Below are 53,192 nucleotides of genomic sequence, written 5' to 3' on the forward strand. Positions count from 1 at the left end.
CTATTGTGGACGGTTTGAGTGTGGCTTTTGTTATTTAAAGTTCTAATTAAGCCAAAATCTGCTAACTTGTATTGTTGATTAACCTTGAGGATATTACCCGGTTTTAAATCTCGATGGACTTTATTTTATCCATGAAGATAATTTAAGCCCTGGGCGACTTGAGCAGTAATATTTTTAATCTCATCCGCTGACAAACCGCCTTTGGCGATGTGATTTTCTAGGCTACCCTGTGCCAATTCCATGACTAAATAAAGCATTTCTGTATTGAGAAAAGTAAATTCCCCCACTGAATAAGCCTTAATTAAATTAGAATGTTCTAACTTTCTGGCATTTGTTAATTCAATTAATTTATCATCGCTACTTTCGGGGATAACTTTAATGGCAACTTCTTGAACCGATGTATTTCTGACCATTTCACTAGCATGAAATACACCACCAAAACCACCCGCACCGAGAAACTTATTAAGACGATAGGGGCCTATTTGTTGCCCTTCTAACATCTTCATCATTTGGTCTAGCATAATAATAACTCCTGAATTAGCCAATTTTTACGTTGTGTAACTATCCTATTAAGTGAGTGGTTATAACGAAGGCAGAGGGCAAGAGGCAAAAGCTTTATCGAAATGTGTAATTAATTTTGCTTAGGCACTTATTAAAGTATAAGATAGATGTGCCTTTGATTGGGTGCATCTCATTTTTGTAAATCTACTAATTTGGGATTTTTCAGGGGAAACTTTCTCCTAAAATTGGGCGTTACTTTCGGTTTTATCACTCAATACAAGGAGCTTCTAGGTTCTGTGTGATAAGTTTAACTTACTCTATGATCGATCAATCTTTGTGTCCTTTGTGTCTTTGTGGTTCCTTCCACTCCCTCGCTAGGAGGAATGTATCTTAGAATACATTTTACCCAGCAAACCTAAGAGATCCGAACAGCTTACTAAGAGCTAATTTCACGGCCGAGGTACTCAAGCTTATCGAGAACAGATTGAAGCAAAGATCGCCGCTGCTCGACGACAATATCTAAGTTAGCCAACATATACTTTACCTCTTTGTAGGCATTGTCCAGCAAGGTAAGTAATAATTCGCGATCGCCTGCGATGTCTTTTTCTGATGGGGTGCGGGTCCGTTGGGGCAATAAGTCCGCCGGTGGAGAAGGAAGGGAGGGCGATCGCTCGGACTCTAGCTGTTGAATCGTTTGTTGTAGATTTTCAATCACCCCATACATTTCCATCGGGTCAAAAACCCTTAACAGACTGGTTTGTGTAACAATGCCCAACCCCCGACCCCAGTTCCAAGAAACCACCAAACGCCCCACCCGCCGTTTTTGCATTTCCTGATGGGCCGTCCACAGGGAATCCTCGGGACTGAGGAGAAATAAGGGCGTACTCATCACCGTCTGGGCCCTAGTTTTGTGCAGATCGATTTGAACTGCTTGAAACTGGACAAGATCTCGCTCTGTCACAATACCAACGGGGTAGTCATTATCTTCGGAATTTCTCTGGGTGATCACCACACAACTGACACGATGTTCCGCCATTAACTGGGCCAATTGCCGGACTGTGGCGGTGAGTGGGGCCTGTACCACTTGACTGGTCATCACATCCGATACGCGACGAAATCGCAATAGATTGGCCGGACGCAATATCTGGCGAATACTTTCATGGGATATCACCCCGACTAATTGTCCTTGGTCATCCACAATCGGCAAATGGCGAATGCGGTAGCGCCGAAACAAAAACAGGGCAGCAAAAATGTCTTGAGCAGATTGCTGGGGTAACGTGATCAGGGGATGCACCATCACATCAGCAACGGTTGTCTCAGTCAGGTTAATTCCTTGGGCGGTGAGTCGCACCACATCCCGTTCTGTCAAAATTCCTAATAACTCTTGTCCTTGCACCACCAGCAGACAGCTAACACGCACCTCTCCGGCTGGAGCAGCTAGAGGGGATAGGTCATCGGTGAGCAAACACAGACGACTATGGGCCTGACCGATCATGGCGATCGCATCTGCTAGGGAAGTGGTTGGCGGCACCGTCAAGGGTTGGCGATTGATCGCCTTTTCCAGATCAGGGGCCCAACTCAGAGGTGTATCGAGGGACATCAGCACCATCCTGCGATCGCAAAGGACAAGATAGACAGAACAGTCACTGGGCAAAGAACCCAGACTCTCAGAGTTGCCAAAACCCGTTCTAAAACTATCTCAAAGTGTAGCGTCATTTAACTTTTTCCTAAAAGATGTAACGTTTTGTTACAATTTTTATTAAACTCGTAAAGATTTTAGACCCACTTCGGTGTATCATAGAGGGATGTAACAGGTTAAAGCCTGAAACTTTTTATTTAGGGGTTATTCAGCCTCTAATGGTTTCAGGAGCGGCATCACCAGACGCTGGGGTGAGTACTTCCGAGTTATGCTCGGACTGAGGGGTTACTCCGGAAATTCTGGACACCTTTCCATAAAGTCGATCCAGCACTCGCTTTACGGAAATACGCTGCCATGGTAGACCGCGTTTGGTGGTGTAGCCCTGTTCATTAAGCCAATCGGCGATCTTCTGCAAGGATTTCCCTGATTTGTGATGACGGCGAATCAGTTCAATGACCCGGCACTCTTCCGGATCATCCACTAATTCACCATCGATCGATCGTTGTCCAAAGGCAGGGGAGCCGTAGCCCGCATAACCACCGTTGCTTGCTTTTGCTTGTCTGCCTTGTTCTAGCCGCTCCCAGGCAGATAAATCTTTGGAAGGGGTCGCTGTCATAGGGTATCTAAATGCAACAACTTGCAAAACCATATTATCGCAACTTAACGTCGCAAATTTGTTTTGATTGGGGGCAGCCGATGACGACTTGCAAAGTAAAACCCGCGCATGAGCAGGGACTAGATGTCACCATCGATGTCTGGGACAACCAAACTATAGACGATACCCCCGGGAGGCGGACAAAGTTAAAGGGTCAAAGGCCAAGCATTTTTAGATGAGGAGCGGTTCAAAGCTGAATTTATCTTGTAAAACCCAGCGAGCAGAGAATTTGTCCTAAGTTACACAGCATCAATTTGGAGATATAAACATGGGTACGGCTACATTTATTCAAGATGAAACTGAATTTGATTCCCTCTTAAAGAGTGAATCTCTGTTGGTGGTAGATTGCACGGCAACCTGGTGTGGACCTTGCAAACTGGTGGCACCGTTGATCGATCGATTGGCCGATGACTATCGCGATCGCGCCAAAGTCTTCAAACTTGACCTGGACAGTAACAAACCCGTGGCCAAACGCTTTGGGATTAGAAGTATTCCTGCTGTCATGGTATTTAAACAGGGGGAATTGATAGAAACATTAGTTGGGGTTAAACCCTATGAAGAATTTACGGCAGCCGTAGAACGACAATTATAGTCTTCCACCACGAACGAACACTCTGGGCAAACGTCCGACGTTGACTCTTTCCTTCTCACACCACTATTCAATTTTGAGGTATGGCGATGAACAAGCTTATAGAAATTCGGTGTCCCAACTGTGGCAGCGTAGCTCAACGGCTCTTGAGCGATCGCTTACCCGCAGGATATAAGTGTCCGGCCCGACAGGTTGCTCAGACGGAATGCCCAGTGTGTGATTATTTCATCGCCATGTGTTGGCAAAATGGCGCTGTGCTGGAGGCCTATGCTCCAGGCATTCAGGGGAACACAGCTGCGGCCATGCCGCCCCAGCACCAACCAGCGATCGCCCATTGGTCTTTGTCATCTGTGTTCAAAGTGGCACTCAGCCCACAAGAGTCTAGGAAATTGCTATCGGGGCAACCCTAGTCAACTTTTGCATTTATACCAGTTCTTTCATTTAACCAAACCAAACCATATATGCTGCAAGCTCAAGAAATTATGACCCAAAACGTTGTCACCATTCGTGGTTCGGCAACGGTTGCCGATGCCGTGAAATTGATGAAAGAAAAAAAACTGCGGGGTTTGATTGTCGAACCGCGCCATGAACAGGATCCTTATGGAATTGTCACCGAAACCGACATCGTTTACAAAGTGGCGGCCTTTGGCCACGATCCTAAAACTATGCGGGTCTATGAAATTATGGCCAAGCCCTGTGTGGTTGTCAATCCCGAACTGGGGGTGGAATATGTAGCCCGGTTATTTGCTCAAACCCGCATTCGCCGCGCCCCCGTGATTCAGGGTAAAACTTTACTGGGTATTATTTCTGTCAGTGATATTCTCTTCAAGAGCGATTTTGTCGAAAAGCCCAAGCGGTTGTTCATTGAAGATGAAATTGAAGCAGCCCGGGAAGACGCACGGGCAATTTGCGCGGCCAAGGGTGAGACCTCTCCCGATTGTGCCGCGGCCTGGGATGTGGTTGAGGAACTCCAGGCCGAAGCCTCCCATCAACGGGCCAAAAAACAGGGGAGTAACTCATTTCAGGCTTACTGCGAAGCCAATCCCGATGCCTTAGAGTGCCGCATTTATGACGATTAAATCCTTGCGGGTTTTGGGAGAATCGATCGCCTTGAGGATTTCGCTGATCGGTTTTCCCAGGCGATCGAGTTCTCGAACATTCTCCACCTTTTCGGATGGGAGATAGATCGAGCGCTTGCGCTTACCGAACTCAACTTGATCGGGAGTCTGTGGGTACTTAGAGTCTGCTGAATAAATCTAAAAACCTTGTTGGATAAGAATTTTAGACTTTTTTCCCATCAAAAAGTGCCAGACATTGGGGGGATCGGGCGGGAAATTTAGGCACTTTTTCCCTGAAAATTAGGTAATTGACCCTCTGAAAATGGGTAAAACCCTACACCCTACACCCCACACCTCACACCCCACACCCTGCCCCCACGAAAAACTTTTTCAGCAGACCCTACTTATGCCCCTAATTCCCCTTAGAGGAGATAATCAAGAAAAGTCTTGGCGATCACGGATAGTTTTTTATCCTTGGGATAAACCACATACCAATGGCGTTGGATGGGAAAGTCTTCCACGTCAAGGATGGTAAATTCCCCATTGGGAGGATCTAAATTTAAGACGTGCTGAGACAGAACTGAAATTCCTAAACCACCAGCGATCGCTTGTTTAATGGCTTCATTATTGCCGATTTCCAAACGCAGAGATACGGTGATGCCATGGTCGAGAAAAATTTGCTGTACTGCCCGTCTAATTCCCGATCCCATTTCCCGCATAATAAAAGGTTCCCCTTGCAGTCGTTTAATTGGAATTTTTTTCTGTCCCGCTAGGGGGTGATCTTTGCGAGCAATAACCACAAGGGGATTTTCCAGAAACGGTTGAATCTCCAGGTTTAGCTCTTGGGGGGGTTCGCTTAAAATATATAGGTCATCAACATTATTGATCATCCTTGTTTCTAGGTCTTGGTGATTGGTCAATTCTAGGGACACATCCACCCCTTGGTACTGTTGACAAAAAGGACCTAGGATCTGAGGGATTAAATATTGGGCTGTGGATACCGCCGCTAAACGCAGTTTACCCTGTTTAATGCCCTTGATATCGGCGATCGCCATCTCAAAGTTATCAAGATCCTTGAGGACTGCTTGACAGGTGACTAATAAACTGCGTCCGGCCTCGGTTAAATACAAACGTTTGCCTATCTGTTCAAATAAGGGTAAACCCACTGATTTAGTCAGTTGTTTCATCTGGGTGGAAACGGTGGGTTGGGTGATCGATAGTTCTTCAGCAGCCCTGGTGAAACTGCCATGACGAGCGGTCGCTTCAAAGACAATCAGTTGATGTAAAGTGGCGTGAATCAAGAGAGGCCTCTAGAGAGCTACACTTCTGTTACTGCCTTGAGGAGCTTTGCTAAACAGAAGCAGGAATGGAGGGGAACGAGTAAAAACCTCCCCACCCCGCTTATATCATAGGTTTAAATCAATACTTTTGTAAAGATATATCGATTTAAACTCAATTTATAAAATTTGCTTGTCAAGATATCCGTTCTAGTATAGATTTATAACAATCGATCTTTAAAAACCATAAACTTTTGTCTATCAAGGCTGGTCTCTCAACCGCCGGTTTTGTTATGGCAAAAAACCCTTTGCTCAGTTGGATTCTCATGGAAATAACCAATCGTATTCATTTTGACAATTTGCGGGGCGATATATTCGGTGGTCTAACAGCTGCCATCGTTTCTCTCCCTCTAGCTCTCGCTTTCGGTGTAGCTTCTGGGGCTGGGGCGATCGCTGGTTTGTACGGTGCTGTCTGTGTGGGTTTTTTTGCTGCCCTTTTTGGTGGCACCCCCACGTTAATTTCGGAACCGACGGGGCCGATGACGGTAGTAATGACGGCGATCGTGGCCAGTTTAACCGCCAAAAATCCCGAATTAGGCCTACCCATGGCCTTTACGGTAGTCATGTTAGCGGGCATTTTCCAGATTCTGTTCGGTATCTTCAAAATGGGTAAATACATCACCCTGATGCCCTATAGCGTTATTTCTGGCTTTATGTCTGGGATCGGGGTAATCCTGATTATTCTACAAATTCCGCCCTTTTTAGGGCAAGCCGCCCCCAAAGGAGGGGTTTTAGGCACAGTGCAGAAAATCCCGGAACTACTCTCTAATATCAATCCCCCTGAAGCCATTCTGGGGGCGATCACCTTGGCGATCATCTTCCTGATGCCCTCGAAATTCAAGCGTTTTGTCCCCCCTCAGTTATTAGCTTTGGTGATAGGAACTCTGATTTCGCTGTTTTTCTTCCAAGGTGCTGAAATTCGCCGGATTGGGGATATTCCCGTGGGTTTACCCACCTTGCAAATGCCCACCTTTAGTGCTGCCCAAATGATCACAATGTTGGTGGATGGGGCAGTTTTAGGGATGTTGGGTTGTATTGATACCCTATTAACGGCGGTAATTGCCGATAGTTTGACCCGTACCGAACACAAATCGAATAAAGAATTGATCGGTCAAGGTATTGGTAACTTAGTATCAGGAATCTGTGGCGGTTTACCCGGTGCTGGGGCCACGATGGGAACTGTCGTCAATATTCAAACCGGTGCGACCACTGCCCTTTCTGGCATTACTCGCGCTTTAATTTTATTAGTCGTCGTTCTCTGGGCCGCCGGTTTAACTAAGAGTATCCCCATGGCGGTATTAGCGGGGATTGCCCTAAAAGTGGGGATCGATATTCTCGACTGGAGTTTCCTGAAACGCTCCCACAAGATTTCTCTGAAAGGGACGCTAATCATGTACGGTGTACTGTTATTAACAGTATTCGTCGATCTGATCGTTGCTGTGGGTGTGGGGGTCTTTATTGCTAATATTCTCACCATTGATCGCCTCAGTGAACTGCAAGCGCAGGAAGTGAAAACAATCACCGATAACGATGACGAGATTCTCCTAAGTCCAGAAGAAAAAAGGTTACTCAACCAAGCTAACGGTCGCATCATCCTATTTTATCTCAGTGGTCCGATGATCTTTGGAGTCTCGAAAGCGATCGCCAGGGAACACACAGCCATGAAGGAAGCGGATGTTTTAATCTTGGACTTGAGTGATGTGCCTTTGTTAGGGGTGACAGCTTCTTTAGCGATCGAAAATGCGATTAAAGATGCGATCGATAAAAGTTTACAAGTCTTTATCGTTGGTGCCACCAGCAAAATCCAGCATCGTTTGGAACGTCTCGGCATTTTAGCCCAACTCCCCCCCGATCATGTGCTAATGGACAGAACCATCGCCCTACAACAAGCGGTAACTTTTGTCAAGACCCATCCTCACCAAGAACCAGAGGATTTTGAGGTTAATCAACTAAACAACTAATGCTTGTCTTGATCTGGGCAACCCCATCCCCAGCTTGACTGTCCTTGGGCGGTGGCCCTTTTTCCTATCCCCCAGTTTTATGACCACCTAAAATCTTTAACCCTCATTCCTTTAAACTCATGATTTTGTCCCATATTCTGCCTCCTTCGATCGGGGAGATAGCGGCTCCCATGACTCCGATCCCCTTGCTCGCCACCGTTGTGGCCGAGGATTCACCGATTATTCTCTCCGGGGTATTGCTGACGCTGGTGGTGATTTATCTGGCCAGCAAGCTCGGCGCGGAGGCCGCCCGACGATTGGATTTTCCGCCCGTACTGGGAGAACTGGTCGCCGGTGTGATCGTCGGCGTTTCGGCACTGCATCTGGTCATCTTTCCCGAAGGGGGGCTATCGGCCTCGGACTCGCTGATTATGACGGTACTGCAAGGATTGAATCAATTGGCCCCGGCTGCCGTAGACCGGATCTTTGAGTCCCAAAGTGAAGTGATTTCGGTTCTAGCTGAAATCGGTGTGATTATTCTGCTGTTTGAAATTGGCCTAGAATCCGACCTGCGACAACTCAAGGAAGTGGGAATTCAAGCCACGGTTGTGGCCTGTGTGGGGGTTGCGGCACCTTTTGCGGCAGGTACAGCCGGGTTAATGCTCGTCTTTCATGTGGCGGCTATCCCGGCGATTTTTGCAGGGGCTGCCTTGACAGCAACCAGTATCGGTATTACCTCGAAGGTGTTGTCCGAGTTAGGTCAACTCAAATCCAAAGAAGGGCAAATTATCGTCGGTGCGGCGGTGATCGATGATGTCCTCGGTATTATTGTTCTGGCTGTGGTCGCTAGTTTGGCCAAAACCGGTGAAATCGATGTGGTTAATGTTATTTATCTGATCGTCAGTGCCACGGCCTTTTTAATCGGATCAATTTTGTTGGGAGGTATTTTTAACAAAAGTTTTGTGGCGATCGTGGAGCGGCTGAAAACTCGGGGAAATATTGTTATTCCCGCATTTGTTTTCGCTTTCTTTATGGCATTTTTAGGCAATGCTATTCATCTTGAAGCGATTTTAGGGGCCTTTGCCGCCGGTTTGGTGCTTGATGAAACCGATACCCGCAACGAGTTGGATGAGTTAATTAAACCGATCGCCGATTTGCTTGTACCGATTTTCTTTGTGACGGTGGGAGCGCGTGCCGATCTCGGTGTTTTAAACCCAACGGTACCGGAGAATCGGGCTGGACTTTTGATCGCTGTCTTTTTGATGGTTGTGGCGATTATCGGTAAACTGGTGACGGGCTGGGCAGTTTTTGGTATATCTGGAATCAATCGCCTCGCCATCGGTGTGGGTATGATTCCCCGAGGTGAGGTGGGTTTAGTTTTTGCTGGGATTGGCTCGGCCAGCGGAATTTTGGATAAGCCTTTGGAAGTGTCGATTATTATTATGGTAATCCTGACCACTTTTCTCGCTCCTCCCTTCCTCCGAATTGCTTTTGGTAAGACGGAAGCTGTTGCCGAAACCCTAGCAAGCAAGGAGCGGGCTAATCCTATTCCTTAACTTTGATGGTAAAATCTGATTTTTTAGACGAGGCTGAAGCATTTTCAGCCTTTTTACAAATCTATGCTCAGGATAAGGGAGCGATCGAGGTAAGATTTGAGAGTATCTAATCTTTTTCCTATGTTCGAGCAGACATTTAAGAATATCGACGATATTCTCCGAAAAGAGGCGGGATGCGCGACGGAGTTGGATTACGCGGAACAGATATCCTGGATTCTCTTTTTGAAATATCTCGACGATCTGGAGGTCGATCGCCAGAATCGGGCATTATTGACAGAAGAAGACTACGATCCGTTACTAGACGAACCCTATCGCTGGTCGAATTGGGCCTACCCCAAGGACGCAAGGGGTGAACTGCTGAAAACCGCCAAGGTGGGGGACGATCTGATCGAGTTCGTCAATAGCGACCTATTTCCCTACTTTCAGGGATTCAAGGAATACGCAGAACCGGGGACGTTCGGGGCTAAAATCAGGGAAATTTTTGCGGGGGTGCGGAATAAGTTTCAGAGCGGGTACAACCTGCGGGAAGTTCTCGAAAGTATTGACCGGCTTCAGTTTCGCACGCAACAGCAGAAACCCGTTTTCTGTGCGTTACTCAACGGATTTAGTATAACTTGATATTACTAAGGCTGCGAATGTATGAAAACGCATCAATTGGGCAAAAGCTCAACAATGCTTTTTTAAGCTCCAAAAACCGCTATATTTGTAACCCAAAACAAATTAATTCTGATTAGAGTCAGTGTTTGTAGGCGCTTTTGCCGGTGGCGATTGATGTTCACTTATCGGAACTAGGAAGAACAATCTGTCTTTTACTTAGCTGTTGCCAAATATCTACTAGGAAAACTAGCAAGAATAGATGAACAGCACCTAGAAACTGATGTCTTTCAAAGATAAAGAAGAACTTGGGTAATAAGGGAACATTCGGTGGTTGTTGAAAACCTAAATACTGTTGTGCTTGTGCCACATAAGCATTAGATATTTGGGAGTAAAGAAAACAACCGTAGGCAAAAGCAGCAAATAAAGAGGCGAGTAGGGCGCGTCTGGATACCAGGAAATCCTGATAGTAGAGCCAGATAACACTGATCAAAATAAAAGGATAACCTATATAGAGATAGCGCTCATGAGTGCCACTGAGAAGAATATTAAAACCTAGGTAACTTAGTCCGTGGAAAAGGCAGAGAAGTGCCATTAAATAGGTAGGATTATATTTAGGGCTAATCGCCTCGGTTTTGGTGGCGAGAATTTGCCAAATCTTGATTAAACCTGTACAGAGAAGAAAACCCATGAAACCAGCATAGAGTAAAAACCCTGCTTGGTGAGGACTGATACCTTTTTTCCAGCTACCCAGTTGCAAATCCATAAAAGGTACTAAGGAGGAAGCGCCCGGTTCTAAACCGAGAAATATCCAGATATTAAAGCCATTTCCTGAGATTTTGTCACCTTGAGCAACACTAGACTTTAAGACAAAGAGGAAACTAGACTGAATCAGTCTGAGGGGAACTGCAAATAGGCTATCTAGGTAGAGGAAAAATCCGAGGCTTAAAAGTAGAGTTGCTCCCAGCCAGATTAAGCCTTTAGTCTGGTATCTTTGCTGGAATTTGTAACCTGTGGTCAGGATAACTAGGGCAAAAAAGGGTAGGGAAAAAATAAAAAGTTGTTTAGTGAGAATGAATAGGACTAAACTAAACATCCCGATGAGAAACCAGAGGATATTTTTGAGCAGGGTGTTTTTCTCACTCCAAGATTGGAAGAAACCAATGGTAGCCAAGAGGCAAAATAATAAGCCTACGTTGTCAATCTGTCCCCAGAGAGAACCTGCCGCCCAGAGAAATAGCACTAGGGTAATGGTTAAACCGATGATTACGGGGCGTTTGAATTTTAAGATTCTCGCTAGGTAGGTAAGAAGGAGAAAAATGACAGCGTCAACAAACGCTAGGTAAAAACGGAAGTAGTAGATAGCTTCGGTTTTTTCGCTAATTCCCAATAGGGATTTTATCGCCGCAATTACTCCGCCACTTGCTAGTACACCTATACTAGAATAGTCTGGGATTTTGCGAGGACAATCCATATATACTTTACCTGCTGCGAGACAATCCCCCCATCTACTAAATTGGAAGACATCGGTAACGTGATAAATGGGGAGAAAATAGACCAAAATAAAGGGTAGGGCCACTCCTAGCACATAGGCAAAGGGGATGAGGAAATTATTTTTTTCCCCTCGGTTAGTTGAGTCTAGAAAGTTTTTCATTATTTGGTAGGGTTTGCTGAAAAAGTCGCTCAAGTAATTGCAGGACTTTGCAGAACTGATACCATTTTTCTTTATTCGTGGCAGGTATCCCACTCCCCTCTCCTTTTCTGGGAGAGGGGTTCGGGGTGAGGGTAATTAACCATCTCTGCCATTACTTTAGAAAAATGGTATGAGAGGCATAATAACAGCAATGGGGGAAATAGTTTCTCGAGTGTTTCTCGCTTACTAGCATCAAGCCAAGATGTAAGATAGCTTTTAAGGCTTCTTCCCTTTTCGGGGCGAGTTTTTTCACGAGAGATTTTAATTCCCACCAAAGATGTTCTATTAATTAGCTCACCATTCAATTCTGATTAGGGTCAGTGGCTGCGGCCATTTGCATTCTCTGTACCAGATTATCGAGGGCTAATTCTAGATGTAAACCGGCATCTACGGCGGTCCAACCCTGTTCGGTTAGGTGTCGCCATTCAAAGTGTAGGTGCGGACCAGTAGAAACTCCCGTACTACCCACGCGACCGATAACCGCTCCCTGTTCCACCCATTCTCCCGGTTTGACGGTAATTTCCGAAAGGTGGGCATAACGAGATTCTTGACTACCATCGAGGTGACGCAAAATCACCGTTAATCCGTAACCTCCCAACCAGTCGGCGGTGGCCACTTCCCCCGCGTAGGCGGCTAATACAGGTGTTCCCATCGGTGCGCCTAAATCAGTACCCGCGTGCATGGCCCGATTCCCGCTGACTGGATGATTTCGCCACCCGAAAACCGAGGTAATTTGGGCGGGAAGAGCGAGGGGAAAAAGTAAATCGGTGCGTTGAGTTTGGTTAGAATCCGTGGGACTTAAACGGGTGGCCCGCTTATAGGTGGTCGCTTCGCTGATTGCCTCCACTTCCGCACGAGTCACCGGGGCCAAAGCTAATTTTACGCCATTCCATTCTGGGGGATTGAGGGCCACCACCTGACTGGGAATCACCGTCGGGGCAGCCAGACGTACCGGGGAGCTAGAAGCGACGAGAGTGGGGGCATAACGACGCAGGGAATTATTAGCGATAACCGGCTGATTTCGGGGCTGCCGTCCTACTCGCACGGCCGGATTAGGATTGAGACGTACCCGGGCCAGATTAACCGGGGGTAAGGGTTTGGCCACAGTGCTGACCGGCTGACGACGGGAGGCCCGGGCCGCCAGATTACAGCTACCTCCTACCAGTTGACCATTTTGGGCGATGGTTTGGCAACCACTGCGGCGCTCGGTGACAACAACGGAACTGGGGGGGTTAAAGTTTCTAGTATCGATAAAATTATTTTTACCGCCGGCCCGGGGGGCAAGGGTAGGCATATCGGTTCGATGGTTTTCGGGGATAGCCAGACGGGGGGCAGGATTAGTATTTTCTTTGATAACAGGGGCTTTCAGAGTCGGGGCGGGATTTTCCACTACCGGGGTTTCGCTGCCAGTTTCGGAATTAGCGATCGCATTGGGAGCAAGAGTAATCAGACCGCTGACCACTAAACCGAGACCACTGCATAAACTCAGCTTCTTTTTTAAGGATTTTCCGAGGAAAAGTTTCAATATCACCGATGAAGGATACATAGGGCGGCCTCACTTCTCACAGTTTAGTCAAAAAAATATTTAGACTCAATTATAGCCGAGACTGACCCTACCTGCCGGTATATAGATTTCACTACTGGCATTGTCCGAGGTTAATTTAACTTTTAATTCCCCTCGATTGCTTACCCCCGTTATTATGCCCTGATAGCCCTCGAAAACTATCTTTTGACCAAAATTGGCAAAAAATTCTAAATAGGAATCTAATAGGGCTTTTATGCCGTGATGACAGTAATATTCATAGCCGTATAGGATAGCATCGCTGGTGAGAGAAGTTAACTGAGCGATCGAGGTGATTTTATTGCCAGTAAAAGCTTGTAAATTAATACCCGTGGGGGGGACAGGATTAGTCCAATTGAGGCCCACTCCGATGACTGCTTGCGGGATGTTTTGACCCTGAATACGGGTTTCTAGGTTAATTCCCCCTAGTTTGCGCCCTAGTAATACTAAATCATTCGGCCATTTGATTTTAACAGGTATTTCTTGACAATTCAGGTGATAAGCGATGCCCCAAACTGTAGCGAGAACGAGATGGGCAGATTTATCCACCTCTAAATCAAGATTTAAAGCCAAAGATAAATATAATCCTCCCGGTTCAGAAATCCATTCCCGTCCCCATTGTCCTCTCCCAGCACTTTGTTGACTAGCGGTCACCACAAAAGGCGGATTTTCCCCCGACTCTAATAATTCCCACGCTTTAGTATTAGTGGAAGGTAATAGCTCAAAGTGATGGATTTTGGGCATAAATTGGAAGTGGGGAGTATTTTCAGTGTTGCCAAAGGCACGGCGTAGCCGTCCAGTAAACAGTAAACAGTAATCAGTGACCTGATACGGCCATCCGTTGAGTATAGGCTACATATCAGGACAGACAAAAAGCAAGAGGCAAACGGCAAAAGAGGGAATAGATAATCAGTTTTTAATAACTGGATTGAGTATGAAAACTGACATATGATCAGTGATCAGTGATCACTGATCAGTGATCACTGATCACTGATCACTGATAACTGATTAGGTGCAGGGGAGAGAACGCAGGTACTCACTGAGGTGGGAACGTAAACCGATGCCATGGAAAAGCGGGCCACGACTGCCTAATTCGACGATACTGACGGCTGCCACGGGCATTTCAAATCGATCGCGATAACGGCCCACATCAATGCCCATCAGACTACAGAGCATGATCCGGATGGTGGCCTTGTGGGAAACGATCAAGATATTGCCATCACTGTGGGTGTGTTCAATTTCCTCCAAAACGGCTGCGGAACGACGGGCGATATCGATGCCCCTTTCCCCGTTGGGGGGAGCATTCCAAGCGGGATCCGTCAACCAGCGTACATAGAGATCATGATATTGATGGTCAATATCGTTGGGGTGCATTCCTTCCCAAAGACCATAACCGATCTCTTGTAATCCCTGCCGGATTTCTAATTTCAGTCCCACCGCTTCACAGAGAGGTTTAGCGGTTTGAATAGCTCTTTGGAGGGGACTGACGTAGGCCGCACGCCAAGGTAAAGAACGATAGACATCAGCGAATTCTTCCGCCATTTCGATGCCTTCGGCCGTCAAACCGGGATCATTTTCTGGAGTACCACAGTATCCTCCCGTTTTGCTATAGGCTGTCTGTCCGTGTCGCAGAAAATATAACATCAAGCACATAGTTTTTCAGGAGACCAAATCCGGGGTTTCCCTGGTTGCTGTTGACTGGTTAGGTTCCCGCTCGGGAGCGCAGGTCATTGCGGATGTGAGAGCGATCGCCCATGACTTGAAAGAGGGGACCATGTTCGGCTAATTCGACGATCGTCACCGAGGCCACGGGCATGGCAATTCGATCGCGATAACGGCCGATATCAATGCCTAAAAGAGAACATAACACGATTCGGATCGTTGCTTTATGGGAAACGATCAAAATATGGCCATCATCGTGATGATGATCGATTTCCTCTAATACCTCCGAACTACGACGAGCGATATCGATGCCTTTTTCGCCCCCCGTGGGAGAATTCCAGCCTGGATCTGCTAACCAGCGCACATAATCATCATGAAACTCCTGATTAACCTCAGCTGCGGTTTTTCCCTCCCATTGGCCGTAGGCAATCTCTTTTAATCCTTCCCGTTTGTGGATGGGAATACTTAAGAGTTCGCTTAAAGGGGTGGCCGTGGCCATGGTGCGTTTGAGGGGACTGGAATAGATCCCTGTCCAAGGCACATCTCGATAGGCAAGGGCGAAATCCTTGGCCATTTCATAGCCGGCCGGGGTTAGTTCCAAGTCTAATCGACCGCAAAAACTACCCGTTTGACTGGCTGTGGTTTCGCCATGACGCAAAAAGTAAAGTTTTAGACTCATTTTTTAGGTTCCTCTTAATATTTGTGACTCTCTCCCACCTATAGTGATACTAAATCTTGTTTAAAAAGTATAGGAGAACAGGGATTAGAGGAAGTGGGAATTATGAATTATGAATTATGAATTGGGGAGCAGGGAACAGGGAGCCAAAACGAAAACTTCCTATTAGCTTATACCTTGCACGGCAAGCTAACTCAGCAATTGAAGCGAAAATTCTACCATTCTCTAGGATGCCATTCCGGGTTAATCTGGGTTTCGGGACAATTTATGGCTAAATTTTAAGAGGCAGTATGGAACGCACTTTCTTAATGATTAAACCTGACGGTGTGCAACGCAATCTGGTGGGGGAAATTATTCAACGCTTTGAAGCTAAAGGTTTTACACTGGTTGGGTTGAAAATGATGCAGGTTTCTAGCGAATTAGCGGAAAAACACTACGCTGTTCATAAGGAACGACCCTTTTTCCCTTCTTTAGTCGATTTTATTACTTCCTCCCCCGTGGTGGCTATGGTTTGGCAAGGAGAAGGAGTAATTGCCTCCGCTAGAAAAATTATTGGCGCCACTAATCCCCTCAATGCTGAACCGGGTACGATTCGCGGTGATTTTGGCATTAGTGTCGGACGCAATCTTATCCATGGTTCCGATGGCCCAGATACCGCCAAAGATGAAGTTAGTCTCTGGTTTAGCGATGCAGAATTGGCTGATTGGACTCCCGCCATCACTCCCTGGGTGGTAGAGTAATTCCCCACTGGAAGCCATTAGGAGTCAGGAGATAGGAGTCAGTATTCAGGAGTCAGCTTTTTTCTCCCTTCTCCCTTCTCCCCTCTCTCCAATAACTACCGCTGCATACTTTGTGCTTTTTGTCAAAAAAACTTTTTTTTTGCAACAAAACTACACAAAAAAAAGATCATCGTTGTGGGTGAAATTGACCGATTTACCTTTCTTAATTAGGATTACCCTGTAGATGTGGCAAGGGTTTCAACCATTGCTGCCCAAAAAAGCACAAAACAACCCATTATGAAATTCAGTAAAATCGCTGTAACCATCATAACATCGTTGTTAAATAAAAATCTTTCTCAATTAATTCTTAAGAATTTGTAAATATTGCGAAATGTTAATTTAAATATTCTCAAGTCTTTGGAGTCAATAAATAATTTTTGCTTATCTTTGTCGAACATTGGGTTAGAAGTCAGTTATCAGTTATCAGCCGTAGCGACTGTCTTGATTGTCAAGGGGTAATTCAAAAAAACTCAAGCGGTTGCCGTAAAACTCAAAATCTCAAGCCGGAAAAAAGCGCAGCAAAAACTAAGTCGCTCAGGTTAAACCAAAGCAAGCGCAACCCTTGATCAGAGATAACAAAAAGTGTAAATCTCTAGGAACAAGGTGGTTGGGTTGAGCTATCATTATTGAGCAGGTATTACCAATCGGCTCACAAGGCGAAACCCAACCAAGATTGTGAAAATATTCCGGGAAGTTGTTGGGTTTCATGCTTCAACCCAAACTAGGAGTTTTACTCAGACTAATCGAGTTGTTATAGATACCAATGTTTTTATTAGTGCTTTACTCAATCCACTAGGAACACCCAGAAAAGTAATCAATCAGTCAATGTACCATTCTTCAGAGCAAGGCAACTTATCAAGAATTGGCAACGAGAATAAGCAAAAATAAATTTGACAAATATTTAGAAAAGGTGCTATTATCCTGAATAATAGTTGACTTGTGTTAGAATCGGTTGCACTCTTGTTGTTAATTTAAGGGATAGTTACATGAAAATTGTTACTGTTACTGAAGCCAAAGAACAAATTGATGAATTAGTGAATGATACCAATGATAATCATCAACCGATTTTGTTATCTGGTACGAAAAAGAATGCTATTTTAATTGCTGAGGAAGATTGGAACTCTATTCAAGAAACGCTTTATTTGTATTCTATTCCTGGTATGGTAGATTCAATTATTGAAGGTGGCAACACTTCTATTGAAGATTGTGTGGATGAGGCGGGTATCAGAGCAATTTTAAATGGATAATTGGCAGTTGGTTTTTACCAAACAAGCGAAAAAAGATGCTGAAAAGCTGGCTCGTACTTGGTTGGCAAAACAAGCTAACGAGTTATTAAATATTCTTAAGTCAAATCCGTATCAATCTTATCCTGTTTATGAGAAACTCAGTGGCGATTTAGCGAGCTATTATTCCCGACGTATTAATATTCAGCATCGTTTGGTTTATCAGGTTATTCCAGAAGAGAAGGTTGTCAAAGTTATACGGATGTGGACTCATTATGAATAACCCCTCTTATTTATTTTACACTGGTAACAGTATAGACTGAAAATGATTGACTTGGATTGTAAAAATATAGCAATTTGCGAATGAGTGAGGCACATACTAGGAACGTGAAAAGTTTATGTTATAAGACTTTTGCCTTCCGCAAAACGGTATAAATACCCCCAAGATAACATAAAAATACGATATAAATTCTCCTCCTCAACTGACTGAATGAAGGGGCATTTATGGTATTTTTAGAAACAATTTAGCTGGCTTTTGTGGTTTCTTTTTCGGTATATTGGTAAGGTTTTAGTTTGCGGTTGAAGAAAATACCATACAAGATCATGTTATCGCACTAAGGGAAAAATTTATAAATTTCTTGGCAATGAGCAACTCGTTGATAGATAATGGTTTGATGATTTGACCTCTCCCCCAACCCCTCTGGGAGCAGGAGAGGGGAGTTAGTCTGGATTGATTGGTAGCCTTATTCGTCTTCGTTTCTTAAAGGTATAATTCCTTTAAGAATCGGCTCTTCGGGACTTGGTATGGTTCGATATGGGGGCATAAATCGACTAAATCCTTATCTGGCAAGAGATTTAATTGATTAGTTCGCTCTAGATCGCAAACAATTGACAAAAATCGCGGTAATGTCTGTCTCTATAAGGGTTTCATTCCTTATAACCCCCATCCATTGCATAACACAAACCGAAGAGCCTAAGAATCTTTCCTCTAATAATCAAATAGGCAGGAAAACAATACACCCAAAGGATAAGTAGAAACAAAAAAACTGACCATGAATTACCAAATGATGGTACAAATGATCCTGTAATTTTATACTTATGAATTTCTATTGTATGGGAATCAATTGCTGCCCAAAGTGCTGTCCAGAAGACAATTCCACGCATTATAGGACCTCCTGTAATCGCTCCAAGACCAATGCCAACAACCAAAATCAACAATGTTAGTAAAAGTGAATTTCTCCAACCCATAATGAATATTAATCTTTTTAGTAGTGTTTCTATCGAATCGAGATAGACTCGCGCATCCTTGCCCATGCCATTGTTGAAATTGCGGGTAGTGCGATCACCCTCCCTCGTAGCTAGGTAAAGCAACACCCCAACCCAACACCAAAGGGAGATAGCGGAAGCATACACACTCCCCCCCGCAAATGTATCAAAAGCTACAATTTAATAAATCTTTATATTCTTCTCCCTAGCTTAGGGATTCACAGGGGAAAGAGTTTCAGGTATTTGCCCCTGTTTTACTGCTTCTCAAGCGACCTATCGCCTTCCGTGAGGGATTGTGGCGCGGTGTGTCAGATTCGATAATAGGGTTCAAAATTTCGCTAACCGCTACTTGAGCCATAGCGTTTTCCCTTAAGCAGAATTCACGCCACCTCCAGTTCATAATGCAATACCAGAAGCTCATCAGAGCAACTCGATTCGCAATTGGCGGCCTACCACAGAAGCCGCCCGTTGGATGGTGTAGAAAATGACCCGTGGGATGCGCCCGCTAGTAGGGGCAATTCATAAATTGCCCCTACTCCCCACTCCTGGCCCCTAACCCACCCTACTGATACGGATATCCCCCTTCCGGCTAATGTAAAGAAAACGTTACAGTAACAAGTAAAGCCCAGTAGCCAGGAAGCCGTCGATCATGTTTGAATACTTTAACCAGAAAGCTATCAAAGCGGTGATGTTCGCCCAAGAAGAAGCCCGTCGTACCGGTCACAGTGTCGTCGGTACGGAGCATTTACTGTTAGGATTGATAGGAGAAGCCACCGCCACCGCAGCCTTAATTCTCAAGGATTTAAAAGTTACCCTGCACGAAAGTCGCCGCCTGATTGAAGGAATGACCGGCCGTGGCAGCGGTTACAGTCCCGTTAATATCCCTTTTACTCCGAAAGCGAAAAAGATGTTCGAGCAAGCATTTCAGGAAGCTCGACAATTAGGGGAACAGGCGATCGCACCTGAACATCTATTACTTGCTATCACCGCCGATCCCGAATCCCTAGCCGCTAAAATTTTAATTATGCAGGGTGTTGATTTGATCAAACTTCGCGGCCTTTTACTGAAAAATGCTGGGGAAAAAGTCGCTAGTGGTCGCTTAACGGGTGATAGTAACTATAAAGACCAGAAAAATACTCCCCAAGGCGGTATTTTAGCCCAATATGGTCGCAATTTAAGCCAAGAGGTCAAAAATGGCAAAATTGACCCTGTAATCGGTAGAGAGCCAGAAATCGAGCGAGTTGTCCAAATTTTAGGCCGTCGTACCAAAAGTAACCCGATTTTACTCGGTGCGCCGGGGGTGGGCAAGACAGCGATCGCTGAAGGGTTAGCACAACGCATCCATAGTGGCGATATTCCCGAACTTTTGCAGGATAAACAGGTAATTGCCCTCGATATGGGGTCTTTACTGGCGGGAACCCGTTTTCGCGGCGATTTTGAGGAACGTTTAAAGGGTATCGTGGAGGAAGTTCGCAAATCGGGCAGTATTATCCTGTTTATTGATGAAATTCACACTCTTGTGGGTGCTGGTAGCATGGGGGGAGCTATGGATGCTTCTAACCTACTTAAACCTGCTTTAGCTCGCGGCGAGTTACAGTGTTTAGGGGCCACCACTCTCGATGAGTATAAACAGCATATTGAGCGAGATGCGGCTCTAGAAAGACGTTTTCAGCCAGTTATGGTGGGAGAACCGACTAAAGAGCAGGCGATCGAGATTTTACGCGGTTTAAAAGCCACCTACGAGGATTTCCATCAGGTAAAATACGATCAAAAAGCGATCGAAGCTGCTGTTCATCTATCCTCGCGCTATATCAATGATCGCTTTTTACCGGACAAAGCGATCGATCTTCTCGATGAAGCAGGATCCCGCACCCATCTACGCTATTCCCTGCAAAGTAAAAGTCCCGCAGAGGTTAGCGAAGAATCACCCCTAATTAACCCCGAATCTTTAATTCCGGTGGTGGATGCGGAGGAAATCGCCCAAATTGTCGCCGCTTGGACTGGTATTCCCGTTACCCAATTAACTGAAACTGAGTCAGAATCGCTCTTAAATCTGGAATCTCAACTGCACGAGCGGATTATTGGTCAACAGGAGGCAGTAAATGCCGTTTCTCGTGCTATTCGTCGAGCGCGAGTAAATTTAAAGAATCCTAACCGTCCGATTGCCTCGTTTATTTTTGCCGGTCCCACGGGAGTGGGTAAAACCGAATTAACGAAAGCCTTAGCTAAGTTACTCTTTGGCTCGGAATCCAGTATGATTCGTCTAGATATGTCGGAATTTATGGAATCCCACACGGTTTCTAAATTAATTGGTGCGCCTCCCGGATACATCGGTTACAATGAAGGCGGTCAGTTAACGGAAGCAGTGCGTCGTCAACCCTATAGAGTGGTTTTGTTTGACGAAATCGAGAAAGCACATCCCGATGTTTTTAATCTTCTCCTGCAACTGTTAGAAGATGGTCGTTTGACCGATTCCCAAGGTCGTCGGGTGGACTTTAAGAATACCCTAATTATCATGACCTCGAATATTGGCTCAAAAGTCATCGAAAAAGGCGGTAAGAGCTTAGGATTCGAGATGGCTGACGATTTTGCTCAATCCCGTTACCAACAGATTTCTAATCGGGTGACAGAGGAGTTAAAACAATATTTCCGTCCCGAATTTCTCAACCGTCTCGATGAAATCATTGTTTTCCGACAGTTAACCCGCGAAGAAGTTACCCAGATTGCCGATATTCTTATCGCAGATATAGCCAAACAATTGACAGAAAAAGGCATTTCTGTGGAAGTTACCGCCGCTTTTAAGGATTTGGTCATCAATGAGGGTTATGATCCTAGCTACGGTGCGCGGCCTTTACGTCGTGCTTTAACTCGACGCTTAGAGGATAGTTTAGCCGTGGCGATGTTATCGGGAAAAGTCAATTCTGGAGACCATGCGCTATTAGATGTAACTGCGGACGGTGTGGTGACAGTCTCTAGTCATCAGCGCTCTGAGCAGAACAATATTCTCTCGCAATTACAGTTACAACCGGTGGGTTAATCCGCTCAAAAATTGCTTTTTCCGGGGTTGAAAATTTTTCAACCCCGATTTTTACCATCCTGGAAAAATAACTTCTAGGGGAGCGGGAATCATCTCGGTGCGAAAGTCCAGAATCTGGACTAGGATTAAATAGGCAACGGCGATTAAAATCGAAATCGCTCCTGTGATAATGGCGATAATTTTAGCAGAATTCATATAGTTAACCGATAATTTCCTCAGATTATCGCTCTATTGCCGCAAAAGCTACCGAAATTTATTCTCATCTACGATTGCGAGCCTAAACAATTCAAGCTGAAGATATCTTACAGCACAATTCTCCCGGACGGTTACGAGAAAGGAGTGCATCTCAGCAAAGCTGTCCCTTGAAAATTTGACAGGAGATAGTTCTTGTGGCTCAATGTATAGACTAAACTCTATGGTCAAGCTTACAATTATTTTTTATTTGAATCTATACAACCAGCAAAACCCTTGCTATAATCGACAATATATGGTAATAAACCAATTCCATCCACTGCATCCGCATCGGCATCCCCAAAGTTGATCAACCTCGCTTTGTTTTAAGGTAGGCTAAGGCCTGCCTTACTTTTTTGGGTTGGGAAGCACTGGAGTTGGGGGAAAAGAGGAAAATGGGTCATTAAAGCTTAATTATCAGGAAAAAGCTCTGATCGTGTGTAAATTCTAGCTTTCTTTCGGGGCAAGCTTTCGAGTGATCAATAACTAACAGAAACTAAATTTTCGAGTTGTTGTTAGAAAATAGGCGAGCGCTCGCTTATAAAATAAGAGTTTCAGCACTTATGTGTTGACAGGAATTTTCCGAGATAGAAGAGCGATAAGATTTTTATTCACCTATGATAAATCTATGGTCTAAAATAATCATAAGGAGACAACATCACTCAATTTAAACTACTGACAGGAGAAGGAAAAGTCGGGACATACGGCGACTTGTTAAAATTAGGTCGTAGAGGAGATAACTTAACCCCCCATCATCTACCATCCAATGCGTATATGAAAGCGAAAATCAACGGTTACACAACTAATCAAGGAATTGCTATCATGATGGAACACTTATACCCCGGAAAAGGGGGTCGTCATCGTCAAACCTTATCTTATGGTAAAAGTCCAGACTTAACCCTTTCCCCTCGACAAACCTTAGCACAAGAAGTTTGGGATATTCGCTCAATTTATCTAGGTCAAGGATTATATAATGCAGATATTAGAAAGGGATTACAAGAACTCATTCAACTTAATAAAACTACCTGGTCAACCTTTTTTGATTAAGGAGCAACAACCCCATGAATTTAATAAAAATCTTACAAGAGAATCGCTTAATGAAAACATCCCAAGAAATTAAATTATTTGAGGAAACATTAGAAAAACTTGCCAAATATCCTGATGATAAACATTTAAAAGACTTACATCTTATCCTAGATGATAACTGTGAACATCCTGAAATTATGTTTAGTTTATTGCATTTTTTAGAAGATTTTGAACCCCAACAACAAATACAGGCTTTTATTGAAGTGATTCCTCAATTAATGATAACTGCACCAGAATGGACAAAAATCATTCACTATCGAATGATTAATGATGAATATGCTGTTAAAATTTATCAGAATAGTCTGGAATTAGCCAATCAAAAAACACCTCATTTTTTGTATCAACTTTTACTAGAAAGCGTCAAAAATCAGATTAATTCATCCTCAGAGGTCATCTTAACCTAAATTTTTGTATGACTTATAGAAATTAAAATGATATTTTGGTATCTGTAATCCCTGAAAAAATGTCGCTTTTTCTGGCATTTGTTCAACCTTGATTAATTTAATTTGAGACTCAGTGACTTCCCCCAACCCCCCAAAAGCTTGGATTGAGTAATAAAATCAAAAGTAAACGCCAATTTTAAAAGAGAGTTTCCCCTTAAAAATCCCAACCTATATCTTGAGCAGTTAAACCCTCGACACTGTGGCCATCTTCTCCTTGAGACATGAGGTAACGTTCAATTAAAGGCAAACCCCTGTGTTTGTCAAGCAGGGAGCGGGAAGCGGGAAGTGGGAAGCGGGAAGTGGGGGGAACAAATAAAATAATCTCCCGTTTCCAAGTCTCCTGACGACCGACTGCTGAGGGCTGATAGCGAAAATAACTGATCTGATCCCCTAGCGTGATAAGCTGAGTATTGGCTAATTTTACAAAAAATTAAGACTTTCCCCTTGTGGGAGTTATCAGCTAAAACCCAGAGCAGACATAAACAATGGTAGCGACAACAGAAACTAACGTTGGTAAAATCGTCCAGATCATCGGTCCTGTCATCGATGCCGAATTTCCCAGTGGCAACCTGCCCCGTATTTATAATGCCTTAACCGTAAAAGGAACTAACTCCGCCGGTCAAAATTTATCCGTTACTTGTGAAGTGCAACAGTTACTCGGTGATAACCAAGTGCGGGCCGTTGCCATGAGTACCACCGATGGTTTAGTGCGCGGTATGGATATCGTGGATACCGGCGCAGCGATTAGCGTTCCCGTGGGTAAATGCACCCTCGGTCGGATTTTTAACGTTCTTGGTGAACCCGTGGACGAAAAAGGACCGGTTAACGTCACCGAAACCTCTCCTATTCACCGTCCCGCTCCCAAATTAGTCGATCTTGAAGTAACACCGACGGTTTTTGAAACCGGTATCAAGGTAATTGACCTGCTCACCCCCTACCGTCAAGGTGGCAAAATCGGCCTCTTTGGGGGTGCTGGTGTGGGCAAAACCGTCATTATGATGGAATTAATCAACAATATCGCCATTCAACACGGGGGTGTCTCGGTTTTTGGCGGTGTGGGTGAAAGAACCCGCGAAGGAAACGACCTCTACAACGAGATGATCGAATCGAAGGTAATCAACGCTGATAACCCCGAAGACTCGAAAATCGCCCTCGTTTACGGTCAGATGAACGAACCCCCCGGAGCGAGAATGCGCGTCGGTCTCTCCGCTTTGACCATGGCCGAATATTTCCGCGATGTCAACAAGCAAGACGTTCTCTTATTTGTTGATAATATCTTCCGTTTCGTGCAAGCTGGTTCGGAAGTATCGGCGCTCCTCGGTCGGATGCCTTCTGCGGTAGGATACCAACCCACCCTCGGCACTGACGTAGGCGACCTGCAAGAGCGGATCACCTCCACCAAAGAAGGATCGATCACTTCCATCCAAGCGGTCTATGTACCTGCGGATGACTTGACTGACCCCGCTCCCGCTACCACCTTCGCTCACTTGGACGGAACTACTGTACTATCCCGGGGTCTGGCTTCCAAAGGTATCTATCCGGCGGTAGATCCCCTCGGTTCCACCAGCACCATGCTCCAAGCTGATATCGTCGGTGATGAACACTACGGCACCGCTCGCGCCGTCCAATCTACCCTGCAACGCTATAAAGAGTTACAGGACATCATCGCTATTCTCGGTTTAGACGAATTATCGGAAGAAGATCGTCTCACCGTTGACCGCGCTCGTAAAATTGAGCGTTTCCTCTCGCAACCTTTCTTCGTGGCCGAAGTGTTCACCGGTTCTCCGGGTAAATACGTTACCCTCGCTGATACGATCAAAGGCTTCCAGATGATCCTCAAAGGTGAACTCGATAGCTTACCCGAACAAGCGTTCTACATGGTCGGCAGTATCGATGAAGCGATCGCTAAAGGCGAAAAACTCAAAAAAGGCTAATTAAAAGTCAGTAGTAACCGCTAAACGCGGTTACTTAACCCAGAAATCTGCCAAAATTATCGTTATTATCACCAATGAGCATTACAGTACGGGTTATTACACCCGATCGCATTGTCTGGGATAACGTGGCCGAAGAAGTAATCCTACCCAGTTCCACGGGACAATTAGGTATTCTTAGTGGTCACGCTCCTTTATTAACTGCCCTGAATATTGGCGTAATGCGAATTCGACCGGGGAAAGACTGGGAAAATATCGCGGTTTTGGGCGGTTTTGCCGAAGTCGAAAATAATGAGATCAAAGTCCTCGTTAATGGGGCGGAATTAGGCTCAAAAATCGATAAGGAAAAAGCTCGCACCGAATACGAACGGGCCCAAACCCGTCTCGATGAAGCCAGTAAAGGGGATGACCGTCGCAAAACTATCCAAGCGCAACAATCATGGCGCAAAGCTCGCGCTAGATACCAGGCCGCTGGCGGTTTAGTATCGGTTTAAACCCAACCAAATCCAATTAAATTAAAGCAAAATCGGGCGGGTTTATATAAACCTACCCGATTCTTTTTCGGTTATCAGTTATCAGTTCTTCTACTGCTCGGTGATCAGTGAAAAAGTTTCCTGTTTTCCGTTGCCTAAAACTGGAGATTTTGTCGCTCCCCATTAAGATAACTGCTATAAATTAATTGCTACCACTAAAAACAACTTCGGGGAATTTTAACTGTGCATCGGCCATGGTGATTTGTCGGCCTTGATTGCGTAACTCTTGCCAAAAATTAATTACTTCTGTGGCTTTGTTGAGAACATCAACGCGATCGGACTCATCAATCCAGTGTTTTGCTTCTAACTCCTCTTGCAGTTGTTGCCAAGCATCATTGCGCGGCCAGAAAAAATAAGCGGTGAGGGGGCTAGTTCCTTTGCCGACCACCTGATCTACAGCGATCGCTACGTTCTGATCTAACCACAATACTTTTAAAATAAACTTTGATTCGGAACTGACTGTCATTGTTAATCGTTAATCGTACAATTCCCGATTATATCATCTTTTGACTCAATTTTCCGCAGTCAGTTTTTAACTATTTTTTCCTATTTTTTCGCCAATAACCGCTATGATTCCCGAAACAGACTCTTTAGCTTCTAAACAAATCGGTGTGGCCGTAATTAGAGACGATCGAGATTTAATTTTAATCGATCGCCGTCTGGCCAAGGGACTACTAGGCGGTTTTTGGGAATTCCCCGGCGGCAAAATCGAAGGCAATGAAACGGTACAAGAATGTATTAAACGGGAGATATTAGAAGAAATTGGCATTGACATCGCAGTGGATAGTCATTTAATCACCATCGATCACACCTATAGTCATTTTCGGGTTAATCTACAAGTATATAACTGTCGTTATCTCAGCGGCGAAGCGCGGGCGATCGAATGTGAAGAAATCCGCTGGGTAACTATCGAGGAACTAGATCATTACACTTTCCCCGCGGCCAATCAAGAGATTATCAGAGCCTTAAAAGACATGGTAAACTCGAAATGATTGCTGTTAATCGTCGAGTGATTATGCTTAATCCTTCTATTCGTCAAGAACCCCGCTATGAACCGGCCGCGGTTATTCCCCTAAAAAAAGACGCTTCCATTGTCGAGTGGTTAGAAAAAAATAATCGCATGATTCCCCGGGATAAAATCGCCGAACCGGATCTGACTCTCGAAGAAGATGTGGAACTATCTGAACTCATGGATGTCGATGATATCGGTTATGATGACGACGAGGACGAATTAGTCTTAGATGAAGATTAATCCCGTCTTCTTTGGCAAATTTTACCCTTATCTGACGCTTTAGTCGTGAACGCTAACATTTTTTCCGCCCCTATCTTTAAAAAACCCACTGGAACCCATCTCCTGATTCTACTAACGGGATTACTATTTCTGTTAGTAGTTTTTTTTCAGTCCACTAATTCCCTCTTACTCCCCCTGATGGCCACAACGTTAATCAGTGGTGGTCTTGGTTATCAAGTAGTCCCGATGCTGCGGCGCTTGAAAATGGGTCAGATTATGCGCGAGGATGGTCCCCAGGCTCATTTAAAGAAAGCAGGAACCCCAACAATGGGAGGCAGCTTTTTTGTGCCAGTAGCCCTTATTTTCGCTTTAATCTGGTCTAAATTCACTCCTAATGTGGTGGCGGTTGCTTTGCTGACTTTTGCTTACATGGGTATCGGTTGGTTAGATGATTGGCAAATTCTGCGTTATAAGTCGAATAAGGGCCTATCTCCCCGGATGAAGTTAATTTTACAGATAACGGGGGCGGTGCTTTTTTGTCTCTGGATGTTGGTCAATCAGGTGAGTACCGATATCACCCTTTGGGGTCGATTAGTGATTCCTTTGGGCTTTTTCTTCTGGATTTTGGCGGCATTTGTCCTTGTGGCTGAAAGTAACGCCACTAATCTCACCGATGGGGTGGATGGATTAGCGGGGGGAACAGCTGCGATCGCTTTTTTGGGTTTAGCCATTATTATCGCTCCTAGTCATCCGGATTTAGCGATTTTCTGCACTTGTTTTAGTGGTGCTTGTCTAGGCTTCATTTTTCATAACCGCAACCCTGCTAAGGTGTTTATGGGTGATACCGGTTCCCTCGCTTTGGGAGGTGCTTTAGCTGCGGTGGGTTTAATTGCCGGACATCTCTGGGGATTATTTTTAATTAGTGGTCTCTTCTTTCTGGAATCTCTTTCGGTAATCGCTCAGGTTATCTATTATAAAGCCACAAAAGGACCCGATGGCAAGGGCAAAAGATTATTAAAAATGGCTCCTTTTCATCATCATTTAGAATTAAGTGGTTGGACGGAAACCAAGATTGTGGGAGCTTTTTATCTGGTTAATGCGCTTTTAGTTGTCTTGGCTATTTGGAGCAGTTAATTAAGCGCTAAAGGAAAGACCACAACCGCAGGTATTTTGGGTGTTGGCATTGGTAAAACGGAAACCACCACCCATTAAATCCTCTGAATAGTCTAATTTTAAAATTTGTAGGTAGCGATCGCTGTCAGGATCGACTAAAATATTAATACCCTGACTTTGATAAAAGCGATCGTTTTCTGCTGCAATAGGGGTTAATTCGAGATGGTAGTAAAGTCCCGAACAACCACCATTTTTTACTGCCAAACGCAGATAGGAACCACTCAGGCGACAGCTTTGACTCCAACGTTCAATTTCTCTAGCGGCGGCGGTACTTAATTCGATCATTGTTTTTGAGACTATTGTAATAATGATATCAAGTTCTTGTGAAGTTATACCACATTTATTATCAAACTTTATGTTAAGTAGCTGGTTATAATTAAATTAAAAATGGATTTTAGGTTCGATCCCCCCTTAGTCCCCCCTTGATAAGGGGGGTGCCGATCCCCCCTTAGTCCCCCCTTGATAAGGGGGGTGTCTGACAACTTTTAACGCCTACCTACTTAAGAAATATGTAACTAATAAATGGCGGGGGTAGCTGACAATTTTTAACACAGAAAAAGGGTTTCTCCGAGAAACCCTTTTTCTAGGTGACTTAGAAGGAGAGCTTAGAAACTTAGATAAAGAAGCTACTAACATTAATGCTCCCTAAAGCTGGCAAAGTACCAGTAAATCCGGTGATATTTATTAATAAATCATTGCTGGATTGGAAGCCAGCCGTGAGAGGAGCGGGTATTTGTCACAGGGGAATTAATTTGTGGTAGCATACAATTAAATGCGTTTTGTCTGCTAGGATAATGCTCAACCTTTCAAAAGACATTCATTCTTTAACTGAGTTTAAACGAAACACGACCCAGTTCCTAGAGCATCTCAAACAAACCAAAGACCCTTTGGTGCTTACGGTTGATGGGAAAGCAGCACTCGTCGTGCAAGATGCGGAATCCTATCAGACACTTCTTGAAGCTGCTGAATTGGTTGAGACGCTTAAAGGAGTCAAGCGTGGTCTTGAAGAGATGAAGCAAGGCAAAGGTAAGAAGGCAGAGGAATTCTTCTCTGAATTGTTCGATAAGCTGGACAGTTCTCCATGAGCCAAAAGTATCAAGTGGTCATACAACCAGCAAGCACAACAGGGAATTGAAAAAGCCTATCTGTGGTTCAGTAAAGATTCTCCTCGAAAAGCGAGGTTGTGGCTAGAAGGATTGTACAAAGCAATTCTGTCACTAGAGCAAATGCCTTACCGTTGTTCACTTGCTTTTGAAAATAATTTCTTGGAGGAAGAAATCCGACAACTTATTTATGGTAAGGGACGTAGTGCCTACAGAATTCTCGTTACCATCACTGGCGATATTGTGCAGATTCTTTTCGTGCGCCACGTTGCACAAAAGCCTTTGTCAAGTCAAGAAGATGAAGAAGAGTAGAGGCCCATGGCATACCATTGTTGTCCTAAATTGTGACGGCAAAGTTTTGATAGGTAAGGTTATACCATTTTTATTTATTCGTGGCAGACATCTTACTGTCCTCTCCCAAAAAGGGAGAGGGGGTGTGGGTGATGGTAATTAACCATCTCTGCCATTACTTTAGAAAAAAGGTATTAATTAAACAAAGAAATTACCTACTGGAATGTTCCCTAAAGCTGGTAAAGTACCAGTAAATCCGGTGATATTTATTAATAAATCATTGCTGGATTGGAAGCCAGCCGTGCTATCATTAATAACGAGATAAGTTCCAGCTATTGCACCGGTTGTTACTTGCACTAAGGCGGCACTATTAACCCCTAATCCTTGATTACCTGTAATCGCTCCATTAGCATCAGTAAATACCTGATTGATTAAATTCTGTAAAGTGGTGACAGTGCTATTAGCAGCACGACTGAAATTGCTAGGCGCACTGATAGCGTTTCCAGCTTGAGTTAATAAGTCGATTTTATCACTATTGATGGCAAAATCTGTGATACGATCGCTTGTTGATATGGTAGATTGACCAAATTGGAAGATGAAAGTATCTGCACCTAAACCACCGGTTAAAGTATCAATTCCCGCACGTCCATTGATTTGATTATTGCCACTATTTCCGGTGATATTATTGTTACCAGCGTTACCCGTACCATTAATATTATTAGTGCCAATTAGTCTGAGGTTTTCGACATTGTTGGGTAAGGTGCGAGTAATTGCGCTTTGTAGGGTGTCAGTAATAATTACTTGTCCAATTGCTGCGTCGGGATTGATGGTAGCATTAACCGGATTGGAGAGGGTGACGGTGAAGACTTCATCAGGTTCATTAAGGTTATCATTGAGGATGGGAATGTTAATAGTAGCGGTGGAAGTATTAGCAGCAATGGTGAGAGTTCCGGTTTTGCTAGTGTAATCTACATTGGCGGTAGCGTTAATGGGTGCAGTGGTATAGTTGAAGGTAATTGGTTGTGGATTGGGATTATCAACTGTGACGGTGAGGATGGCATTATTATCTAAGCCTTCGACCACGGTAATATTATTGATGGATAGTTGGGGAAAGTCGTCATTGGCAATTGTTCCCGTCACTGGGGTAGTTGTCCCTACTTTATAACCTGTCCCCGCAGCGAGGGTTAAAATGACAGTTTCGTTGGGTTCAACCGTAGTGTCAGCAGTGGGGTCAACGATTACGGTAGCTGTTGATAAACCAGCAGCAAAGGCGATACTGCTGGGAAGCGCAGCGTAATCGGTTCCATTGGTTGCTGTCCCACTAATACTGTAATTAACCGTTAAAGGATTAGTGGTTACTCCGGTACGGGTGAAGGTATAAACGAGATTAGTTGTCCCATCTTCTATCACACTACTAGGAGAGACAGCAAGAGTAATACTGGGAAGGATGACATCATCATTCTTAATGGTTCCCGTCACTGGAGTGGTCGTACCTATCGTATAACCTGTCCCGGTCGCAAGGGTTAAAATGACGGTTTCATCGGGTTCAAATGTGGTATCAGCAGTGGGGTCAACGGTGACTTTAGCAGTTGTTGAGTTAGCAGCAAAGGTGACAGTATTGTTAGTCCCGCTGCGAGTGTAATCGGTATTTAAAGTAGCTGTCCCTCCGAGGGTGTAATTAGCCGTCAAAGCATTTGTTAGTACGCCAGAACGGGTGAAGGTATAAGTCAAGTTGGTTGTTCCGTCTTCGGTAACACTACTGGGAGAAACCGCAAGAGTGATACTGGGAAGGGTGACATCATCATTGGTAATTGTTCCCGTCACTGGGGTGGTAGTCCCAACTGTATAACCTGTCCCGGTCGCGAGGGTTAAAATGACGGTTTCATCGGGTTCAACTGTGGTATCAGCAGTGGGGTCAACGGTGACTTTAGCAGTTGTTGAATTAGCAACAAAGGTGACAGTATTGTTAGTCCCGGTACGAGTGTAATCGGTATTTAAAGTAGCTGTCCCTCCGAGGGTATAATTGACGGTTAAAGCATCAGTGGTTACACCAGAACGGGTGAAGGTATAGACTAAATTAGTTGTCCCATCTTCAGTAACACTACTAGGAGAAACCGCAAGAGTAACACTGGTATCACCAACGGTGTTAAAAACGGGGTTAGTTTGGATAGTTTGGGTATTAAGGGTGATGCTTGCTTGTGCATCTATACGGGTGTTACTGGGACTATTAGCTTTAGGTTGGATGCTGTAACCCACAAAACCAGTCCCGGACCCGTTTGCGTCATTAGGTGGCAAGAATCCCTGAGTGGTAATATTAGCAGGGTTGCCTGTGGTAGGATCTATAGCAATAAATGTCCAAGTTAATACCCTGGTCGAGGTATTTAGACTAGCATTGACATCAACAAAGACACCGCGAGTGGTTCGCAAATCAAGGCGTTGGCTGTAATTGCGGGTCCCGACGGGAACATTAACGGTAATATTCCCAAAACCGAAGTCCTGTAAGGTAAAGGTGTTGAGGTCTAGGTCTGAGTCGAGGGTTTGAGTGATGGTAACTTGTGCAACAGGTATGGTTCCAGCGGCGGCATTGTTAGTAAAACGGATATTATAGGGAATGACTTCCCCGGAGGTTAACCAGTGTTGGTCTCCGAATCCCTCAGGGTTAATTAGGGTATTGGTGGCGCGGATAGTCGCTTGTCGTTGTAGTGTAACGTAACCTTGAATAATTTCTGGGGCCCCATTGGTGAGGAAAATATCAAGAATGGCATCATTGAGAATATCGGGGTCAGTAATCCCTGCATTGATAGCAATTTGTTCTGCTGCTGCGCGTTGCGCCGGGGTTAGGGAGTCAATGGTGATGACGTTGTTAGGGAAGGTGAGGTCAGTAAAAGTGTTGGTATTTTGTCCCGTCCCGTAGTCAAAGAGGGAGGTAGCTTGAGTGATGCGCCAACTGTCGTCATACTCGCCGTAAAGTTGGCCAGTGGTAATAGTGCCGCCGATAACAGTTCCATTACGCAGAGCAAAGTCATCATTGGTTGTGCCGTTATAGTTGCCTAATAGACCAATCAGATTCCCTTTGCGGTTTTCTGCTAGACCCAGATTGATATTAATATAAGTGCTATTAAAATCAATGTTAATGTAGTCATTATTGGCGGAAAAAATGCTGTAACTGTCCCCATCCCGGACAATGAGGTTTTGTCCAATGGCATAAAGTTGACCATCGGGAAGGTTTGCGGCGATGCCGTTAATTTTTAAGGGGTTGGGGTCATTTAAATAGAACCCTATCCTTTGTCCACCGAGTTTAATGGCAATGGCACTATTAACAGATACACTGGTACTACCGTTCCAAGGTTGTTGACGGGTTTGAATTTCAAAGTCGTCGGTAGTAGATTTAACTAGGGTAAATTCGCCTACTGATTGGAAATCGTAGTTAATACCATCGAAGGTTGTTAGGTGGGGGTCTCCCTTTGAACCGCCGCCGCCGCCATCGTCGCCGCCGCCACCGCCGCCATCGTCGCCATCGTCGTCGTCTTTTTTATCGTCTGGGCGGGGAGGTGGTTCAGGTGGGCATTGCGGAAGATTTTCTTCAAGCCAATCTTCTAGGTATGACTCAGCTATTGGTTCAACAAGAAATTGTGAAATTACTACCCCTATCGCCGCACCTTTATTTATAAGTTTAGTAATTTTAATACCTCTCAAAACTGTAATTGCATAGCCGATGCTTCCACCTGCCGCACCTAACACCCCTCCTGCAATCATTAAAGGAAGGTATAGTATAATGTTTGCTAATCCATTAATCCCAATATCTCTCAATCTCTTACAAGACAATCCACTTGGATCGACAAACGTATTAGGACTATTAAATACATACCGATAAAAATTAGTATCCCCACCATTCAAGCCAATCGGATCAACACTCGTAAACCGTCCCAAACTACTATCATAAAACCTTGCTCGCATAAAATCGAGGCCATTACCCTCATCTGTCACCCCCCATTGACCCACATATTCAAAGGGGTTAGCCACAGCTTCAATTTTAGTTAAATCCTCTCCAAAGGGTAAATAACTATACTTATTAACATAACTACCATCATTTGCAGTTAACCCAACAGTTGACCCGATCGCATCTGCGTCATAATAATTACTATTGTTACCATTTACCCGACTAACCAACCCTATCCCGTGAGTATAATTAGCCACTAAGCTATTATTATTATATTCCCCAACCACATCACCCAACCCAAAGGGATCAACTAAATATTCGGTTTTTTGTCCATTAAAAATAGTAGCAGTTCGGTTTCCTAAGCCATCATATTCATAGTCCCAAGTCCCTGAAGGAGTAACAACCTTAACCAGGCGACTTTCAGCATCATAGGTATAATTAGAAGTCTGTCCCCCTTGGGTTTTGCTGATTAAATTCCCATCCGTATCATAGGTATAAACCCCATTACCAACATTGCTATATTGATTGAGGTTATTGGTAGTATAGTTCGTGGTTACTCCGCTATCCGTCACCCCGATGCGGTTTCCTGCAGCATCATAGGTATAGGTAATCGTGCGATTGGTAGGAGTAATCACAGAAGTTAATTGACCAATTGCATCATAACCATATTCAAAGACCCCCTCTAGGGTGGTCATGGTAGTACGGCGACCTAAGTTATCATAGGTATATTGATACTGAGAATTAACCGTATTATTGGCTTTATAGTTGACTAATTTAGTTAACTGATCCTGTAAATCATATTCATAGGTGGTATAGGTTCCATTGCCATTAGTTTCCTTAATGAGACGACCGGCACTATCATAGTCATAGGTAATAATATTTTGTCCTGTGCCATTGGTTAAAGACTTTAAACGACCGACGGTATCATAAGTATAATTAGTCGTATAACCATCGCTAGAAACTAATTTGGTGCGTTGACCATCTGCATTATAGGTATAGGATAGAGAACGACCATTAGGATAGGTTATCTTAGTAAGACGGTTAGCAGTATCATACTGCATCGTCATAGTTCCTGTTCCATCAACTACGCTGGTAAGATTGCCTCTTGTATCGTAGCTGTAGTTAACACTCGAACTGTTACCATATTGTTTCTTGGTCAGCAGGCCACTGGTATTGTAAGTGTAGGAAATATTACTACCGCGACGATTGATATAACTGGTAATATTCCCTAAAGCATCAACAGTAAATTGTTGGGTACTACCATCAGAGTAGGTAATCTTATTCAGATTAGCTTTAGTATCATAACTATACCCTACTCCATTCCCTTTAGGGTCTGTAAAACTGGTTAATTGATTAAAGGTAGCATCGTAGGTAAAGTTAGTCTTTTGTCCCAGTAAATTCGTTTGTTGAGTTAAATTATCTTTACTATCGTAACTGTAACTCGATTGACTGCCATTAGGAAGGGTTGCAACTAAATTACCATCTGCATCATCATTAAAGAGCAGATTTTGGTTATTAACCCCGCGAATTTGTCCAGCATTTCTCCCATCATCTAATAAGACGGTTTGGGATGCTCCGGTGCTATCTGTCACCGTTACCCCACCTACACTATCATAACTGTAGGTTAGGGTTTGCGTGTTTCCGTTGCTAGATTCTTTGGTGAGACGACCTTGATTATCGTATTCAAAACTACGCTGATAACCTAAATCAGATTTTACCGACAATAAAGAGTATTTTTTCGCCGCCACATTACCCGTATCATAAGTATAGGTTGTAGTTCCATCAACCCCCGTCACCGATAACAGATTTTCCCCTGTAGTATCATAACTATAGGTAGTAGCTTGTCCCGCAGAATCAGTAATCTTGTTAATCCGTCCTTGAGCATTATAAGTCAGGGTTAAACTATCCCCATTGGTGTGAACCAACTTGGTTAGATTATTATTAGTATATTGTAGAGTGATCCGATTACCATTAGTATCCTCAACATAATTGAGTTTCCCATTACTCCCAAATAAAGAAATAAACCCACTCGCTTCTTGTAAGCGATACTGACCACCAACAATAGTTAAAGTGGCACCCCCTTCTCCCGTATAAGTGTCACCAGTTTGCTTCTCAAAAACGCGCTGTAAATCCCCCACACTGCGGATAATAACATCACCTTGACTGTTGGTAGTAGCGCGTAAATCCCACTGACTAGACCAACCTCGTCCCAAGGTTCCTAAATTGTAGCGTTCAGCAATAGACTGATAGAAAGTCCGATTAAAGCTTAAAGATAAACCTGGTGCAGTATCTACCACATCAGTCGTACTTAATAAATCTACATTAGTCAGGGTGTTAACTGCTTGTTTCCATTCAAAAGCAAATAAACGAGTTAAATCACTGGTTTCCTGTCCCAACTGACTTAAATAGTTAGCATTTTCGGCCATTACTGCTTGAAATTGTCCAGCAGTTGTGCCTAAACTAGCGGTTAAATTACTCCATAAAGCATCCCAAGCAGCAGAATCTATAAAATTATAATCAGCGCGAGTTTCTGCTTTAATTGTCGCCCAATTAATTACTTCATTCGCAGAAACTTGATTAACCGTAAAGTTAATTAACCCGTTACCATTGGGGGTATATTGGAAGTAAAACTCTCCACTTTCACCTGGAGCAAGAATACCCGCCGGACCATTATCACTGGTTGCCAAAGAGAGATTTAATAGTTGTTTGAGAGTAGCACTAATGGTATTTTCTGCGGGATAATTAACAGTAGCATTAGTAGCATTTATTCTCAGTAAAGGCGCAATTAGATCAGTTTGTCCAATATTGGTATAAGTGACTTTAACAAAACCACTAGCTGGATAACTTAATTCAATATTTAGATTTCCTAGGGGGTCATTATTGACGGTAAAGGTATCATTAGAGGTATAGGTATTAATGCCATTCATCACCTTAACATCATACTGCCCCGTCGCTAAACCTTGCAGGTTAAAAGTTGCCCAAGCTTCGGTTTTATTCACCCAATAAACCTGATTCGCTGAGGTTTCAGTACCCGTTGGAGAAATAATGCTAATTTTGTCAGTAGGCGAGAAATTTTGCCCCGAAATAATTATCGTACTTTTCCCTAAATTACTGCCTTGTGAACCTTGAGGAAAACCAGTAATTAATATTGCAGCATCATTATCAACAATATTGAGAGTAGCAGTATTTTGACTGCCAATTGTTGCGCCACTGGTGGGGTTGATGAGAATTAATTGAACCGTTTCATCGGGTTCTGGGAGAGTATCATTAACAATGGGAACAGTAACAGTTTTACTGATTTCTCCGTTCGCAAAATTAACGGTAATCGGGTTATTATTATAGTCAGATGGTGCGGTAGCTGTCCCATTTGTTAGTTTAACAGTTGCGCTGACTGCGCCATTGCTTCCGCCGGTACGAGTGACCGTTACAGCAGTAACAGGTGTTCCATTTTCATTGATGCTAAAAGTAGGAGAACTAAAAGATAAAGTTCCGGGGGAGGAAGGGGTATCATCATTAACAATAGTCCCTATCACTGGGGTAGTTGTCCCAACTGTATAACCTGTCCCCGCAGCGAGGGTTAAAATGACGGTTTCGTTGGGTTCTATCGTAGTGTCAGGAGTGGGGTCTATTGTGACTTTAGCAGTGGTTGAATTAGCAGCGAAAGTCACTGTCCCAGTTTTACTGGTGAAAGTTGCCGCACCGCTTTGGGTATAATCTGTACTAAATGTCGCTGTCCCCCCGACTGTATAGTTAACCGTTAAAGCATTAGTGGTTACTCCGCTACGAGTGAAGGTATAGGCCATATTAGCTGTCCCGTCTTCACTAACACTACTGGGAGAAATAGCAAGAGTAACAGTAACAGTTTGTGGGTTGGTAAACTCACTCACATCAATAATGTTTAAACCACCAGACCCATCAGCTACATAAGCATAGTTACCGACTATTTGTACACCCTCAGCATCGCCAGAAGTATTACACTTACCGACGAGGATGGGGGTGGTCGGGTTGCTGATGTCGATGATTTGCAGTCCTGACCAATCATACCAATTATCACCATCAGCTAGATAGGCATAATTACCGACTACTTGTACACCCTCAGCAGCGGCATAAGTACTATACTCACCAACGAGGATGGGATTTGTCGGGTTGCTGATGTCGATGATTTGCAGTCCTATAACAGCAATTCTCATTTTGAAACGATTTTGCGTTGTTTCAGCGATCTAGAGATTCGTTAAGAATTATTAACCCCTCTAGGTGCAAGGGTTTTAATGTCATGAAACCTTAAAATGAGAATTGCTGGTCCTATAACACTATCAGCGACATAAGCATAGTTACCGACTACTTGTACATCCTCAGCGTCAGCAGTATCATAATTACCCTTGAGAGTGGGGGTAGTCGGATTGCTAATGTCGATGATTTGCAGTCCCGAATACCCATCAGCGACATAAGCATAGTTACCGACTATTTGTACATCATAAGCATGGCCAGAAGTATTATAATTACCCTTGAGAGTGGGATTTGTCGGGTTGCTGATGTCGATGATTTGCAGTCCTGACCACTCATCAGCTACATAAGCATAGTTACCGACTATTTGTACACCATAAGCAAAGCCAGAAGTATTATAATTACCCTTGAGAGTGGGATTTGTCGGGTTGCTGATGTCGATGATTTGCAGTCCTGAATCCCTATCAGCTATATAAGCATAGTTCCCGACTACTTGTACACCATAAGCCGAGCCAGAAGTATTATAATTACCCTTGAGAGTGGGATTTGTCGGGTTGCTGATGTCGATGATTTGCAGTCCTGAATCACTACCAGCTACATAAGCATAGTTGCCGACTATTTGTACACCATTAGCATAGTCAGAAGGATCATAATTACCCTTGAGAGCGGGATTTGTCGGGTTGCTGATGTCGATGATTTGCAGTCCTGAACCCGAATCAGCTAGATATGCGTAGTTGCCGACTACTTGTACATCCAGAGCAGTGCCAGAAGTATCATAATTACCCTTGAGAGTGGGATTTGTCGGGTTGCTAATGTCGATGATTTGTAGTCCTGAAGTATCATCAGCTACATAAGCGTAGTTTCCGACTACTTGTACACCCTCAGCATCGCCAGAAGTATCATAATTACCCTTAAGAGTGGGATTTGTCGGGTTGCTGATGTCGATGATTTGTAGTCCATACCAACCATCAGCTATATAAGCATAGTTACCGACTATTTGTACATCCTGAGCATAGCCAGAAGTATTATAATTACCCTTGAGAGTGGGATTTGTCGGGTTGCTGATGTCGATGATTTGCAGTCCTGAACCCGCATCAGCTACATAAGCATAGTTCCCGACTACTTGTACACTGTAAGCCCAGCCAGAAGTATTATAATTACCCTTAAGAGTGGGATTAGTCGGGTTGCTGATGTCGATGATTTGCAGTCCTGAAAAATCATCAGCTATATAAGCATAGTTCCCGACTACTTGTACATCATTAGCATAGCCAGAAGTATTATAATTGCCCTTAAAGATGGGGTTTGTCGGGTTGCTGATGTCGATGATTTGCAGTCCTGACGAACTATCAGCTACATAAGCGTAGTTCCCGACTACTTGTACATCTTGACCATCAGAAATATCATAACTTCCCTTAAAAATCGGGTTACTGGGATTACTAATATCAATGATTTCCAGGGTGTCTCCTACAGCATAGGCGTAGTTACCTACTACTGTCACCCCATAGGCAAAGCTTAATCTATCCCATACTCCTACTAATGTGGGTGCAAATACTCCGGGATAAGTGTTGAGAATATCTGGCTGAAAAACCCCAGATGTCTGCAAATCCGACAAATCTAAGGTTTCAACAAAAGTTTGATTCTCTCCCTTTATCGCCGGAAAACTCACCTCTAATTGCCAACTTCCTCCTAATGCGGCATTTCCTACCCGTCTGCTGGAAGCCGCTATTTTCGCGCCAGTAATTTGGGACAATTTATTAATAAACTCTGTCCCGGCATCTCCTGCCGCGACCTGACAACCGTACAGTAGGATATGATTAATCTTTGCCCAATTCTGTAACTTTTGGCGGTAATCGTAAATATTGGTTAAATTAAGTTGACAATTCCCTAAATATAAGCACCCCGGCGCACCATGGGAAATCAGGTGAATGGTGGTAATCTGGGGATTTTGTTGTAAAAAAGCGGTGATTTGTTCGATTCCGTCTTGATTGGGAGTGAGAATAACCGTGGCGACTTCTGGAATTACCCCAGCTTGGAGACTTTGATAATCGGTAATACCAGCATCGAGGAAAACTACGGTAGCGGTTAAACGCTGATTTCTCGCACTATTCACCGGATTAGCTTGACTCAAGCCATCAGATTGAGCGAAATTGAACAAAACATCTTCAATAGCAGCAAGGCTCGGCAAAAGAGTGGGAGTCATGACGTTGACCTAGAAAGATTACTACGGCTATTTTATGCAAACAATCCCGAATGTTTCAATATTCCTGTAACACAAATTAACATTTATTACAAGAAACCGGGTTTCTCAAAGGAACAAGAAACCGGGTTTCTCAAAGGAACCCGGTTTCTAAATAGGTTCTCAAAGAAACCCGTTTTCTCATTTGTTGGGAAGATGCAATCGCTAACGTCAAAGCTAGGCAGTTAAAGTATTTAACCAATTGATTAAATCTTTAACTGTAGAGAAATCGAATAAAGCTTCTGCTAATGCTTCTATATCATCAATACTTAACTCCATGATTTTAGTTTCTAATGAAGGATTAATCTCCCCTAACTTGCGTTTAAGTTGACGAAGAATCAATGTCTTTTCCCGTTCAATACCTTGTTCGATACCTTGTTCGATACCTTGACGCATCCAACTGGTGGTAATTTGCATAACTCCCTCCTGTACGGGTTGACTAAATGTGCTAATCTCTTCTTGAAATTGTCTCTCTTCCACCGGATTAAGATTGAGATATGTATCAATAAATCCAGAAATTAACTGCATTCTCGCAGGATCTAACCTTAAAGTAATTAACAAGCGCAGACATTCCGCTTTTACCTTGGCTCGCTCTTTTTCTGCAATGTTCATCTTCGCCATCAAAGCTGAAGCAACCGGATTCGGTTGATTGAGAAAATCTCGCCAATTTAATCGATTTAACTGCACTACTTGATAGTTAAATTCTAAGACCTTAAAATCGGGAAAATCGACTACATACTGACTAATCGCTTCTCTTTTTGGCTTTGAATAAGAAAAAATTACAATCGGATAAATCGGCAAGACAAATTTCTCATGAAAGCGAGCAAAATAAGTAAACATTCTCCGATCAAACCACTTGTGGGAACTTTCCTGCGCCTCGACATGAATCAGAAAAAAAGATTCTTTTCCTCGAAACCTAACTTGTGCGACTAAATCGCTTTCATACCTTTCTCCTTCTGTGACATCGGTAAATACTTCTTTGTCTAAAAAAGTAATCGAGTCCCTATCTAAATAATCCATCAATTGAGGAAAAAATAACTCGATAAATTCGACAAAAAAGGTGGAGATTAACTCCTTAAATAAGCGATCATGGTCAATATTATTAGTCATGTAATATCATCTTAACTAATCTGAGGGATGAATGACTACTCGTCCCTATTGTATTCTGAAAAGTCGGTTTTGGCAACGGATTGTTATGATTTCACCCCCTTAACCCACAGCGATTGCCAAATTCGCCCAAAATCCATTAGATTGAGCTAAATCGAACAAACTATCGTAAACAGCAGGAAAAATCAGCAACAGGGTAGAAATCATGACATTGACTGGAAAGGTTTATTGCTAACAGTTTTAGCCCAACAAGTGTCGATTTTTCAATACCTCTTTAACAAAAATTAACATTTATTACAAGAAAACGGGTTTCTTAAAGAAACCCGTTTTCTAAGAAACCCGTTTTCTCATTATTTTAGAGGTTTGCTGGCAAATTAGCATTTTTTGTGATAGATTGTAACCATAGTAGCTTTTTATACTTAATTGTCAGTAATAATCATGAATGCTACAGCAATACGTCAACAAATAATTGAATCATTAGCTAATCTTTCTGGCGAACAATTATTGCAAATTAGAGAGTTAATCGAGCAAAATTTTTTACCTCAAATTAAACCTAAATCAGAAGAAGAAAGACAACAGTTAATTAAATCATTACAAGGTAAATATGCTCACGCACCCACCAGTAGTGAAGATTTTGCCCAACAAAAACAAGCAGAAATTGATTGGGAGGAGCGTAATAGATGAATATCATTTTAGATGCTTGTGCTGTAATTGCTTTTTTTCGTAATGAAACAGGAGCGGATGTTGTCAGAGAAATCATCACTAATCAAAACAATAACAAAATCATTCATCTGGTTAATCTTTGCGAAGTTTACTATAATTTTTATCGCGACATAGGAGAATCAGAAACAGAAAAACTAATTCAAGAATTAAGTGATATTAACATAAAAACTCGCTTTGATTTAAGTAGCAAGTTTTGGCGACAAGTAGGCAAATATAAAGCACTAATTAAGCGCATTTCTTTAGCTGATTGTTTTGCTTTAACTTTAGCCAATCAAGAAAAAGGAGTTTTAGTTACTTCTGACAGAAAAGAATTTGAACCGATCATTTCTCTTAATATTTGTCAGATTAATTTTATTCGTTAATAAGTCCAGAAAACGGGTTTCTCAAAGAAACCGTTTTCTAAATACTCAAAGAAACCCGTTTTCTAGATATTGATTTTAGCCAAAGACTGCTTAAATTCTGCGAGAGAATTAGCAGTAGCTGCTAATTTTAGTAGCTCTTCTAAGATAGTAGGGTTAGTCATTTTGCCGATTATCTCTTCAATTTCTGAAGAAATCTGTCCAAACCGCACAGTTAAAACTGTTTTTATGTCATCGCGGCTTTTTTCTAGCACCCCAATTTCTTTACCAATTTCCTTACCAATTTCCTTACCAATTTCTTTACCGCGTTCGATTCCTCGTAACTCCATATTACTCATTAAAGGCATAGTTTTTTCCTCCTCAAATTGTTTAATTTTACTCTCTAAACTTGACTGCAATTCAGGGGATAAAGTCATCATATTGTCGATGATTTCAAACAGTTTAATTATCTGTTCTCTCTCGAACTCCTTTTCATATAATCCCCTGATTAACTTCCACTTCCACTGTTCCCGTTGTGGCAGCTTCCCAGTAGTCGCTTTCGTTTTCAGGTGTGCCATGACTATTATAGCAAAGGGATTGCTGCTTGCTTCCAATTAGTCACTGATAACTGATAACTGATAACTGATAACTGAATAGAGTTTGTCAGCGAAACGTTTTTTGTCTTAGCTGAAGCGGTAATCCGTTTGAGTTCTTTTTCCAGGGATTCGGGAATTTTTGTCCAATCAATCAATTGGTGAACTTCAGGAAAAAAGAAGCATAAAAACGCTTCAAAATACTCGGTTAATGCTTCTTTCCAGGGTTCATCATAATTGGCGGTTGTTGGGTTCATTTGAGTTGTCCGCTTACTCTTAGGGGTGAAGCGCGATAGCGTAACGCACCGATTTAATAATAGAGGTGGTGGTGGTAATCTAGGGATTTTGTGGTAAAAAAGCGGATATTTGTTCGATTCCGTCTTGATTGGCAGAGAGAATAACGGTGGCGACTTCTGGAATTACTCCAGCGTGAAGACTTTGATAATCGCTAACACCAGCATCGAGGAAAACTACGGTAGCGGTTAAACGCTGATTTCTCACAATATTCACCTGATTAGCTTGACTCAAGCCATCAGATTGAGCAAAATTGAACAAAGCATCGTCAACAGCAGGAAAGCTCGGCAAGAGGGTAGAAGTCATGACGTTAACCGCAAAAGATTAATGCGACTATTTTGTGCAAACAATCCCGAATTTTTCAAGGTTTCTATAACAAAAATTAATATTTATTACAAGAAAACGGATTTCTTGAGACAGTCGGGAAAACTATATATAGCGGTTTTCAGTCTGCTAAGGTACAAGAGTTATGGGTTTTAGGCAAGAGGCAAAAGGGAAGAAAAATAGGTGTACCTCACTAGCTTAGGAAACGCTATATTCATAATTTATCATTCATAATTCATCATGCCCACAGGAGCATTTTTGGCGATTAATCCTGTTCCTCTAGCCATTTTTGCCAGAGATCTGGACGACGTTCCTTAGTGCGATCGAGTTGTTGTTGATAGCGCCAATCAGCGATATCCTGATGATTACCCGATCGCAAAACCGGCGGCACTTGCCAACTGCGAAAGACCGGCGGCCGGGTATATTGGGGATAATCCAATAAACCTGCCTCAAAACTCTCCAATTTCAACGATTCTGCCTTACCTACTGTACCGGGTAACAACCGCGTCACCCCGTTAACAATCGCTAAAGCCGGGATTTCCCCACAAGTTAGGACAAAATCCCCTAAAGATACCTCTCTAGTCACCAAATGCTCACAAACCCGCTCATCTACCCCTTCATAATGCCCACAGATGAGAATTAACTGCCGATAACTACCGGCCCAAGTTTTCAGTAAAGCTTGATTGAGAGGTTCCCCCTGGGGAGTCATCAGCACGATCTCCCGGGGTGGTAAAGTTTCTAAAGACTCGATCGCCTCAAAAATTGGCTCTGGTTTTAATAACATTCCCACACCACCACCGTAGGGTTCATCATCAACGCGACGGTGTTTATCATGGGCAAAATCCCGAAGATTGACCAAATTTACCCTAGCGATGTCGCGTTCGAGAGCTTTTGCCAACAACCCCGACTGCAGCGGTGAAGTAAAAAAATCGGGAAAGAGAGTAATGATGTCAAACTGCACGGGAAAAATTAAGGCCTAGACTGGGATAGTGTTTAATGTATCATTGTGTCACGGTCTGATCGGTTAAAATCTTGCTAATTTTGCGCCAGTCTATCTCAATAACATGATAGACTATGCTGTACTGTCTAGGGGTTTTTCTGGCTCTAGCTTGAGTGATCGAAGTCTAGCCTAGACTGAAAGTTAACTAACAGTCCGTCATTGCCAGTGGATCGAAGAAAATTGCTAAAATCGCCTCTACTATTGCTTGATGTCCCCAAAAATATTCCTAAACCGCATTTTTTTCCGTCAACCGTTCAGGGAAAATAACATCAAGATACCTGTCCATCTTCCCGAAAAACCTTCCATCCCTACAAATGTCTATTCGTTCAGTGACATGATCATCGAGCTAGAAACCCAACATCACCAAAATCCTACCCCCGTATCTCTCAAAACGGCGATTTTAGTCATTGGAGGTGCCGAGGATAAAGTCCACGGTAAAGAGATACTGCACACCTTTTGGAATCGCGCCGGGGGTAGCGAAGCAGTGATCGCTATTGTTCCCTCCGCTTCCAGAGAACCAGTTTTAATCGGTGATCGCTATCAGAAGATTTTCGAGGAAATGGGGGCAAAATACGTCAAAGTTATCGATATTCGTGATCGCGTACAGGGAGAAGACCCCCAATTTCAAGCCTACATCGAAGAGTGTACAGGTGTATTTATGACCGGAGGCGACCAGCTGCGTTTATGCGGTTTGCTCTCCGATACTCCCCTGATGGAAAGAATCAGACAAAGAGTGCAACAGGGAGAATTAACCCTGGCCGGAACTAGCGCCGGGGCTGCCGTTATGGGTCATCACATGATTGCCGGGGGCAGCAGTGGGGAAGCACCCAATCGGGCCCTAGTGGATATGGCCATGGGATTAGGTCTCATTCCTGAAGTCATTGTCGATCAACACTTCCACAATCGCAACCGCATGGCCCGGCTAATGAGTGCTATCTCCGGTTATCCCGAACGTTTAGGAATTGGCATCGATGAGGATACCTGCGCTATGTTTGAACGGGATGGCACGATGACAGTAATCGGCTGCGGTACAGTGACGGTAATTGATGCTAGGGAAATGTCCCACACCAACCACCATCACGTCACCGCTAACGAACCCCTGAGTCTGCATAATCTGCGGGTACATATTCTGGCCTACGGTGATGGCTATCATCTCAAAAAACAGCAAGTGATCCCTAAATTGGGGTAAAAAAACTCCTGAAAAACTGTTCACGATGAACAGTTTACCGCTCTCAGAAAACCAGACAATAAACAACGGCTTCTTTGTGCTTCTCAACAGCGAACACCAGCATCATGAAAATTCTCAGAACCCAAACCCTGCGCGGTCCCAACTACTGGAGTATTCGTCGCGACAAGCTCATTGTTATGCGTCTGGATCTCGAAGATCTCGCAGAGAAGCCATCGAATGAAATCCCCGGCTTTTACGAGGGATTAATCGACGTTCTCCCCAGTTTAGTCGAACATTACTGCTCCCCCGGTTATCGCGGCGGTTTCTTTGAACGAGTCCGCACTGGCACTTATATGGGCCACATCATTGAACATATCGCCCTAGAATTGCAGGAATTGGCAGGAACTCCCGTCGGGTTTGGTCGCACTAGAAGCACCTCCACCCCTGGAGTCTATAACGTGGTATTTGAGTACGTTGACGAGCAAGCGGGACGTTATGCGGGTCGAGCTGCCGTGCGTTTGTGTCAATCGATTGTCGATACGGGAACCTATCCTAAGCAAGAATTAGCCCAAGATTTAGCCGATTTACGCGATTTATGCAATAATGCCTCCCTCGGTCCGAGTACAGAAACCATCGTCAAAGAAGCACAAGCTAGAAATATCCCCTGGTTACTCCTGAGCGCTCGTGCCATGGTGCAATTGGGCTATGGCGTTCACCAAAAGCGCATTCAAGCCACTTTAAGCAGTTTTTCGGGGATTTTAGCCGTTGAGTTGGCCTGTGACAAGGAAGGCACAAAAACTATCCTCAAGGATGGTGGGATTCCAGTCCCCCGGGGTACGGTGATTCAATACTTGGATGAGTTGTCAGCGGCAATCGAGGAAGTGGGAGGGTTTCCCATCGTGATTAAACCCCTCGATGGCAACCACGGCCGGGGCATCAGCATCGATGTTAAAACTCAACAGGAAGCAGAGGAAGCTTATGATCTAGCCAGTGCCGCCTCGAAAACCCGCAGCGTGATCGTAGAAAGGTATTATAAAGGCAGTGATCACCGAATTTTAGTCATAAATGGTAAAGTCGCCGCCGTGGCCGAACGGATTCCCGCTCACGTCGTCGGTGATGGGCGCTCAACTGTAGAAGAATTAATCGAAATTACTAATCAAGATCCCAACCGTGGTGACGGTCATGCCAACGTTTTAACTAAAATAACTATTGACAAAACCTCCCTTAATGTGCTAGAGAAACAGGGCCATGAATTAACCAGCATTTTAGCCCACGGAGAGATCGCCTATCTGCGGGCCACGGCTAATTTAAGCACCGGCGGCATCGCCGTGGATCGTACCGACGAAATTCACCCCGAAAACGTCTGGATCGCCCAAAGAGTGGCAAAATTAATCGGTTTAGACATTGCCGGGATCGATGTGGTCACAGAGGATATCCGCAAACCCCTGCGAGAAGTGGACGGGGTAATCGTAGAAGTCAACGCCGCCCCCGGTTTTCGGATGCACGTCGCCCCCAGTCGCGGTTTACCCCGCAATATCGCCGCTCCAGTTATCGATATGTTATTCCCCCCCGGGACTCCCAGTCGCGTGCCAATTCTGGCCATTACGGGAACTAACGGCAAAACCACCACTAGCCGCTTAATTTCTCATATTTGCCGGCAAACAGGGAAAGTAGTTGGATTTACCACGACGGACGGCGTATATATCGATGATTATCTGGTAGAAAAGGGCGATAATACCGGTCCCTACAGCGCCAGTATGATTTTGAAGGATCCCACAGTGGAGATTGCCGTATTAGAAACGGCCCGGGGTGGTATCCTGCGATCGGGTTTAGCCTTTAATCAGTGCGATGTGGGGGTGGTGTTAAATGTGGCCGCCGACCATTTAGGTATCGGTGATATCGACACCATCGAACAAATGGCGAAGGTAAAAAGCGTTGTGGCCGAGGTGGTTAGCGCCGAGGGTTACGCGGTTTTAAATGCCGATGACCCCTTGACCGCTAGTATGGCCGAAAAAGTCAAGGGAAGAGTGGCTTATTTTTCCATGAGTCCCGATAACCCGATTATTCACGACCATATCCGTCGCGGTGGCATGGCCGCCATCTATGAGAATGGCTATCTGTCGATTCTAGAGGGAGAATGGACGCTGAGAATCGAGGAAGCAGTCAATATTCCCGTGACTATGCAGGGAATGGCTCCTTTTATGATTGCTAACGCCCTGGCCGCCTGTTTAGCCACTTTTGTGCAGGGTATCGATATCGAGTTAATTCGCCAAGGGGTGCGGACTTTTAAACCTTCCGTCGCCCAAACCCCCGGCAGGATGAACCTGTTTGACTTGGGACACCATCACGCTTTAATCGATTATGCCCATAATCCCGCCGGATACGAAGCCGTCGGCGGTTTTGTCGGCAATTGGTCCGGGGAAAAAGTCGGCGTGGTCGGCGGACCGGGCGATCGACGCGATGATGATTTAATTTTATTAGGGAAATTATCGGCCCAAATGTTCGATCGAATTATTGTTAAGGAAGATAACGATACTCGCGGTCGCCGCCGGGGGGAAGTGGCCGATTTAATTCTCCGGGGAATTAGCCAAGAAAATGCCAGTTTGCGTCCGGAAGTTATTCTCGATGAAACGGAAGCTTTAGAGAAGGCTTTAAGTACGGTTTCTGAGGGTGGTTTAGTGGTAATTTTCCCGGAAAGTGTCACCCAGGCGATCGATTTGATCGAGAAACATCGACCCCTGACCGATAATCAGGGTTAGAAGTTAGGAAAAATAGCTAGAAAATAAAGTAGTGCCAATTGTTACTGAGTACGATGGTTTAATCAAAATCAGCCGAAATCCCTATTATGAGACTCGGCTTGGTTCCGCTTATTTGGGTAATAGCCTGACACTGATGGGAGAGTTGCCGGATGAGAGTGTCGATTTGATTTGTACTTCCCCACCCTTTGCCTTAGTAAGAAAAAAAGAGTATGGCAATGTGGACGCTGATGATTACGTTGAATGGTTTAAGATATTTGCTGGTGAATTTTATCGTATTCTCAAGCCCAAAGGCTCCCTAGTTATAGATATTGGTGGTAGTTGGCTTAAAGGTTTTCCCGTGCGTTCTCTGTATCATTTCGAGTTAGTTATAGAACTTTGTAAACCGAGATTAGAAGGTGGACTAGGTTTTTTTCTCGCCCAAGAACTTTTTTGGTATAATCCAGCCAAACTTCCTACCCCGGCAGAATGGGTGACAGTCAGGAGGGAACGAGTTAAGGATGCTGTCAATACCGTTTGGTGGTTATCGAAGGAGCCGCACCCGAAAGCAAATAACAAGAGAGTTTTACGCCCTTATAGCGAGGCAATGAAAAACCTGATTAAAAATGGCTATGAGGCAAAACTGCGTCCGTCAGGACATGATATTTCTACTAAATTTCAGAATGACCGAGGAGGAGCTATTCCCCCAAATATTATTACTGATTCTATTCAGGAAAGAGGCGCGTCTATAGGTAGTCCAGTCCTGGGAGAGTTCAACTGGATTTTAGAGAATGATTTAGGGCAGCCAGTAAATGTTATATCTGCTTCTAACACGGCATCTAATGATTACTATCAAAGAAGATGTAAGGAAGAAGGGGTGAAACCCCATCCTGCTAGATTTCCGCAAGCTTTACCCGAATTTGTTATTAGTCTCTGTACTGAGCCTGGTGATTTAGTTCTCGATCCTTTTGCTGGTTCAAACATGACAGGACGAGTAGCTGAAACCCTTGATCGTCGTTGGTTAGCGTTTGAATTAAATGAAGATTATTTGATAGCGTCGCAGTTTCGATTTGAACAAGATGCTCCTTTAGTCGTAGCTCCTATAAAAGATAGAAAAACTCTGAAAGCACGAGCCTTAGAACTGGCTAAGGATTGTTCTGACAAAAGCTTGACAATGGATACTCAAAAACCTTTCGTTCAGTTAGATTTGTTTCCTGCCAGCGATAATAGTATGACAGACAAAAAAATCATCAGATTTACCTACGGCGACCAGTTTTCTCCTAAGCAATTTCAAGTATCTGAATTAGTACAACTTTGTTCTGATTGTCTTCCCGATCGTCGGGTGCTTCAGGATGAGATTGCTAAACGTTATTATGCCGCTCATTCCAGCCAAAATGCTCTCCAGAAAGGAGAGAATCATGGCAAACTTGCCATGAATACATTTCTGGCTCTTCGTTACTTGTTATGGTTCGATAGGGGGGCATAAATCAACAAAATCTTTATCTGGTAAGGGATTTAATTGATTAGTTCGCTTTAGATAAAAAACAATTGACAAAAATCGCCCAATGTCTTTCTCTATAAGGGTTCCATCCCTTATAACTCCCGTCTATTGCATAAGACAAACCGAAGAACCACATTTCTTTCCCTTCGTGCTTATAAGTTGGTTGAATCAATTGATGGTGATGATTGGCAGTATCGACTCACGGATATCGCTAATGAAATATTAGACAATCAACAAGATACTGAGACAGTTTTCACAATTTTTGCTCGCCATATTCTTGTTAACCTAACTGGAATGTCCCTAATAAAAGCGATAGAAGCGATTAATAGCAGGGGAGATAAACCCCAGCTAGAAATCATCGCTTACGAACTTCAAGAAATGGGGTATTCACTCTCGACCAATTGTACTTATGTTAGTACCATGAGACAATGGTTACAAGAAGCTAAAGTCCTAGAGAAAAGTTATGAGATTAACTGGGATCGAGTCTATGATCTATTGGAACTGGATCAAGACTATATTGACGAGCTTTATACTCTTAGTTCCGAACAAAAATATTTTTTACTGGCTATGCTTCAGATGGCAATTACTGAGCTAACCGAGTGGAATAAAATTACCAGATACGCCACCAGTGTTTATAAAATACGATTCCCCTCGAAATCTTTTGTTCAGGATATTATTCAACCTTTAGTAAAAGTCGGCTTAATTGCAACTGAGAAAACCACTGGTGGACGAGGAGCGAAACCTAATCTTGTTAAGCTGACCGAAAAATCACAGATGGAACTGTTATCTAGATTATTACAATCTATATCCGATATTACAGAAATCTCCCAAACCGAGCTAAATCGAAGTTTTGAAGATGTTGTTAATGACCTAGATAATCCCGACAAACATATTAAAGGTAAAGCTCTTGAACTGCTGGCGATTTGGATGATTCGTCTAACCAGTCTTAGATTCACAAAATGGCGGAAAAGAGACTATGAAACTGGACAGGGTGAAGTAGATGTTCTGGCAGCATCAGATCGCTTTGTTTATCATCGTTGGCAAATTCAGTGTAAAAATACAAAGCGAGTAGATGTAGAAGTATTAGCCAAAGAAGTTGGTATGACCTTCGTAACAGGGTCTGACGTAGTTATGATTGTGACTACTGGTGAATTTACTAGAGACGCTTTTCAGTATGCTTATCGAATGATGGAAGTATCGAGATACTATATGGTGTTGATACAAAAAGAAGACATTGATGCAATTAAACAAGATAGAACCAATATTATCAAAATTCTTGATCGTCGTGCCAGGCGCGTGTTCGCCAAGAAAGAGTTGGGCTTAACTGATGATACAATTGATGAGATAGAAATTGAAGATAATTCACTGGCAGAGTCATTGGAAGTCTCTGGAGAGGAATAAAATTCTAGAAAATATTTAGCTTGTCATCAGTCAACGATTTTTAAAAGCTTCGATCGCCGTCGGTAAAGTATAGTAAATTCTCTCCTCGCTAATCCTATCTAACAAGCGAGAACGTTGCAATTGTAAGTACAGATCGTGTTTAACCCTAGCGAGGGCAAAAACTATACCCTGTCTTGATAATTCTGCCGCTAATTCCTCAAGAATCTCCACGGCTGTACTATCCAATTCCCCAAGGGCCTCCGTATTCAAGACAAACCATTCTACCGGTTTTGTCTCCCGGGCAATGGCACTGAGAGCGCGACGTTTAAAGTCGGCCGCATTAGCAAAAAATAAGGGGGCATCGTAACGATAGATAACTAACCCTGGTATTGTTTGCGCTTCTGGCCAATCCTGGAGTGCGTGTAAACCCATCACCCCCGGAACCGTACCCAAGACGGCATCATCAGGCCGGGTAATGCGGGCCAATAAATCGATAACCGAGAGACCGATGGCGATGGCAACCCCGCTTAAAATCCCCGTGGTTAGCACCCCCACCATGGTCAGGACAGCGAGATTAAACTCACTATTGCGAAAGCTTTTTAGTCGTTTAGCGCCGGCGATATCCAGCAGTTTACAGGCTGCATAAATCACCAGCGCACCCAAGGCAGCCTTGGGAAAGAGTGCCAGTACTGGACCGAGCAGGAAAATGACCGCCACCACCACCACTGCCACCACTAGGGAGTAAAGTTGACTTTTACTGCCCACGGAATCGCCCACTGCGGTGCGACTGGCGCTGCTGCTGATGGGAAATCCCTGACAAAAACCCGCCGCCAGATTCCCCAGTCCCAGGGCTAAAAATTCTTGATTGGCATCGATTTCTTGGTTATGACGTGCGGCGAAGGCTCTGGCGGTCAAGACGTTATCGGAATAGCCGACGAGGGCAATGCCGACGGCTGCAGTTCCTAGGGGTAGTAATTGGGAAAAATCTAGGGTTGGTAAGCCAAAATTGGGCAAAGTATTGCTAATTTTACCCACTACTGCCACCCCCTCTTGATCGAGATGGAGGGTGGCGACGGCGAGGGTTCCCAGTAAAACCGCCAGCAAGGGACCCGGTGCTTTGGGAAAATATTTCTGGATGACAAATAGAAATAGTAGCAGTAGTAGAGCGAGGCTAAGGGTTGGCCAGTGCCATTGGTTTATTCCCCAGAAAAAAGCGAAAATTTCTTTAAAAACCGTATTTTCACGGATTGACAAACCACTAATTTTACCCAGTTGTCCCGCAATCATGATCACTGCCACTCCCGCCATATAACCGATTAGGATCGGTTTGGAGAGTAAATTAGCTAAAAATCCCAAGCGGGCGATATAACCAACTAAACAGATTAAACCGACCATTAGGGCTAAAAAAGCCGCTAAACTGCCGTAATTTTCCCCTTGAAGGCTCACCAGAGGTGCGATCGCTGCCGCCGTCATCACTGCCGTGGTCGATTCTGGTCCGAGGGATAGTTGCGATGAGGAGCCGAAAAGGGCGTAAACTAGGGCCGCCGGCACGAGAGTCCACAATCCCACCACGGGATCGACCCCGGCCAGGTCGCCGTAGGCCATACACTGGGGAATAGCGTAGGCTGCCACGGTGACACCGGCGAGTAGATCTCGGCCCAGCCACTGCCATTGATAGGAGCGCAGGTCTTTTGGCCCGGGTAAATCAGGAAAATCGACTCGTCGGGAGTTTTTACTCATATTTTCTCTGTCAACGGCGACGTAAACCTAATTTTAACGGAAGAATTAGCTAGGGTCTGCTGAAAAAGTTTTTTGGTGGGGGCAGGGTGTGGGGTGTGGGG

The 53,192-nt window shown here is 44.0% G+C and carries 45 protein-coding genes and 4 pseudogenes; 26 read left to right on the forward strand and 23 right to left on the reverse strand.

Annotated elements, in window-relative coordinates; all coding sequences use genetic code 11:
* The 3 genes and pseudogenes from IQ224_RS02030 to IQ224_RS02040 form a co-directional block, all read right to left on the reverse strand.
* Window positions 1-521: pseudogene (locus tag IQ224_RS02030) on the reverse strand (protein kinase); the annotation flags it as partial.
* 416 nt (window positions 522-937) lie between these two features.
* Window positions 938-2,110, reverse strand: a complete 1,173-nt coding sequence (locus IQ224_RS02035; RefSeq protein ID WP_194032459.1) for a CBS domain-containing protein — start codon at window positions 2,108-2,110, stop codon at window positions 938-940.
* Window positions 2,111-2,348: 238 nt separating this feature from the next.
* Complete coding sequence (locus tag IQ224_RS02040; protein ID WP_194032460.1) at window positions 2,349-2,789, reverse strand: recombinase family protein; 441 nt, start codon at window positions 2,787-2,789, stop codon at window positions 2,349-2,351.
* A 274-nt stretch (window positions 2,790-3,063) separates the two neighbouring features.
* Here IQ224_RS02040 and trxA point away from each other — a divergent pair, with 274 nt between their 5' ends.
* From trxA to IQ224_RS02055, 3 genes are all read left to right on the forward strand, one after another.
* Entirely contained in the window at window positions 3,064-3,387 is a 324-nt protein-coding gene (gene trxA / locus IQ224_RS02045; RefSeq protein ID WP_002790944.1) for a thioredoxin, read from the forward strand.
* A gap of 80 nt (window positions 3,388-3,467) precedes the next feature.
* A complete protein-coding gene (locus tag IQ224_RS02050) occupies window positions 3,468-3,794 on the forward strand; it encodes a hypothetical protein (protein WP_194032461.1) in 327 nt (108 codons plus the stop codon).
* A 51-nt stretch (window positions 3,795-3,845) separates the two neighbouring features.
* Window positions 3,846-4,463 carry a CP12 domain-containing protein gene (locus tag IQ224_RS02055; protein ID WP_002746099.1) on the forward strand — a complete coding sequence of 206 codons (618 nt, stop codon included), beginning with the start codon at window positions 3,846-3,848 and terminating at the stop codon, window positions 4,461-4,463.
* Between the two features lie 401 nt (window positions 4,464-4,864).
* Here the strand turns inward: IQ224_RS02055 and IQ224_RS02060 are convergent, their stop codons facing one another.
* Window positions 4,865-5,743 (reverse strand): LysR family transcriptional regulator, encoded by an 879-nt coding sequence (locus IQ224_RS02060; RefSeq protein WP_002746095.1) that lies wholly within the window; start codon window positions 5,741-5,743, stop codon window positions 4,865-4,867.
* 302 nt (window positions 5,744-6,045) lie between these two features.
* Here IQ224_RS02060 and IQ224_RS02065 point away from each other — a divergent pair, with 302 nt between their 5' ends.
* From IQ224_RS02065 to IQ224_RS02075, 3 genes are all read left to right on the forward strand, one after another.
* Complete coding sequence (locus IQ224_RS02065; RefSeq protein ID WP_002746092.1) at window positions 6,046-7,740, forward strand: SulP family inorganic anion transporter; 1,695 nt, start codon at window positions 6,046-6,048, stop codon at window positions 7,738-7,740.
* A gap of 119 nt (window positions 7,741-7,859) precedes the next feature.
* Window positions 7,860-9,275, forward strand: coding sequence for a cation:proton antiporter (locus IQ224_RS02070; protein WP_036401971.1), 1,416 nt, complete (start codon window positions 7,860-7,862; stop codon window positions 9,273-9,275).
* 120 nt (window positions 9,276-9,395) lie between these two features.
* Entirely contained in the window at window positions 9,396-9,893 is a 498-nt protein-coding gene (locus tag IQ224_RS02075) for a type I restriction-modification system subunit M N-terminal domain-containing protein (RefSeq protein WP_002746088.1), read from the forward strand.
* A gap of 157 nt (window positions 9,894-10,050) precedes the next feature.
* On the opposite strand, the gene IQ224_RS02080 is transcribed toward IQ224_RS02075, so the two are convergent.
* The 5 genes from IQ224_RS02080 to IQ224_RS02100 form a co-directional block, all read right to left on the reverse strand.
* On the reverse strand, window positions 10,051-11,523 hold the full coding sequence (locus tag IQ224_RS02080) for a hypothetical protein (protein WP_194032462.1): 1,473 nt from the start codon (window positions 11,521-11,523) through the stop codon (window positions 10,051-10,053).
* A 340-nt stretch (window positions 11,524-11,863) separates the two neighbouring features.
* Entirely contained in the window at window positions 11,864-13,108 is a 1,245-nt protein-coding gene (locus tag IQ224_RS02085) for a M23 family metallopeptidase (protein ID WP_194032463.1), read from the reverse strand.
* A gap of 45 nt (window positions 13,109-13,153) precedes the next feature.
* Window positions 13,154-13,867 carry a biotin--[acetyl-CoA-carboxylase] ligase gene (locus tag IQ224_RS02090; protein ID WP_002746081.1) on the reverse strand — a complete coding sequence of 238 codons (714 nt, stop codon included), beginning with the start codon at window positions 13,865-13,867 and terminating at the stop codon, window positions 13,154-13,156.
* Window positions 13,868-14,131: 264 nt separating this feature from the next.
* Window positions 14,132-14,776, reverse strand: coding sequence for a histidine phosphatase family protein (locus IQ224_RS02095; protein WP_002765895.1), 645 nt, complete (start codon window positions 14,774-14,776; stop codon window positions 14,132-14,134).
* A gap of 49 nt (window positions 14,777-14,825) precedes the next feature.
* Window positions 14,826-15,464 (reverse strand): histidine phosphatase family protein, encoded by a 639-nt coding sequence (locus IQ224_RS02100; protein ID WP_194032464.1) that lies wholly within the window; start codon window positions 15,462-15,464, stop codon window positions 14,826-14,828.
* A 287-nt stretch (window positions 15,465-15,751) separates the two neighbouring features.
* Between IQ224_RS02100 and ndk the strand changes: the two genes are divergently transcribed.
* The 4 genes and pseudogenes from ndk (at window position 15,752) to IQ224_RS02115 (ending at window position 17,746) form a co-directional block, all read left to right on the forward strand.
* Entirely contained in the window at window positions 15,752-16,201 is a 450-nt protein-coding gene (ndk, locus tag IQ224_RS02105; RefSeq protein ID WP_002746075.1) for a nucleoside-diphosphate kinase, read from the forward strand.
* A gap of 720 nt (window positions 16,202-16,921) precedes the next feature.
* Window positions 16,922-17,150, forward strand: a pseudogene (locus IQ224_RS24800) (putative toxin-antitoxin system toxin component, PIN family); the annotation flags it as partial.
* A gap of 76 nt (window positions 17,151-17,226) precedes the next feature.
* On the forward strand, window positions 17,227-17,487 hold the full coding sequence (locus IQ224_RS02110; protein ID WP_002736246.1) for a type II toxin-antitoxin system Phd/YefM family antitoxin: 261 nt from the start codon (window positions 17,227-17,229) through the stop codon (window positions 17,485-17,487).
* Entirely contained in the window at window positions 17,480-17,746 is a 267-nt protein-coding gene (locus IQ224_RS02115; protein WP_002746068.1) for a Txe/YoeB family addiction module toxin, read from the forward strand. Before IQ224_RS02110 ends, IQ224_RS02115 begins: the two co-directional genes overlap by 8 nt.
* A gap of 644 nt (window positions 17,747-18,390) precedes the next feature.
* On the opposite strand, the gene IQ224_RS02120 is transcribed toward IQ224_RS02115, so the two are convergent.
* Complete coding sequence (locus IQ224_RS02120) at window positions 18,391-18,876, reverse strand: hypothetical protein (protein ID WP_194032470.1); 486 nt, start codon at window positions 18,874-18,876, stop codon at window positions 18,391-18,393.
* A 502-nt stretch (window positions 18,877-19,378) separates the two neighbouring features.
* Here IQ224_RS02120 and IQ224_RS02125 point away from each other — a divergent pair.
* Window positions 19,379-21,766 (forward strand): ATP-dependent Clp protease ATP-binding subunit, encoded by a 2,388-nt coding sequence (locus IQ224_RS02125; protein WP_002746055.1) that lies wholly within the window; start codon window positions 19,379-19,381, stop codon window positions 21,764-21,766.
* Window positions 21,767-21,817: 51 nt separating this feature from the next.
* On the opposite strand, the gene IQ224_RS02130 is transcribed toward IQ224_RS02125, so the two are convergent.
* On the reverse strand, window positions 21,818-21,961 hold the full coding sequence (locus IQ224_RS02130) for a hypothetical protein (protein WP_002746053.1): 144 nt from the start codon (window positions 21,959-21,961) through the stop codon (window positions 21,818-21,820).
* Window positions 21,962-22,771: 810 nt separating this feature from the next.
* Between IQ224_RS02130 and IQ224_RS02135 the strand changes: the two genes are divergently transcribed.
* The 4 genes from IQ224_RS02135 to atpC all read left to right on the forward strand — a co-directional run bounded on the left by IQ224_RS02135 (window position 22,772) and on the right by atpC (window position 25,951).
* Window positions 22,772-23,044, forward strand: a complete 273-nt coding sequence (locus tag IQ224_RS02135) for a hypothetical protein (RefSeq protein WP_002746049.1) — start codon at window positions 22,772-22,774, stop codon at window positions 23,042-23,044.
* 14 nt (window positions 23,045-23,058) lie between these two features.
* Window positions 23,059-23,487 (forward strand): Imm30 family immunity protein, encoded by a 429-nt coding sequence (locus IQ224_RS02140; RefSeq protein WP_002746047.1) that lies wholly within the window; start codon window positions 23,059-23,061, stop codon window positions 23,485-23,487.
* Window positions 23,488-24,011: 524 nt separating this feature from the next.
* Entirely contained in the window at window positions 24,012-25,460 is a 1,449-nt protein-coding gene (atpD, locus tag IQ224_RS02145; protein WP_002746040.1) for a F0F1 ATP synthase subunit beta, read from the forward strand.
* Between the two features lie 74 nt (window positions 25,461-25,534).
* Window positions 25,535-25,951 (forward strand): ATP synthase F1 subunit epsilon, encoded by a 417-nt coding sequence (gene atpC / locus IQ224_RS02150; RefSeq protein WP_002746039.1) that lies wholly within the window; start codon window positions 25,535-25,537, stop codon window positions 25,949-25,951.
* Between the two features lie 181 nt (window positions 25,952-26,132).
* On the opposite strand, the gene IQ224_RS02155 is transcribed toward atpC, so the two are convergent.
* Window positions 26,133-26,456: a 30S ribosomal protein PSRP-3 gene (locus tag IQ224_RS02155; RefSeq protein ID WP_002736597.1), complete on the reverse strand. Its 324-nt coding sequence runs from the start codon at window positions 26,454-26,456 to the stop codon at window positions 26,133-26,135.
* Between the two features lie 103 nt (window positions 26,457-26,559).
* Between IQ224_RS02155 and mutT the strand changes: the two genes are divergently transcribed.
* Genes mutT through mraY form a run of 3 tightly spaced genes read left to right on the forward strand, consistent with a single transcriptional unit; the run spans window position 26,560 to window position 28,355 of the window.
* The gene (gene mutT / locus IQ224_RS02160; RefSeq protein WP_194032465.1) at window positions 26,560-26,982 is read left to right on the forward strand and encodes an 8-oxo-dGTP diphosphatase MutT; all 423 of its coding nucleotides are present in this window, start codon (window positions 26,560-26,562) and stop codon (window positions 26,980-26,982) included.
* On the forward strand, window positions 26,979-27,242 hold the full coding sequence (locus IQ224_RS02165; RefSeq protein ID WP_002735746.1) for a DUF3134 domain-containing protein: 264 nt from the start codon (window positions 26,979-26,981) through the stop codon (window positions 27,240-27,242). Before mutT ends, IQ224_RS02165 begins: the two co-directional genes overlap by 4 nt.
* Before the next feature lie 45 nt (window positions 27,243-27,287).
* Window positions 27,288-28,355, forward strand: coding sequence for a phospho-N-acetylmuramoyl-pentapeptide-transferase (gene mraY / locus IQ224_RS02170; protein WP_002746034.1), 1,068 nt, complete (start codon window positions 27,288-27,290; stop codon window positions 28,353-28,355).
* Here the strand turns inward: mraY and IQ224_RS02175 are convergent, their stop codons facing one another.
* Together IQ224_RS02175 and IQ224_RS24805 are read right to left on the reverse strand one after the other, a co-directional pair.
* Window positions 28,356-28,679, reverse strand: coding sequence for an iron-sulfur cluster assembly accessory protein (locus IQ224_RS02175; RefSeq protein WP_002746033.1), 324 nt, complete (start codon window positions 28,677-28,679; stop codon window positions 28,356-28,358).
* Window positions 28,680-29,007: 328 nt separating this feature from the next.
* Window positions 29,008-29,127: a bluetail domain-containing putative surface protein gene (locus IQ224_RS24805; RefSeq protein WP_353734426.1), complete on the reverse strand. Its 120-nt coding sequence runs from the start codon at window positions 29,125-29,127 to the stop codon at window positions 29,008-29,010.
* A 61-nt stretch (window positions 29,128-29,188) separates the two neighbouring features.
* On the opposite strand from IQ224_RS24805, the gene IQ224_RS02180 reads away from it, so the two are divergent.
* Both IQ224_RS02180 and IQ224_RS02185 read left to right on the forward strand, forming a co-directional pair.
* Window positions 29,189-29,479 (forward strand): type II toxin-antitoxin system Phd/YefM family antitoxin, encoded by a 291-nt coding sequence (locus tag IQ224_RS02180; RefSeq protein ID WP_002746031.1) that lies wholly within the window; start codon window positions 29,189-29,191, stop codon window positions 29,477-29,479.
* A gap of 60 nt (window positions 29,480-29,539) precedes the next feature.
* On the forward strand, window positions 29,540-29,809 hold the full coding sequence (locus IQ224_RS02185; RefSeq protein WP_228036058.1) for a type II toxin-antitoxin system RelE/ParE family toxin: 270 nt from the start codon (window positions 29,540-29,542) through the stop codon (window positions 29,807-29,809).
* A 177-nt stretch (window positions 29,810-29,986) separates the two neighbouring features.
* On the opposite strand, the gene IQ224_RS24810 is transcribed toward IQ224_RS02185, so the two are convergent.
* The 4 genes and pseudogenes from IQ224_RS24810 to IQ224_RS02230 form a co-directional block, all read right to left on the reverse strand.
* On the reverse strand, window positions 29,987-32,137 hold the full coding sequence (locus tag IQ224_RS24810; RefSeq protein WP_370583119.1) for a beta strand repeat-containing protein: 2,151 nt from the start codon (window positions 32,135-32,137) through the stop codon (window positions 29,987-29,989).
* 663 nt (window positions 32,138-32,800) lie between these two features.
* A pseudogene (locus tag IQ224_RS24815) lies at window positions 32,801-37,918 on the reverse strand (Calx-beta domain-containing protein); the annotation flags it as partial.
* 41 nt (window positions 37,919-37,959) lie between these two features.
* The gene (locus IQ224_RS24490; protein ID WP_194032466.1) at window positions 37,960-40,152 is read right to left on the reverse strand and encodes a DUF4347 domain-containing protein; all 2,193 of its coding nucleotides are present in this window, start codon (window positions 40,150-40,152) and stop codon (window positions 37,960-37,962) included.
* A gap of 213 nt (window positions 40,153-40,365) precedes the next feature.
* Window positions 40,366-41,298, reverse strand: coding sequence for a DUF4351 domain-containing protein (locus IQ224_RS02230; RefSeq protein ID WP_194032467.1), 933 nt, complete (start codon window positions 41,296-41,298; stop codon window positions 40,366-40,368).
* 435 nt (window positions 41,299-41,733) lie between these two features.
* On the opposite strand from IQ224_RS02230, the gene IQ224_RS02235 reads away from it, so the two are divergent.
* Window positions 41,734-41,979 (forward strand): hypothetical protein, encoded by a 246-nt coding sequence (locus IQ224_RS02235; RefSeq protein ID WP_002747004.1) that lies wholly within the window; start codon window positions 41,734-41,736, stop codon window positions 41,977-41,979.
* Complete coding sequence (locus tag IQ224_RS02240) at window positions 41,976-42,380, forward strand: type II toxin-antitoxin system VapC family toxin (RefSeq protein WP_002747005.1); 405 nt, start codon at window positions 41,976-41,978, stop codon at window positions 42,378-42,380. Before IQ224_RS02235 ends, IQ224_RS02240 begins: the two co-directional genes overlap by 4 nt.
* Before the next feature lie 62 nt (window positions 42,381-42,442).
* Here IQ224_RS02240 and IQ224_RS24820 read toward each other — a convergent pair whose 3' ends face one another.
* The 4 genes and pseudogenes from IQ224_RS24820 to trmD all read right to left on the reverse strand — a co-directional run bounded on the left by IQ224_RS24820 (window position 42,443) and on the right by trmD (window position 44,528).
* Window positions 42,443-42,934: a hypothetical protein gene (locus IQ224_RS24820; protein WP_002747007.1), complete on the reverse strand. Its 492-nt coding sequence runs from the start codon at window positions 42,932-42,934 to the stop codon at window positions 42,443-42,445.
* 36 nt (window positions 42,935-42,970) lie between these two features.
* Window positions 42,971-43,206 (reverse strand): annotated as a pseudogene (locus tag IQ224_RS24825) (hypothetical protein).
* A 79-nt stretch (window positions 43,207-43,285) separates the two neighbouring features.
* Window positions 43,286-43,549: a DUF4347 domain-containing protein gene (locus IQ224_RS02255; RefSeq protein WP_002746163.1), complete on the reverse strand. Its 264-nt coding sequence runs from the start codon at window positions 43,547-43,549 to the stop codon at window positions 43,286-43,288.
* A 283-nt stretch (window positions 43,550-43,832) separates the two neighbouring features.
* Window positions 43,833-44,528, reverse strand: a complete 696-nt coding sequence (trmD, locus tag IQ224_RS02260; RefSeq protein WP_002746166.1) for a tRNA (guanosine(37)-N1)-methyltransferase TrmD — start codon at window positions 44,526-44,528, stop codon at window positions 43,833-43,835.
* Between the two features lie 373 nt (window positions 44,529-44,901).
* Between trmD and IQ224_RS02265 the strand changes: the two genes are divergently transcribed.
* The 4 genes from IQ224_RS02265 (at window position 44,902) to IQ224_RS23755 (ending at window position 51,372) form a co-directional block, all read left to right on the forward strand.
* Complete coding sequence (locus IQ224_RS02265; protein WP_002737451.1) at window positions 44,902-45,756, forward strand: cyanophycinase; 855 nt, start codon at window positions 44,902-44,904, stop codon at window positions 45,754-45,756.
* A gap of 104 nt (window positions 45,757-45,860) precedes the next feature.
* Entirely contained in the window at window positions 45,861-48,494 is a 2,634-nt protein-coding gene (gene cphA, locus IQ224_RS02270; RefSeq protein WP_002746167.1) for a cyanophycin synthetase, read from the forward strand.
* Between the two features lie 31 nt (window positions 48,495-48,525).
* Entirely contained in the window at window positions 48,526-49,956 is a 1,431-nt protein-coding gene (locus tag IQ224_RS02275) for a site-specific DNA-methyltransferase (RefSeq protein WP_370583118.1), read from the forward strand.
* A gap of 174 nt (window positions 49,957-50,130) precedes the next feature.
* Entirely contained in the window at window positions 50,131-51,372 is a 1,242-nt protein-coding gene (locus IQ224_RS23755) for a restriction endonuclease (protein WP_228036055.1), read from the forward strand.
* A gap of 30 nt (window positions 51,373-51,402) precedes the next feature.
* Here the strand turns inward: IQ224_RS23755 and IQ224_RS02285 are convergent, their stop codons facing one another.
* A complete protein-coding gene (locus IQ224_RS02285; RefSeq protein ID WP_194032468.1) occupies window positions 51,403-53,091 on the reverse strand; it encodes a SulP family inorganic anion transporter in 1,689 nt (562 codons plus the stop codon).
* Between the last annotated feature and the right edge of the window lie 101 nt (window positions 53,092-53,192).

The sequence above is a fragment of the Microcystis sp. LEGE 00066 genome (genome assembly GCF_015207925.1).
Taxonomy (GTDB): domain Bacteria; phylum Cyanobacteriota; class Cyanobacteriia; order Cyanobacteriales; family Microcystaceae; genus Microcystis; species Microcystis ichthyoblabe_A.

Bases quoted from the DNA above. Each gene is read 5' to 3' on its own strand.
- IQ224_RS02035 (WP_194032459.1), bottom strand. From the start codon at position 2,110: ATGGTGCTGATGTCCCTCGATACACCTCTGAGTTGGGCCCCTGATCTG.
- IQ224_RS02040 (WP_194032460.1), bottom strand. From the start codon at position 2,789: ATGGTTTTGCAAGTTGTTGCATTTAGATACCCTATGACAGCGACCCCT.
- trxA (WP_002790944.1), top strand. From the start codon at position 3,064: ATGGGTACGGCTACATTTATTCAAGATGAAACTGAATTTGATTCCCTC.
- IQ224_RS02050 (WP_194032461.1), top strand. From the start codon at position 3,468: ATGGCGATGAACAAGCTTATAGAAATTCGGTGTCCCAACTGTGGCAGC.
- IQ224_RS02055 (WP_002746099.1), top strand. From the start codon at position 3,846: ATGCTGCAAGCTCAAGAAATTATGACCCAAAACGTTGTCACCATTCGT.
- IQ224_RS02065 (WP_002746092.1), top strand. From the start codon at position 6,046: ATGGAAATAACCAATCGTATTCATTTTGACAATTTGCGGGGCGATATA.
- IQ224_RS02070 (WP_036401971.1), top strand. From the start codon at position 7,860: ATGATTTTGTCCCATATTCTGCCTCCTTCGATCGGGGAGATAGCGGCT.
- IQ224_RS02075 (WP_002746088.1), top strand. From the start codon at position 9,396: ATGTTCGAGCAGACATTTAAGAATATCGACGATATTCTCCGAAAAGAG.
- IQ224_RS02080 (WP_194032462.1), bottom strand. From the start codon at position 11,523: ATGAAAAACTTTCTAGACTCAACTAACCGAGGGGAAAAAAATAATTTC.
- IQ224_RS02085 (WP_194032463.1), bottom strand. From the start codon at position 13,108: ATGTATCCTTCATCGGTGATATTGAAACTTTTCCTCGGAAAATCCTTA.
- IQ224_RS02090 (WP_002746081.1), bottom strand. From the start codon at position 13,867: ATGCCCAAAATCCATCACTTTGAGCTATTACCTTCCACTAATACTAAA.
- IQ224_RS02095 (WP_002765895.1), bottom strand. From the start codon at position 14,776: ATGTGCTTGATGTTATATTTTCTGCGACACGGACAGACAGCCTATAGC.
- IQ224_RS02100 (WP_194032464.1), bottom strand. From the start codon at position 15,464: ATGAGTCTAAAACTTTACTTTTTGCGTCATGGCGAAACCACAGCCAGT.
- ndk (WP_002746075.1), top strand. From the start codon at position 15,752: ATGGAACGCACTTTCTTAATGATTAAACCTGACGGTGTGCAACGCAAT.
- IQ224_RS02110 (WP_002736246.1), top strand. From the start codon at position 17,227: ATGAAAATTGTTACTGTTACTGAAGCCAAAGAACAAATTGATGAATTA.
- IQ224_RS02115 (WP_002746068.1), top strand. From the start codon at position 17,480: ATGGATAATTGGCAGTTGGTTTTTACCAAACAAGCGAAAAAAGATGCT.
- IQ224_RS02125 (WP_002746055.1), top strand. From the start codon at position 19,379: ATGTTTGAATACTTTAACCAGAAAGCTATCAAAGCGGTGATGTTCGCC.
- IQ224_RS02130 (WP_002746053.1), bottom strand. From the start codon at position 21,961: ATGAATTCTGCTAAAATTATCGCCATTATCACAGGAGCGATTTCGATT.
- IQ224_RS02135 (WP_002746049.1), top strand. From the start codon at position 22,772: ATGAAAGCGAAAATCAACGGTTACACAACTAATCAAGGAATTGCTATC.
- IQ224_RS02140 (WP_002746047.1), top strand. From the start codon at position 23,059: ATGAATTTAATAAAAATCTTACAAGAGAATCGCTTAATGAAAACATCC.
- atpD (WP_002746040.1), top strand. From the start codon at position 24,012: ATGGTAGCGACAACAGAAACTAACGTTGGTAAAATCGTCCAGATCATC.
- atpC (WP_002746039.1), top strand. From the start codon at position 25,535: ATGAGCATTACAGTACGGGTTATTACACCCGATCGCATTGTCTGGGAT.
- IQ224_RS02155 (WP_002736597.1), bottom strand. From the start codon at position 26,456: ATGACAGTCAGTTCCGAATCAAAGTTTATTTTAAAAGTATTGTGGTTA.
- mutT (WP_194032465.1), top strand. From the start codon at position 26,560: ATGATTCCCGAAACAGACTCTTTAGCTTCTAAACAAATCGGTGTGGCC.
- IQ224_RS02165 (WP_002735746.1), top strand. From the start codon at position 26,979: ATGATTGCTGTTAATCGTCGAGTGATTATGCTTAATCCTTCTATTCGT.
- IQ224_RS02175 (WP_002746033.1), bottom strand. From the start codon at position 28,679: ATGATCGAATTAAGTACCGCCGCCGCTAGAGAAATTGAACGTTGGAGT.
- IQ224_RS02180 (WP_002746031.1), top strand. From the start codon at position 29,189: ATGCTCAACCTTTCAAAAGACATTCATTCTTTAACTGAGTTTAAACGA.
- IQ224_RS24490 (WP_194032466.1), bottom strand. From the start codon at position 40,152: ATGACTCCCACTCTTTTGCCGAGCCTTGCTGCTATTGAAGATGTTTTG.
- IQ224_RS02230 (WP_194032467.1), bottom strand. From the start codon at position 41,298: ATGACTAATAATATTGACCATGATCGCTTATTTAAGGAGTTAATCTCC.
- IQ224_RS02235 (WP_002747004.1), top strand. From the start codon at position 41,734: ATGAATGCTACAGCAATACGTCAACAAATAATTGAATCATTAGCTAAT.
- IQ224_RS02240 (WP_002747005.1), top strand. From the start codon at position 41,976: ATGAATATCATTTTAGATGCTTGTGCTGTAATTGCTTTTTTTCGTAAT.
- IQ224_RS24820 (WP_002747007.1), bottom strand. From the start codon at position 42,934: ATGGCACACCTGAAAACGAAAGCGACTACTGGGAAGCTGCCACAACGG.
- IQ224_RS02255 (WP_002746163.1), bottom strand. From the start codon at position 43,549: ATGACTTCTACCCTCTTGCCGAGCTTTCCTGCTGTTGACGATGCTTTG.
- IQ224_RS02265 (WP_002737451.1), top strand. From the start codon at position 44,902: ATGATCATCGAGCTAGAAACCCAACATCACCAAAATCCTACCCCCGTA.
- cphA (WP_002746167.1), top strand. From the start codon at position 45,861: ATGAAAATTCTCAGAACCCAAACCCTGCGCGGTCCCAACTACTGGAGT.
- IQ224_RS02285 (WP_194032468.1), bottom strand. From the start codon at position 53,091: ATGAGTAAAAACTCCCGACGAGTCGATTTTCCTGATTTACCCGGGCCA.